The 57,671-nt window shown below is 32.0% G+C and carries 58 protein-coding genes and 1 tRNA gene (2 of these 59 only partly in view); 23 read left to right on the top strand and 36 right to left on the bottom strand.

All coding sequences use genetic code 11. From position 1 onward, the window contains the following. On the bottom strand, positions 1 to 268 hold the 5' end (the start) of the coding sequence (locus HA148_RS05505) for a carbohydrate kinase family protein (RefSeq protein ID WP_209130916.1). The gene continues 593 nt to the left of window position 1, outside the view; only the first 268 of its 861 coding nucleotides appear in the window; the start codon lies at positions 266 to 268; the stop codon falls past the left edge of the window. A gap of 41 nt (positions 269 to 309) precedes the next feature. On the opposite strand from HA148_RS05505, the gene HA148_RS05510 reads away from it, so the two are divergent. Then, on the top strand, positions 310 to 681 hold the full coding sequence (locus HA148_RS05510) for a DUF2834 domain-containing protein (protein ID WP_209130918.1): 372 nt from the start codon (positions 310 to 312) through the stop codon (positions 679 to 681). Here HA148_RS05510 and HA148_RS05515 read toward each other — a convergent pair. Next, entirely contained in the window at positions 678 to 1,907 is a 1,230-nt protein-coding gene (locus tag HA148_RS05515) for an MFS transporter (RefSeq protein WP_209130920.1), read from the bottom strand. The two genes, HA148_RS05510 and HA148_RS05515, sit on opposite strands and share 4 nt — an antisense overlap. Positions 1,908 to 1,909: 2 nt before the next feature. On the opposite strand from HA148_RS05515, the gene HA148_RS05520 reads away from it, so the two are divergent. Continuing rightward, a complete protein-coding gene (locus HA148_RS05520; protein ID WP_209130922.1) occupies positions 1,910 to 3,460 on the top strand; it encodes an alpha/beta hydrolase in 1,551 nt (516 codons plus the stop codon). Here HA148_RS05520 and HA148_RS05525 read toward each other — a convergent pair. From HA148_RS05525 to HA148_RS09685, 10 genes are all read right to left on the bottom strand, one after another. After that, the gene (locus HA148_RS05525) at positions 3,457 to 4,479 is read right to left on the bottom strand and encodes an ABC transporter permease (protein ID WP_209130924.1); all 1,023 of its coding nucleotides are present in this window, start codon (positions 4,477 to 4,479) and stop codon (positions 3,457 to 3,459) included. The genes HA148_RS05520 and HA148_RS05525 overlap by 4 nt on opposite strands. Continuing rightward, positions 4,472 to 6,043 (bottom strand): ABC transporter substrate-binding protein, encoded by a 1,572-nt coding sequence (locus HA148_RS05530; protein WP_209130926.1) that lies wholly within the window; start codon positions 6,041 to 6,043, stop codon positions 4,472 to 4,474. Before HA148_RS05530 ends, HA148_RS05525 begins: the two co-directional genes overlap by 8 nt. Then, positions 6,040 to 6,312 (bottom strand): hypothetical protein, encoded by a 273-nt coding sequence (locus HA148_RS05535; protein WP_209130928.1) that lies wholly within the window; start codon positions 6,310 to 6,312, stop codon positions 6,040 to 6,042. Before HA148_RS05535 ends, HA148_RS05530 begins: the two co-directional genes overlap by 4 nt. A 70-nt stretch (positions 6,313 to 6,382) precedes the next feature. Further along, entirely contained in the window at positions 6,383 to 7,684 is a 1,302-nt protein-coding gene (locus HA148_RS05540; RefSeq protein WP_209130930.1) for a homoserine dehydrogenase, read from the bottom strand. Between the two features lie 43 nt (positions 7,685 to 7,727). Then, positions 7,728 to 8,147 carry a SufE family protein gene (locus tag HA148_RS05545; RefSeq protein ID WP_209130932.1) on the bottom strand — a complete coding sequence of 140 codons (420 nt, stop codon included), beginning with the start codon at positions 8,145 to 8,147 and terminating at the stop codon, positions 7,728 to 7,730. A gap of 38 nt (positions 8,148 to 8,185) precedes the next feature. Further along, positions 8,186 to 8,743, bottom strand: coding sequence for a 5-formyltetrahydrofolate cyclo-ligase (locus HA148_RS05550; protein WP_209131079.1), 558 nt, complete (start codon positions 8,741 to 8,743; stop codon positions 8,186 to 8,188). Positions 8,744 to 8,753: 10 nt separating this feature from the next. Beyond that, positions 8,754 to 9,227 (bottom strand): crossover junction endodeoxyribonuclease RuvC, encoded by a 474-nt coding sequence (ruvC, locus tag HA148_RS05555; protein ID WP_209130934.1) that lies wholly within the window; start codon positions 9,225 to 9,227, stop codon positions 8,754 to 8,756. Between the two features lie 5 nt (positions 9,228 to 9,232). Continuing rightward, positions 9,233 to 10,321 (bottom strand): magnesium chelatase ATPase subunit I, encoded by a 1,089-nt coding sequence (bchI, locus tag HA148_RS05560; protein WP_209130936.1) that lies wholly within the window; start codon positions 10,319 to 10,321, stop codon positions 9,233 to 9,235. 120 nt (positions 10,322 to 10,441) lie between these two features. Continuing rightward, a complete protein-coding gene (locus HA148_RS05565; RefSeq protein ID WP_209131081.1) occupies positions 10,442 to 11,188 on the bottom strand; it encodes an RNA methyltransferase in 747 nt (248 codons plus the stop codon). Continuing rightward, positions 11,185 to 11,571, bottom strand: coding sequence for a c-type cytochrome (locus tag HA148_RS09685; protein ID WP_308789042.1), 387 nt, complete (start codon positions 11,569 to 11,571; stop codon positions 11,185 to 11,187). Before HA148_RS09685 ends, HA148_RS05565 begins: the two co-directional genes overlap by 4 nt. Positions 11,572 to 11,626: 55 nt before the next feature. On the opposite strand from HA148_RS09685, the gene petG reads away from it, so the two are divergent. Next, a complete protein-coding gene (gene petG, locus HA148_RS05575; RefSeq protein WP_011376619.1) occupies positions 11,627 to 11,746 on the top strand; it encodes a cytochrome b6-f complex subunit V in 120 nt (39 codons plus the stop codon). Here petG and rsmD read toward each other — a convergent pair. The 4 genes from rsmD to HA148_RS05595 all read right to left on the bottom strand — a co-directional run bounded on the left by rsmD (position 11,723) and on the right by HA148_RS05595 (position 14,682). Beyond that, positions 11,723 to 12,322 carry a 16S rRNA (guanine(966)-N(2))-methyltransferase RsmD gene (rsmD, locus tag HA148_RS05580; protein ID WP_209130938.1) on the bottom strand — a complete coding sequence of 200 codons (600 nt, stop codon included), beginning with the start codon at positions 12,320 to 12,322 and terminating at the stop codon, positions 11,723 to 11,725. The two genes, petG and rsmD, sit on opposite strands and share 24 nt — an antisense overlap. Before the next feature lie 13 nt (positions 12,323 to 12,335). Then, entirely contained in the window at positions 12,336 to 12,953 is a 618-nt protein-coding gene (gene hisH / locus HA148_RS05585; RefSeq protein ID WP_209130940.1) for an imidazole glycerol phosphate synthase subunit HisH, read from the bottom strand. A gap of 11 nt (positions 12,954 to 12,964) precedes the next feature. Next, a complete protein-coding gene (gene trxA, locus HA148_RS05590; protein ID WP_209130943.1) occupies positions 12,965 to 13,288 on the bottom strand; it encodes a thioredoxin in 324 nt (107 codons plus the stop codon). A gap of 230 nt (positions 13,289 to 13,518) precedes the next feature. Then, positions 13,519 to 14,682, bottom strand: coding sequence for a GuaB3 family IMP dehydrogenase-related protein (locus HA148_RS05595; protein ID WP_209131084.1), 1,164 nt, complete (start codon positions 14,680 to 14,682; stop codon positions 13,519 to 13,521). A 178-nt stretch (positions 14,683 to 14,860) separates the two neighbouring features. On the opposite strand from HA148_RS05595, the gene gyrA reads away from it, so the two are divergent. Both gyrA and crtL read left to right on the top strand, forming a co-directional pair. Next, positions 14,861 to 17,458 (top strand): DNA gyrase subunit A, encoded by a 2,598-nt coding sequence (gene gyrA, locus HA148_RS05600; RefSeq protein ID WP_209130945.1) that lies wholly within the window; start codon positions 14,861 to 14,863, stop codon positions 17,456 to 17,458. A gap of 24 nt (positions 17,459 to 17,482) precedes the next feature. Then, positions 17,483 to 18,694 (top strand): lycopene beta cyclase, encoded by a 1,212-nt coding sequence (gene crtL / locus HA148_RS05605; RefSeq protein WP_209130948.1) that lies wholly within the window; start codon positions 17,483 to 17,485, stop codon positions 18,692 to 18,694. 5 nt (positions 18,695 to 18,699) lie between these two features. On the opposite strand, the gene HA148_RS05610 is transcribed toward crtL, so the two are convergent. Next, complete coding sequence (locus HA148_RS05610; protein ID WP_209130950.1) at positions 18,700 to 20,283, bottom strand: glycoside hydrolase family 57 protein; 1,584 nt, start codon at positions 20,281 to 20,283, stop codon at positions 18,700 to 18,702. Between the two features lie 225 nt (positions 20,284 to 20,508). On the opposite strand from HA148_RS05610, the gene HA148_RS05615 reads away from it, so the two are divergent. Both HA148_RS05615 and HA148_RS05620 read left to right on the top strand, forming a co-directional pair. Next, positions 20,509 to 22,149, top strand: coding sequence for a 2-isopropylmalate synthase (locus HA148_RS05615; protein WP_209130952.1), 1,641 nt, complete (start codon positions 20,509 to 20,511; stop codon positions 22,147 to 22,149). Between the two features lie 81 nt (positions 22,150 to 22,230). Beyond that, entirely contained in the window at positions 22,231 to 22,623 is a 393-nt protein-coding gene (locus HA148_RS05620; RefSeq protein ID WP_209130955.1) for a hypothetical protein, read from the top strand. A gap of 8 nt (positions 22,624 to 22,631) precedes the next feature. Here HA148_RS05620 and HA148_RS05625 read toward each other — a convergent pair whose 3' ends face one another. Then, complete coding sequence (locus HA148_RS05625; protein ID WP_209130957.1) at positions 22,632 to 24,104, bottom strand: HDIG domain-containing metalloprotein; 1,473 nt, start codon at positions 24,102 to 24,104, stop codon at positions 22,632 to 22,634. A 74-nt stretch (positions 24,105 to 24,178) separates the two neighbouring features. On the opposite strand from HA148_RS05625, the gene folD reads away from it, so the two are divergent. The 3 genes from folD to HA148_RS05640 are packed head-to-tail and all read left to right on the top strand — an operon-like array spanning position 24,179 to position 26,507. Then, positions 24,179 to 25,075 carry a bifunctional methylenetetrahydrofolate dehydrogenase/methenyltetrahydrofolate cyclohydrolase FolD gene (gene folD / locus HA148_RS05630; protein WP_209130959.1) on the top strand — a complete coding sequence of 299 codons (897 nt, stop codon included), beginning with the start codon at positions 24,179 to 24,181 and terminating at the stop codon, positions 25,073 to 25,075. Positions 25,076 to 25,111: 36 nt separating this feature from the next. After that, a complete protein-coding gene (crtE, locus tag HA148_RS05635; protein WP_209130962.1) occupies positions 25,112 to 26,014 on the top strand; it encodes a geranylgeranyl diphosphate synthase CrtE in 903 nt (300 codons plus the stop codon). 13 nt (positions 26,015 to 26,027) lie between these two features. Continuing rightward, entirely contained in the window at positions 26,028 to 26,507 is a 480-nt protein-coding gene (locus HA148_RS05640) for a divergent PAP2 family protein (protein WP_209130964.1), read from the top strand. Here HA148_RS05640 and HA148_RS05645 read toward each other — a convergent pair. From HA148_RS05645 to HA148_RS05660, 4 genes are all read right to left on the bottom strand, one after another. After that, the gene (locus HA148_RS05645) at positions 26,504 to 27,895 is read right to left on the bottom strand and encodes a cobyrinate a,c-diamide synthase (RefSeq protein WP_209130966.1); all 1,392 of its coding nucleotides are present in this window, start codon (positions 27,893 to 27,895) and stop codon (positions 26,504 to 26,506) included. The genes HA148_RS05640 and HA148_RS05645 overlap by 4 nt on opposite strands. A 3-nt stretch (positions 27,896 to 27,898) precedes the next feature. Beyond that, positions 27,899 to 29,200 (bottom strand): glucose-6-phosphate dehydrogenase assembly protein OpcA, encoded by a 1,302-nt coding sequence (locus HA148_RS05650; protein WP_209130968.1) that lies wholly within the window; start codon positions 29,198 to 29,200, stop codon positions 27,899 to 27,901. A 2-nt stretch (positions 29,201 to 29,202) separates the two neighbouring features. Then, entirely contained in the window at positions 29,203 to 30,726 is a 1,524-nt protein-coding gene (zwf, locus tag HA148_RS05655; protein ID WP_209130970.1) for a glucose-6-phosphate dehydrogenase, read from the bottom strand. A 110-nt stretch (positions 30,727 to 30,836) separates the two neighbouring features. Next, positions 30,837 to 31,964, bottom strand: a complete 1,128-nt coding sequence (locus tag HA148_RS05660; protein ID WP_209130972.1) for an FAD-binding oxidoreductase — start codon at positions 31,962 to 31,964, stop codon at positions 30,837 to 30,839. Between the two features lie 180 nt (positions 31,965 to 32,144). Here HA148_RS05660 and HA148_RS05665 point away from each other — a divergent pair, with 180 nt between their 5' ends. After that, the gene (locus tag HA148_RS05665; protein WP_209130975.1) at positions 32,145 to 32,681 is read left to right on the top strand and encodes an SRPBCC family protein; all 537 of its coding nucleotides are present in this window, start codon (positions 32,145 to 32,147) and stop codon (positions 32,679 to 32,681) included. A 16-nt stretch (positions 32,682 to 32,697) separates the two neighbouring features. On the opposite strand, the gene HA148_RS05670 is transcribed toward HA148_RS05665, so the two are convergent. Both HA148_RS05670 and HA148_RS05675 read right to left on the bottom strand, forming a co-directional pair. Continuing rightward, positions 32,698 to 32,770 (bottom strand) — tRNA-Glu (locus tag HA148_RS05670). Positions 32,771 to 32,811: 41 nt separating this feature from the next. Beyond that, the gene (locus HA148_RS05675; protein WP_209130977.1) at positions 32,812 to 33,930 is read right to left on the bottom strand and encodes a histidine kinase; all 1,119 of its coding nucleotides are present in this window, start codon (positions 33,928 to 33,930) and stop codon (positions 32,812 to 32,814) included. 106 nt (positions 33,931 to 34,036) lie between these two features. Here HA148_RS05675 and HA148_RS05680 point away from each other — a divergent pair, with 106 nt between their 5' ends. Next, entirely contained in the window at positions 34,037 to 34,579 is a 543-nt protein-coding gene (locus tag HA148_RS05680) for a hypothetical protein (protein ID WP_209130979.1), read from the top strand. 61 nt (positions 34,580 to 34,640) lie between these two features. After that, entirely contained in the window at positions 34,641 to 35,081 is a 441-nt protein-coding gene (locus tag HA148_RS05685; RefSeq protein ID WP_209130981.1) for a Villin headpiece domain-containing protein, read from the top strand. Between the two features lie 9 nt (positions 35,082 to 35,090). Here the strand turns inward: HA148_RS05685 and HA148_RS05690 are convergent, their stop codons facing one another. Further along, on the bottom strand, positions 35,091 to 36,086 hold the full coding sequence (locus tag HA148_RS05690) for a ribose-phosphate pyrophosphokinase (protein WP_209130983.1): 996 nt from the start codon (positions 36,084 to 36,086) through the stop codon (positions 35,091 to 35,093). 251 nt (positions 36,087 to 36,337) lie between these two features. Here HA148_RS05690 and malQ point away from each other — a divergent pair, with 251 nt between their 5' ends. Beyond that, positions 36,338 to 37,858: a 4-alpha-glucanotransferase gene (gene malQ / locus HA148_RS05695; protein ID WP_209130985.1), complete on the top strand. Its 1,521-nt coding sequence runs from the start codon at positions 36,338 to 36,340 to the stop codon at positions 37,856 to 37,858. Between the two features lie 14 nt (positions 37,859 to 37,872). Here the strand turns inward: malQ and HA148_RS05700 are convergent, their stop codons facing one another. Then, entirely contained in the window at positions 37,873 to 38,367 is a 495-nt protein-coding gene (locus HA148_RS05700; protein ID WP_209130988.1) for a helix-turn-helix domain-containing protein, read from the bottom strand. Positions 38,368 to 38,481: 114 nt separating this feature from the next. Next, complete coding sequence (locus HA148_RS05705; RefSeq protein ID WP_209130990.1) at positions 38,482 to 40,140, bottom strand: ABC1 kinase family protein; 1,659 nt, start codon at positions 40,138 to 40,140, stop codon at positions 38,482 to 38,484. A 64-nt stretch (positions 40,141 to 40,204) separates the two neighbouring features. On the opposite strand from HA148_RS05705, the gene HA148_RS05710 reads away from it, so the two are divergent. Both HA148_RS05710 and HA148_RS05715 read left to right on the top strand, forming a co-directional pair. Continuing rightward, the gene (locus HA148_RS05710; protein WP_209130992.1) at positions 40,205 to 41,602 is read left to right on the top strand and encodes an aminotransferase class I/II-fold pyridoxal phosphate-dependent enzyme; all 1,398 of its coding nucleotides are present in this window, start codon (positions 40,205 to 40,207) and stop codon (positions 41,600 to 41,602) included. Between the two features lie 9 nt (positions 41,603 to 41,611). Further along, positions 41,612 to 42,469: a phosphatidate cytidylyltransferase gene (locus HA148_RS05715; protein ID WP_209130994.1), complete on the top strand. Its 858-nt coding sequence runs from the start codon at positions 41,612 to 41,614 to the stop codon at positions 42,467 to 42,469. Between the two features lie 14 nt (positions 42,470 to 42,483). On the opposite strand, the gene HA148_RS05720 is transcribed toward HA148_RS05715, so the two are convergent. The 4 genes from HA148_RS05720 to rimI form a co-directional block, all read right to left on the bottom strand. Further along, positions 42,484 to 43,383 (bottom strand): alpha/beta fold hydrolase, encoded by a 900-nt coding sequence (locus tag HA148_RS05720; RefSeq protein ID WP_209130996.1) that lies wholly within the window; start codon positions 43,381 to 43,383, stop codon positions 42,484 to 42,486. A 7-nt stretch (positions 43,384 to 43,390) separates the two neighbouring features. Then, positions 43,391 to 44,482, bottom strand: a complete 1,092-nt coding sequence (locus HA148_RS05725; RefSeq protein ID WP_209130998.1) for an iron-containing alcohol dehydrogenase — start codon at positions 44,480 to 44,482, stop codon at positions 43,391 to 43,393. 14 nt (positions 44,483 to 44,496) lie between these two features. After that, positions 44,497 to 47,025, bottom strand: coding sequence for an ATP-dependent Clp protease ATP-binding subunit (locus tag HA148_RS05730; protein WP_209131000.1), 2,529 nt, complete (start codon positions 47,023 to 47,025; stop codon positions 44,497 to 44,499). Between the two features lie 178 nt (positions 47,026 to 47,203). Next, on the bottom strand, positions 47,204 to 47,644 hold the full coding sequence (gene rimI, locus HA148_RS05735; protein WP_209131002.1) for a ribosomal protein S18-alanine N-acetyltransferase: 441 nt from the start codon (positions 47,642 to 47,644) through the stop codon (positions 47,204 to 47,206). Between the two features lie 87 nt (positions 47,645 to 47,731). Here rimI and lysA point away from each other — a divergent pair, with 87 nt between their 5' ends. From lysA to HA148_RS05765, 6 genes are read left to right on the top strand one after another with little or no spacing between them, the layout of a single operon-like run. Continuing rightward, on the top strand, positions 47,732 to 49,105 hold the full coding sequence (lysA, locus tag HA148_RS05740) for a diaminopimelate decarboxylase (protein ID WP_209131005.1): 1,374 nt from the start codon (positions 47,732 to 47,734) through the stop codon (positions 49,103 to 49,105). A 28-nt stretch (positions 49,106 to 49,133) separates the two neighbouring features. Next, positions 49,134 to 50,042, top strand: a complete 909-nt coding sequence (cdaA, locus tag HA148_RS05745) for a diadenylate cyclase CdaA (protein ID WP_209131007.1) — start codon at positions 49,134 to 49,136, stop codon at positions 50,040 to 50,042. Positions 50,043 to 50,045: 3 nt separating this feature from the next. Continuing rightward, positions 50,046 to 50,849 (top strand): isoprenyl transferase, encoded by an 804-nt coding sequence (locus HA148_RS05750; RefSeq protein WP_209131009.1) that lies wholly within the window; start codon positions 50,046 to 50,048, stop codon positions 50,847 to 50,849. Positions 50,850 to 50,854: 5 nt separating this feature from the next. Then, positions 50,855 to 51,865: a biotin synthase BioB gene (gene bioB / locus HA148_RS05755; RefSeq protein ID WP_209131010.1), complete on the top strand. Its 1,011-nt coding sequence runs from the start codon at positions 50,855 to 50,857 to the stop codon at positions 51,863 to 51,865. Further along, positions 51,862 to 52,794 carry a rhodanese-related sulfurtransferase gene (locus HA148_RS05760; RefSeq protein ID WP_209131012.1) on the top strand — a complete coding sequence of 311 codons (933 nt, stop codon included), beginning with the start codon at positions 51,862 to 51,864 and terminating at the stop codon, positions 52,792 to 52,794. Before bioB ends, HA148_RS05760 begins: the two co-directional genes overlap by 4 nt. Before the next feature lie 11 nt (positions 52,795 to 52,805). Beyond that, a complete protein-coding gene (locus tag HA148_RS05765; protein ID WP_209131014.1) occupies positions 52,806 to 53,306 on the top strand; it encodes a hypothetical protein in 501 nt (166 codons plus the stop codon). Here HA148_RS05765 and lipA read toward each other — a convergent pair. Continuing rightward, complete coding sequence (gene lipA / locus HA148_RS05770; RefSeq protein ID WP_209131016.1) at positions 53,303 to 54,202, bottom strand: lipoyl synthase; 900 nt, start codon at positions 54,200 to 54,202, stop codon at positions 53,303 to 53,305. The two genes, HA148_RS05765 and lipA, sit on opposite strands and share 4 nt — an antisense overlap. Positions 54,203 to 54,205: 3 nt before the next feature. Further along, positions 54,206 to 54,805 carry a recombination mediator RecR gene (gene recR, locus HA148_RS05775; protein WP_075438856.1) on the bottom strand — a complete coding sequence of 200 codons (600 nt, stop codon included), beginning with the start codon at positions 54,803 to 54,805 and terminating at the stop codon, positions 54,206 to 54,208. Between the two features lie 103 nt (positions 54,806 to 54,908). Here recR and psbP point away from each other — a divergent pair, with 103 nt between their 5' ends. Next, positions 54,909 to 55,466, top strand: coding sequence for a photosystem II reaction center PsbP (gene psbP, locus HA148_RS05780; RefSeq protein WP_209131018.1), 558 nt, complete (start codon positions 54,909 to 54,911; stop codon positions 55,464 to 55,466). A gap of 20 nt (positions 55,467 to 55,486) precedes the next feature. Here the strand turns inward: psbP and HA148_RS05785 are convergent, their stop codons facing one another. The 3 genes in view from HA148_RS05785 to HA148_RS05795 are tightly spaced (at most 42 nt apart) and all read right to left on the bottom strand, a layout consistent with a single transcriptional unit that may run on beyond the window. Next, positions 55,487 to 57,259 carry an ABC transporter ATP-binding protein gene (locus HA148_RS05785; protein ID WP_209131020.1) on the bottom strand — a complete coding sequence of 591 codons (1,773 nt, stop codon included), beginning with the start codon at positions 57,257 to 57,259 and terminating at the stop codon, positions 55,487 to 55,489. Positions 57,260 to 57,270: 11 nt separating this feature from the next. Next, a complete protein-coding gene (locus HA148_RS05790) occupies positions 57,271 to 57,531 on the bottom strand; it encodes a hypothetical protein (RefSeq protein WP_348535245.1) in 261 nt (86 codons plus the stop codon). A 42-nt stretch (positions 57,532 to 57,573) separates the two neighbouring features. Beyond that, positions 57,574 to 57,671, bottom strand: the 3' end of a protein-coding gene (locus HA148_RS05795; protein WP_209131024.1) for a DEAD/DEAH box helicase. Its footprint extends 1,684 nt past the window's final position; the window shows 98 of its 1,782 coding nt (coding positions 1,685-1,782); the start codon falls outside the window, past its right edge; it ends in the stop codon at positions 57,574 to 57,576.

A 57,671-nucleotide genomic window follows, 5' to 3' on the forward strand; every position in this document is an offset into this window, starting at 1 on the left:
TGAAACACTTATCTCCATATTCGTCATTACCTAATGATGTAAAAAAATGAATTTGGTTTAAAGTTAAATCAGCAAGTATTTTGGCGATAATGGAGCCACCACCAGCTGGATACTCAAGGGACTTTTCAGAATGAGAAATGACTCCGGGTTTTGGTAATTGATCAACCTTTAAGAAATTTATCCACTCAACATGACCAACCACAGCAAAATTTAAATTTCCTTTTTTAAATGTATAGTCTTCAACTTTATTATTCTTTTCAACAACCATAAGCTTTTAAATACTATTATTAAAAGAAATATTTTTGACAAGTGAATTCATTGAACATTTTAAAAGATAATAAACAGATACTATCTTATCTTTACCTTTTTCTATCAATTTTGGGTGCTGTACTGCCAATGATGGCAAATTTTGAATTTGCTAGGGAATATGGGAACAGCTTTGATATAAATAACTTCATTTCTTTAGCGAATGCAAACCCTGCAGCTCAGTCAATTTCTAGAGACTTATTAGTAGGAGCAAGCGCTATTTTTATATGGATAGTAAATGAATCAAAAAAACTAAACATGAAGAATATGTGGGTTGTATACATTGGAACTTTTCTTATAGCTTTCGCATTCTCTGCACCTTTTTTCTTATTTCTAAGAGAGAGAAGAATTATTGAATTAGAAAGGATTAATTAAAATAATCTCTTAAATAGAATTGCAAATGCTATAAAGCAACAACATGAAATGGAAAGCCAGATTATTGAAGCATAACCAAATATATCTAATATTCGTCCCGAAATAAATGGTCCAAAAAAATAACCCATAGCGAAACATTGTGATAATAGAGCAAGTGCAAAACCTTTTTTGTTTGAAGGAGCTATTCTGAAAACGACATCTGTTGATGTTGGAAGAAATGAAGCAGTCCCTAAACTTACTAATATCAATGAAAAAGAAATTAAATAAAAAGCTGGGATATTTAGATAACTAGAAATAAATAATAAAAATGAAGCGAAAGAGAAATTTATTAAACTAAATTTCAAGCCATATAATCTTCCTTTCTTAGATATCCAAGAACCGACAGGCCATTGTAAAAACAACAATAAAATTAACTGAATAGAAATTATAAGACTAATAATTTCTTTGCTTAATGCATTGCGATATACTCCACCTTTAACAAGATCCAGAGGCAAAGTTACTTGAATCAGAGCCAAAGAGGTAGTTATAAATAAAATAGATAAAATTATTATTGTTGAATTTTTATTCCATTTCAATTGTGTCTGATTAATTGGATTTACTAATTTTTTTTGGAAATTTTCTAAGTTTTTTTTAATAGATGAACTATTTCTAGATATTAAATATGTGATAACTAACATGCAAAATATATCATTAATAAAAATTGATTTAGAATACAAAAAATTGGTCATATAACCCCCTAAGAATACCCCTAGAAATATTCCTAAAGCCTCCGAACTTCTCACAAGAGCATATGCTTTGCGTGTTTCGATAGTATTGCAAAAATAGGGCACCCCAAACTCGGCAGCAGGCCAATATATTCCTGCAGCAGCACCAACAAATGATTGTCCAATTATGTACAAAAAGGTATCTCCTGAAAAAATGAGGCATAAGCTCGCAGCAATACTTAGTATTGAAGAAGTAACTATTGGAAATTGTATTTTCCCTGTTTTATTAAGATAATTACCTGTAAAAATTCTTGTTAAGGTTCCAATTATTGCTGAAACGGTAAACCCCAAGCCAATATCTGTTGCCGATAATCCTATGTTATTAAAAATAAGTGATGTTAAATAAATAACACCTCCTGCTCCAAATGCAGCGTAAAATCGTATCTTGGTTATTAACCTCAAGTGATATGGAAATTGAAACCACCAATTTTTGCTAATTTGTAAACTATTCGGACTAATCACAAGTGAAATTCATTTTTATAATTTTTATTAGTTTTTGTGGTTTATCTTTTAATAATGGTTTAAAGGCTGCTGAAAAGATAAATATTAAATTTGAAGAGATGATAATTCCTCTTACTATAGAACAATTATCAAAATTAGAAAAATACAAAGATGATTCAACAGAATTAATTGATTGGTTAAAAAAAAATGGATTAATAAGAGTTTTTGAATTATCAAAATTTTTAGAATTTCCAGTATTCAAGGAAAAGGGGTTAAATAGAGAAATATTAAGAAGTTGGATAGGGCGTAAAATTCTTACAGAATTAAGCAAAACCATTAAAGTTCCAAATGATAATAATGGTACAGAAATTTATAACACTATAGAAAAATTACTAGATCAAGAAAAAGAAGTTTCAACTTTAGAAATCATAAAGTCATTACCTTCAGAAGAAATTTCACTAGATATTGATAATTTAATTTTAATAATTTCATCATGGAAAAATGAATTATCAATGCAACAAGAACTTTTATCAAAATTAAATAAACTTGAAAGAACGAACCAAAATACCTACAAAAATATTGAAAAAAAATCAACTCAAGATCTAATAAAAATTGATAAAAAAATTTATGCGCCTCACCGAGTGAAAGCTTTTGAAATTGAAATATGGAAAAGCAATCAAACAAATGATGATAAAGAACTGATAATTTTTATGCCAGGGCTTGGAGGAGAAATTAATAATTTCAAATGGATAGGCAACGAATTAGCTAAAAGAGGTTGGCCAATATTATTCATAGACCATAGAGGGAGTAATTTAGAATCGTTCATAGAAGTCCTCGAAGGTAAAGAAACAATCCCAGGAAGTGCAGACTTCTTCTTATATAGAATTAAAGATTTACATGCTGTATTAAAAGCTCATGAAAATGGAGAATTTGGTTTAGCTAATGATTCTTATATTTTAATGGGACATTCACTTGGTGCATTAATAGCACTTTTATATGAAGGGGAAAAGCCTACTGATCAACTAGAGGACAAATGTGATTCAGCATTAAAAGATTTTGCAGTAACAAATTTATCTAAATTACTTCAATGTCAGCTGAGCGAAATACCATTCCCCGAGAAAAATAACACTAATAAGGCCAGTGCGATAATAGCTTTTAATTCATTTGGCAGTTTATTATGGCCAAAAGAAAATAGTGCAGGCATTAAAACACCCACCCTTTTAATAGGTGGTACTTATGACCTTATTACACCATTAATGAATGAACAATTTAGAGTTTTTTCTGCTTTAAATAATCCATCAAATAGATTTCTAATTATTGAAGGGGCAAGTCATTTCTCTCCAATAAGAATTAATGAAAGCTATGAAGAAAATAATGACGTCTTCAAAATAAATGAAACTTTTATTGGTTCAGAGCCAATATTAGTACAAGATTTATCTACTAAATTTATAGTTGAGTTTTTAAAAAATATAAAAGACCAAAAGATCCCTACAGTAGTTAAAAACCAAAGAGATTTGGGACTTAATTTCCATCTTTTAGATCTTGAAACAATAAAAGAAATTTCCGAAAATTAGTATTCTATTCGTGGATCTAAATATGCGATTAAAATATCCACGAAGAGATTTAAAGAAACTATGAGCATAGAGGTAAAAATTACAATTCCTTGAACCAAGGTATAATCTCTTTGAGAAATAGCTTCATGTAATCTTAAAGCTATACCTGGCCATGAAAAAGTTACCTCGAACAATAAAGCACCTCCTGCCAATGAGGCCATAGTCAAGCCAGAAATAGTGACAATTGGCAATAGAGCATTAGGCAATGCATGGTTTAAAAATATTTTTTTCCTTGATATTCCTCTACATATAGCAGCATTTACATAATCACTTTTATATGTCTTATCCAAATTTACTCTTAATGAGCGGCTGAATATCCCACTTAATAAAAAACCAAGGGTAAGAGAAGGAAGTGCGAGATAATAAAGACTATCTTTCAGAGCAATAATATTATTTGAAAGAATACTATCTAAAACTAGAAAACCTGTGATTTGAGGTTGTTGCTGAAATATTGGAAATCTACCCCCAATTGGGGAAATATTAAAAAACACAGAAAATAATAATTGGGATAACATTGCACCCCAAAAAGGAGGGATCGAATATGTAGCAATTCCTAGTATTCTAGAGATATAGTCAGTCTTTTTCCCTCTATTTCTTAAGCCAATTAATCCCAATGGGAATCCTATTAGTGTGGCACTTAATATTGAAAAGAATCCAAGCTCAATACTTGCAGGCAATGACTTAATAATAATGTTTAGGACTGGCTCTTGGGTACTAAGAGATTGGCCAAAATCTAAGTGCAATATACTTTTAATATATGAAAAATATTGATTTATTAAAGGTTCATTTAGTCCCAATTTATTTCTTAGAAATTCCCTAGAAATCTCATCTGCACCTGATCCAAGTATGGCATCGACAGGATCGCCAGGTGCAACTCTTAATAAAATAAAAACTAATGAAGAAATTATCCATAACATTATCGGTATTAATGAAATTTTTAATAAGGAATAATTAAGTAGTTTATTTAAATTTCTACTCATTAAATATCTCAAGATCACTCAATGAAATTATTCCTGCACCATTAAAAATAGGTTTTGATATTTTATTTTGAGACCATGCTTTTTGAGAGGATATCCAAATAGGAATATAAGGTATTGAATTTGCTGCTATTTTTTCAATTTCAATAAGTTTTTCTAATCTTTTAATTCCACTTATTTTTTCACTCTCAAGAAATAAACTTTCCACTTTATTAGATCCCCAAAAACTACCGCTGTAAACTGATTCTCCTTTTTTACATTTGCCATCGACTATTTCATTACAACTTAAAAGAGGAGTGAGATAGGCCTCTGGATCTGAATAAGCCCCAGTCCAATCAAGAATAACTGCCGTATAAATTCCTAGACTTAGATTCTTATAAACTGTTGTAGATTCAACCCCATTGAGTTCAATTTCAATACAATCATTCAAAGAACTTTTAATTTCTTCTTGCCATGTCAGAGCAATAAGCTTGTCAGCTGGTACATTCGATCTATAAGTAAGGGGTATTTTTAGAATATTGCCATCGCAATAATTTTCTTTTTGCAATAACCTTCTTGCTTCTAAATAATCATACTTAGGCCACAGATCTTGATTATCTTTTTTTAAAATCGGAGGAATTATTGATCTAGATGGCTTCCTTAATCCATAACTTACTTTCTCACTAATCAACTTTCTATTAAGACTTTTTGCCAAAGCCAGTCTTAAATTAAGATTACTTAAGGGATAGGAACTAGTTTTAAGGCTTATAAAACTTAATTCAGTGAAAGGGCTATTACCTTCATTAAACTGTTTATTTTTGCTTAAATTATTTAAACTTTTTCTCTGACTATCATCAATTGAATTTGATAAAAGCACGTCAATTTGTTTACTTTTTAAAGCCCCAAAAAGAGAGGATGAATTTGAATATCCCACAAAATTAACACCCTTATTTAAGGGCTTTTTACCCCAATAATTCAAATATGGATCAATTGATTGAACTTCATTAGAAAAACTAGTAAGCACATACTTGCCGGTACCAACAAATTTTTCATTTAAAAACTTATCAGAATATTGTTTGTAAAATGTAGGAGATATTGGAGTTAAATTTACTGATGTGAGTAAACCATTTAAAGAACTTGATGGTTTATTCAAATTTATTATGACTGAATATTCACTTGGTGTTTCTATTGATTTAATCTTATTTCCTAAAATATAATTCATCGTTCCAATTCTTTTGAATCTATCAAAGGTAAACTTTATAGCATTTGAGTTAAATACAGTTCCATCGTGAAAAAAAACATTCTTTCTTAAATTGATAGTTATTTGAAGTCTATCCTTTGAAATAATTGGCATGCCAGAGGCCAATTCAGGTATTAATTCTCCATCAGAATTTAATTCATATAATGTGTCTCCTAGAGAACTGATTAATTGAATTGCTTTAAGAGTATTTGCTCTAGCTGGGTCTAAAGATTCAATTTTCCCAGAACTTGCTACTATGATTTTTTTAGATATTCTTTTTGAGCCGCAAGAATTCTGTAAAAAAGAAATTAAAATAATAAATATTGATAAAAGAACTTTTTTTTTCATATTTTATGATTACTTAATTTTTCTGAAGTATTATTTGAACAATAAATTTGTAAGGTTATTTGACTTATTTCTAAAGCAAATGTTTTTTTAGAATTACAAGCAAAAGGCCACTCTCTCACCCAACAAATTTCTTTACCTTCATTTAAACCAATTACTTGAAAAGTCTTATTGCTATTTTTAATTTTCACGCAGGCACCTTTATAAAGGTTTTCAGAAAAAATTAAATTATTATTTTCATTATTAGTATCTAATAGTTTGGAATGAATCATTAAGGTGCTAAAAACAAACACTTACTTTATTCGGTTTACCAAGCTATAAAGAAATTTGCAAACTATTTTTTTAAATACAACTTAATTGACTTGCAATAATTTTAACTTCATTTAGCGAATTTATTTCATCTTTCGATCTCTCAAAATCTCCATTGTTCACCTCATGAGTAATAACGACAATTTCAGCTTTGTCGTCACTTGCATCAAGTTGAACGATTGATTCTATTGATACATTATTCTTTCCAAAAATATCTCCAATCTTTCCTATAACACCTGGACTATCAAGACAAACAATTCTAAGGTAATTTTTTTTATTTATTTGTGAAGATTCGATGATATGACATTTTCTCCAGAAATAAAAAGATAATAATGGATCGATTGAATTATTATTTTTTACTGAGGCGGCATGCAGATTTAATATATCTGATACTACTGATGCAGCAGTTGGGCCACTCCCTGCACCTGGACCATATAACATTATCTCTCCAAGAGGATCGGCCTCTATCAATAAGGCATTATTAACTCCCTTAACTGTTGCCAATGGATGAGATTTTGGAATCAAAGAAGGTCCTACCCAAATATTCAAAGCGAGTGAATCATTACTATTAATTTGTCCCCTTTCGGAGAGCGCTAAAAGTTTTATTTCAAAACCTAATTTATTGGCATATTCGATATCCTTTAGATCAATTTTGCTAATGCCCTCAGAATGAATCTCCTCTCTTATAATTTTCCCTCCAAATGCAAGTTCACTAAGAATTGAAATCTTATCAGCAGCATCATGGCCCTCAACATCTGCAGTTGGATCAAATTCTGCATAACCAAGTCTTTGGGCCAATTTTAAGGTCTCCTTGTAATCAGCTTTTTCATTCGTCATCTTTGAAAGAATAAAATTTGTTGTGCCATTTATTATTCCAATCATTTTTTTTATACTGTTACTTTTTAATGATCTTTTTAAGGGTTCGATTATAGGAATCCCCCCACAAACTGCTGCCTCCGACAATATATAAACTCCTTCTTTAGATGCAGTTTTATATATTTCTTCTCCATATCTTGCAATGACTGCTTTATTTGCTGTAACAACAGATTTACCTAATTTTAATGATTGCAGAATAATATCTTTCGCCAAATCAACCCCACCCATTACTTCAACAATTACATCTATAGAGGGGTCATTAATTAATTTAAATGGATCATCAGTTAATAAATTATTATCCAGCTCAATATCCCTTTTTTTATTAATATCTTTAACTGCTATTTTTGCAATTTCTATTTCTTTTAGAATTGGATGCGAATCAACTTCAGAACTTATTATTTTATAAATCCCTGAACCTACAGTTCCAAAACCTACAATCCCAATTTTGCATTTTCTCATTTTTTATTTCTTTAACTTTGAGTTTAATTTTATATTATTAGGCCTACAAAAATTCATTTGCTTGAGACTGCATTTTCAACAATATGTTTAAAAAACCATTTGACCGAGAAGGTGTTAAGCTTGATTTCAACCCAGTATCTTCAATAAATTTCTTATCTATTTTAATAACCTCATTAGGTGTTAATTCATTTAACCCAGTAATTAAAAATGCTAATAAACCTTTGGTTATTAGGGCATCAGAATATCCTTCCCAAAATAATTTACCTCCTTTAATATTTGCCTTAACAAAAACTTCTGAAACGCATCCTTTAACTTTATTTTCTTCAACAAGGATTTCATTATCTGGTTCTTTCAATTTTTTCCCTAACCACAAAATGTATTCATATTTTCTTTTTGGATCTTCTGATTTCTTCAACTTTTCAACTAATCTTGATAAATTATTGTATTTTTCTTGATTTTCCATTTATAAAACTATAAATTAATCGCTTTATCAGTTTTCTATTATACAAATATTTCTTTTTCTGTGATAAACCCTGATAAAGGAATATCCCACTCAGCTCTGGTTAATGGAATCGTACTTACACAATTGGAAGTTAATACTCCAATGCATGGAACATTTCTCCAATTATTATCTGTCCTTAATTTATCAAAATAACCTCCTCCATAACCTAATCTTGTTAAATTTTTATCTACAGAAAGACATGGTACAAGAATCATACTTATCTGGTTATAACTTAATGAAAAAGAGTTATTTGGACTTAGTATCCCCTCATAATCTTTTGAGAGAGGTTCTTTATCCCATGGATAAAATAACAATTCTTTTTTATTTTTACATCTGGGCAAAGCTATAGAAAAATTTTCCTTAAGACTCCTAATATCTACTTCATTTCTTAGAGGCCAATATATTGCAATGTAACCAATATTTTTATATTCCTTTATAAATGAATCAATATATAATTTTACATTTTTTTCTACTTTTTCTCTTTGATTTAAAGAAATCTCATCTCTAAGTTTTCTAAAGGTATGCCTCTCAAATTTCTTTTTTTCAGAAATAGTCATAATTGAATCTTCAGTTGATGCCATCTTCATTTAGTTTTGTGAGAGCTATGGCCAAGGCATCTGCTGAATCATCAGGTTTTGGAGGTTTTTTAAGTTCTAAGCTATACATAACAGCATCAAGAACTTCCTTCTTAGATGCTTTTCCAGACCCGGCAATCGTTAATTTTATCTGAGCAGGAGAATATTCACTAACATGAATTTTTCTTGAGGCTAATACCATCATAATCACGCCTCTAGCCTGCACCACACTAATCGTAGTACTTGATCTGTAAAAGAAAAATTTTTCTACCGCTGCTGATGTTGGATTCCAATGATTTATTAATTCATTAAGATCTTTAAATATCTCATAAAGTCTATCTTCTTCTTTTTTATCTTTGCCTGTTTCGATTACACCACAATCTAATAATATCTTTTTCCCATTCTCTATTTCAATAATTCCATAACCAACTCTAGCTAATCCGGGGTCAATCCCAATTATTCTCACTGTGATTAAGCTTCTGCAGACAATTGAAATTTTGAAAGATTTTCTTTTTCATCTAAATCAAATACTTTACAAAAGGCTTGAATAACTCTTTCACCTGAATCAACTTGTTCTAAGGGATCTTTTCTTAGTCTGTGTCTTAAAGAGCAAGAAATAACCCTTGCTATGTCATCTTCTTGCACTTCAGTTCTGCCCTCAAAGGCAGCAATTGCCCTTGCCGATCGATTTGTAACAATATCTCCACGTAAACCATCAACATCTAGTTCTCCGCAGATTGCAGAAATATTCAATCTTAGGTCATCGTCCATTTGAACAGAATTTAACATTTCTTGTGCTTTCATAACCTTTTGTTGAAGTTCATCCTGTTGTTTCTCAACGCTCAATGAAAATTCGTCAGGATTATCGTCAAAAGAAGTTCTTTGATCTACGACTTGAACTCTTAATTCAGCATCTCTAACTGTCTTAACCTCAACACTCATTCCAAACCTATCTAATAGTTGAGGCCTTAATTCACCTTCTTCTGGATTTCCCGACCCAATAAGGACAAACCTCGCAGGATGTCGGACTGAAACTCCCTCCCTTTCAACTGTATTCCATCCGGAAGCAGCCGAATCTAGAAGTACGTCAACTAAATGATCATCAAGCAAATTTACTTCATCAACATATAGTAAACCCCTATTAGCTTTAGCCAATAATCCAGGCTCGAATGCCTTGACACCCTCACTTAAAGCCTTTTCTATATCAATGGTTCCACAAAGCCTGTCTTCAGTAGCCCCTAAAGGTAAGTCAACCATAGGTACTTGTTTTTGAATACTCTCTAGATTTTCTCCTTGAGTAATTTTTTCTAAAACTTCTTTACTTTGTAAATCAGGATCGACGAGAGAACTATTATATGGATCGTCTTTAACAACATCGATTGCTGGCAACAAATCAGCAAGGGCCCTTATTGTGGTCGACTTTCCAGTCCCTCTATCACCCATTATCATCACTCCTCCAATTCTTGGATCAATCACATTTAATAAGAGAGCCAATTTCATTTCTTCTTGACCAATTACAGCTGTAAAAGGAAAAACTCTTCTTTTCTTTGTTGTAGGCACAGTTTTAGTTTTCTTAAATATTCAAATAATCAATAGATGTTACTTCAGAAAATGTTTTTAGTAAATATCCCTATCAAATAAAACTAAAGAGAAATAATAACTAATCAGATTTATGCTTATTTATTTTTTTGAATTGTTCAAAAACCAGTTTATTTGATGGACAATTCCTCTTAAAACATTTATTTCGTGCATTGATGTATTTGCCCTCAAAAAATAATTCTTAAATTTACTGATTTTTGCCTTAGAAGTATGTTTTAAAAGATATCCAACCTTCAAAAGTAATTCTTCTATCTCCAAAAACGAATCATGTATTTGTTTTGGTGATGCAAGATTAAAAACTTTTAGTTCTTGATCAATGTTTCTTTTTGAAGACTTATTTAACTCATACAAAGCTATTGAAACTGCGTGAGAAAGATTTAACGAAGGATTATTCTGAGAAGTTGGGATATTAAAAGTTTTATTCGCCAAAAGCAATTCACTGTTAGTTAAACCTCTATCTTCTCTTCCAAATATAATTGCTAAATTATTTATCTTTTTAAAGGATAAAGTCCAATCAAATATATCTTCAGAAGATCCAAAAAATGAATTTTTATTTACATCAATCCTTCCACAAGAAGCTAGAACTACATCACAGTCAAAAATTGCTTTTTGAAGGTTATCAAAAATCTTACAATTTTCAAGAAATTTATGACCTTTAAGAGCCATTTTTTTTGCTTCTAAAGAAAATATATCGCATTTCGGAGAAACAATTCTTAATTCATCAACTTCAAAGTTAGAGCATAATCTAGCAACGCTCCCTACATTTAAAGGGCCATTTGGTTCAACTAATATTACTTTTAAATTAGAAAAAATTTTCCCCAAAATTATTCAAGGCTATGAAGATATTTTAATAAATTGGACATATTTACAGGATCAATTTCAAAACTTGGCATAGGGGGAGTTAGGCCTCCAGTAACTTGTTTTATTATCTCTTTATCATTCAAACGTTGAGTTATTGAGTGTAAGTCTGGCCCCACTAATCCCCTTGCTGTAATTCCATGACATCCAACACAATTTATCTTAAAAAGAGCATCTCCTTCATCAGCAGAGCCATTAAGCGCAAGAGTTTCAATAATATATTTGTTATTTTCTTGATGTTTTACGAAAAATATTGAAAAACAAATAAAAAAAACTCCAAATAAAATAAAAACAATTTTTAAGAATTCTCTTTTAAAGTCTCTTTCTGCTGCAGTTGATGAAGATGTTGACACAAAAAATAGTCTCTATGTAACAATTGTGAATAAGAAATTCAAAAAAGGCAAAAAAATGATCGAGCCTCTTCTATGTGGAATTGTTTTAGGTTTAGTTCCAATAACTCTTCTTGGATTATTCGTAAGTGCATGGAATCAATACAGAAGAGGTTCAGGGATGCTGGACATTGATTAAAAATGTTAATCTTGATTGCCCATAATTTCTTACATCTATAGTTTCCCATAAAGTACTTTTTTTAATAAATATGTTTGGAGAATGTTCACAAATAACTATTGAATCTTTTTTTAAAAAATTACAATTAAATATTTGATTTAAAACTAATTCGTGAAAATTAGCATCATATGGAGGATCTAGATAAACAAAATCAAATTTAAATTTTGTTAAATCAAAAATTCTTGATGATAAGTTTCTCTCGTGATTTGGTTTTGTCCAGTTCAAAACGTCTTTACAAATAACATCAATATCGTTTTTCCTATTGTTTATATCCTGCAAAGAGAGTAAATTTTTTAAGCAAATTTTTGAGTTGTTTTTGTTTTTTTCAATTGCAATTATTTTTCTTGCACCATGATTATATGCCTCACAAGATATCGATCCTGTTCCACTAAATAAATCTAACCAGTTACTATTTTCAACCCTTTTATTTAGTATATTAAATAAAGCCTCTCTAACTCTTAATGTTGTAGGTCTCGTATAAATATTATTTGGGCTTTGGAGTCTTTTACCTCCTATTAATCTTAAGTTAGATTTCATCAGTAATTATGTGCTATTTAATATTACTAAGCCACCTTCTCAAAAGTTTTTCTCCAGTTTTACCAGATTTTTCCGGATGAAATTGACAAGCCAATAAATTATCATGCTCAATCATTGCAGTTAATTTTTCGGAACCATAATTTACCTGAGCTGCAATAATATTTAAGTCGTCTGGGATTGCATGATAGGAATGTACAAAATAGACCCAATTATTTAATTCTTTAAGCTCTAGTAAAGTATTTGGTTTTGTAGATAAAAGTTGGCACCAACCCATATGTGGGATTCTTTGGTTAACAATATTAGGTATTTTTTGTATTTTTCCTTTTAAAATTCCCAGACCTTGAACTTTTCCTTCATCGCTTGATTCAAAAAGGAGTTGGAGACCTAAACAAATCCCCAAAAAAGACTTCCCGCTTATGATCCATTTTTTTAAATCACTTATCAAATCAGTATTTATAAGATTATTCATTGCAGGATCAAAGGCTCCAACCCCAGGAAGTATTATCGCCTTACAAAGATTGGACTCATTAAAGTTTTTAATTAATATTATTTCTTCTCCAAGACTTTCTAGAGATTTTGTTACGGAATGAATGTTACCCATCCCATAATCTATAAGTCCAATTTTGTGCAAAGTTTTTTATTCTATAAATGCTTAGTTAAAGTGCTCGCAAGAGTTGCTTTTGGCACAGCACCAACAACAGTATCAACCTTTTGACCACCTTTAAAGATCATTAATGTAGGAATACTTCTAATTCCGTATTGACTGGCAACATTCGGATTTTCATCTGTATTTAATTTAAAAACTTTAATTTTCCCTTCAAAGTCTTTTGAGATTTCCTCTACAACTGGTGCAACCATCCTACATGGACCACACCATGGTGCCCAAAAATCAACCAATACTGGTAGATCACTTTGAAGTACATCCTTGTCAAATGAAGAGTCAGTTACGGCTGGAGCTGATGACATAATTTAAGTATTCCTTTTTGAAAATTTAGCAGGCAATTCTTTTAAGTGATGATTTCATTACAGATAAAATAATATAAGTAACAAAATATCTAAAAAAGCCCGATTAATCGGGCGATTTAGTGTGTGAGGAGTATGGGGTTTCCCCCATCATTTCATAATAACTCCTAATTAGATAATTGTTCAATTTAATGTTTAATTCTCTAAGTTTTTATAATACTGGTCTAAATGAACTACTTACCCATTCCAAGCTGCTGAGCTTTTTGATAAACCTTACCTTCTGTAAGAAGCGATGGTGCGATAACTATTTCAACTTCATGCATTTCTTTTATGTTTTTAGCCCCAAGAGTACTCATTGATGTTCTAATGGCCCCTAATAAGTTATGTGTCCCATCATCAAGTAGAGCTGGGCCTTTAATTATCCTTTCTAACGATCCTGTAGAACCAACTTCAATTCTTGTACCCCTTGGTAATACAGGACTTGGAGTTGCCATGCCCCAGTGAAATCCTTTACCTGGAGCATTTGAGGATTTAGCTATTGGTGATCCAATCATTACAGAATCTGCACCACACGCTAAACATTTACAAATATCTCCGCCCGTAACAATTCCCCCATCACCAATAATAGGAATATAACGACCACTTTCTTTAAAGTAATCATTCCTTGCAGTACTACAATCAGCTATTGCGGTAGCTTGAGGGATTCCAATTCCTAATACACCTCTTGAAGTACATGCCGCTCCAGGTCCTATACCAACCATTAAACCTGCAACTCCAGCATTCATAAGAAGTTTGGCAACTTCATAAGTGACACAATTACCCGCTACGACTGGGACATTCATAGATTGGCAGAGATCTTTAATATTTAATGTTTCCTTACCTTCCATACCAAGATGTTCGGTTGAAACAACTGTTCCTTGAAGGAAAAATAAATCTATTTTGGAATTATTAAGTGTTTCTTTGTACTTAATAGCAGCTTGAGGAGTTCCACTAAAAGCTGCGATGCCACCTCTTTCTTTGACCTCATTTATTCTTTGTAAAATCAATTCTTCCTTAACTGGTTCACTGTATATCTTCTGCATTAATGGAACAAAATCATTCTTCCCTACTGATGCTATTTGATTCAGTATTACATCAGGGTTTTCATATCGGGCTTGTATCCCCTCCATATTAATAACACCTAAGGAGCCTAATTTTGTAAGTTCTACAGCTGTATTGACATCCACAACGCTGTCCATAGCACTAGCTACTATAGGAACTTCTCTCTTAAAATCACCTATTGACCAGGAAGGATCAGTCAATTCGTAATCAAGTGTTCTTTTACCAGGGACTAAAGCTATTTCATCGATGCCATAAGCCCTTCTGACGTTTTTATTTAAGCCAAGTTCAATATTCAAGGAATTATTTATTATTCTGATTAAATTAACAACTAAAGGGGTAATAAGCCAAGGTTTATTTAAAAACAACAGGTTTTATTTTGATTTGTGTGTAAATGTGAGTATTTGGGAATTAAATAAATCTTTTTTTTTATTCATTATGACAATCAGCGATTATTATTAAGAAAAGTATTTTTGTATGTCTGATAATCTAGATTCCGATAATTCAGGGTTAAGCGAAGATAAGGACCGAATTATTCAGACTGACTTAAGAAATGAGATGTCGCGCTCTTACCTAGAGTATGCAATGAGCGTTATTGTTGGTCGTGCTCTTCCAGATGCGAGGGACGGATTAAAACCTGTTCATAGAAGAATTCTTTATGCAATGTATGAACTTGGTTTAACCAGCGGTAGGCCATACAGAAAATGTGCAAGAGTTGTTGGAGAAGTACTAGGTAAATACCACCCTCATGGCGATACTGCTGTTTATGATGCTTTGGTTAGGATGGCTCAGGATTTCTCTATGAGGATGCCACTTATAGATGGCCATGGAAACTTTGGTTCTGTTGATAACGACCCTCCAGCAGCAATGAGATATACAGAATCTCGTTTACAGTCTCTTACAGATGAAAGTTTATTAGAGGATATTGAATCTGAAACTGTAGATTTCGCCGATAATTTTGACGGTTCCCAGCAAGAACCAACAGTTTTACCTGCTAGGATTCCTCAACTACTACTAAATGGATCATCTGGAATAGCAGTAGGAATGGCGACTAATATTCCACCTCATAACTTAGGAGAATTAATTAGTGGTCTTAAATCAATCATCAATAACCCTTCGATTCAAGATAGAGAACTTTTTGAAATAATTAAGGGTCCTGATTTTCCCACAGGTGGTCAAATCTTAGGCAGAGATGGTATCAGAGAAACTTTCAAGACAGGGAGAGGTTCAATAACCATGAGAGGTGTGGCAAATATTGAGCAAATTAAATCCAGTGGTAGAGCAGAAAAAGATGCAGTAATAATTACAGAGCTTCCATTTCAAACTAATAAAGCGGCATTGATAGAGAGAATTGCTGACTTGGTTAATGAAAAAAAATTAGAAGGTATTTCTGATATTAGAGATGAAAGTGATCGAGATGGGATGAGGATTGTTATTGAACTAAAAAGAGATGCCTACCCACAAGTAGTTTTAAATAATTTATTTAAGTTAACACCTCTACAAAATAACTTTAGTGCAAATATCCTTGCTTTAGTAAAAGGAGAGCCCACAACACTTTCACTCAGGAAAATGTTAGACGTTTTTCTAGATTTTAGGGTTGAGACAATAAGGAGAAGAACAGCATTTTTATTAAAAAAGGCAGAAGAAAGAGATCATATTGTAAAGGGTCTTTTATTGGCCTTAGATGCTATGGATCAAATTATAAATCTAATAAGATCAGCGAAAGATTCAATATCAGCTCGAGAAAAACTACAAAACGACCATAAATTATCTTCCATACAGGCAGATGCAATTCTACAAATGCAGTTAAGAAGATTAACAGCACTTGAAGCAGATAAAATCAAAGGGGAACATAATGAGTTAACCCGAAAAATCAATCTATATCAGCAAATATTAAATAGTAAAGAAAGAATTTTTGAAATTATTCTTGAAGAACTTAATAAAATCGATGAAAGGTTCTCTTCTCCTAGGAAAACAGAAATACTAGATTTAGGCGGCGGATTAGATGATATTGATCTCATAGCAAATGATAGATCCGTAGTTCTATTAACTGAAGCAGGTTATTTGAAAAGAATGCCTGTTAATGATTTCGAATCTACCAGTCGTGGTTCAAGGGGTAAAGCTGGCACAAAAACCAAAGAAGATGATGACGTGAAATTATTTATAAGCTGTAACGATCATGATACTCTTTTGCTTTTCAGTGATAAAGGAGTAGCTTATGCTCTCCCTGCCTATAGGGTTCCTATGAGTAGCAGAACAGCAAAAGGGACTCCATCAGTTCAACTTCTCCCAATTCCAAGAGAAGAAAAAATAACTTCACTAGTTGCTGTGGATTCTTTTGTTGACGATCGTTATTTATTAATGCTAACCAAATCTGGCTTTATAAAAAGAACTGCACTTTCTGCTTTCTCAAAAATTCGTTCAAATGGACTAATAGCAATTAATCTTGAAGATGGAGACGCCCTAACCTGGGTCAGATTATCAAAAGAAGGTGATAGTGTTTTAATTGGATCTAAAACAGGAATGGCGATTCATTTCAGACTAGATATTAATGAATTAAGACCACTTGGCAGAACAGCAAGAGGGGTTAAATCAATGAACTTGAGAGAAGGAGACAATCTAGTTTCTATGGATGTTTTAACATCTAATTTGGTTGATCAATTGGCTAAAATTGAAGATCTTACTGATGATCTTGAAGATAATGTTGAGGAAAACTCTTCAGATGGACCATGGGTATTAATAGCCAGTGCATTTGGACTAGGAAAGAGAGTACCTGTAGCTCAGTTTAGATTACAAAAAAGAGCAGGCATGGGTTTGAGAGCAATTAAATTTAGAATTAACGATGATCAGCTAGTTTGTTTGAAGGTCCTTGGTGAGGGAGAAGAATTGCTACTTGTGACCGAAAAAGGGGTAATAGTAAGAACAAACGCTGATAAAATCTCTCAGCAATCTAGGGCAGCTACAGGAGTAAAATTACAAAGATTAGATGACGGTGATCATTTGTCTGAAGTAGTATTGGTACCTCATGAACAAATACAGGAAGAAGACCAACCTAGCACAGTTGAACAAAATTAAAAGCCTTATGGTTATCTAAATAATATGGAAATACTTGATATTTTAATTTTAGGTTCAGGTCCTGCAGCATTATGTTTAGCTTCAGAATTAGCCAAGGAGGATCTAAATATTAAGGGAATATCAACAAAATCTCCAAATGAAAAATGGGAGAATACATATGGTATCTGGGCATCTGAATTAGAAGAATTAGGGTTAGAGTCCTTGTTGTCACACCGATGGTGTAAAACAGTTAGTTTTTTTGGAGATGGGGAAAATAAAAAAGGGGATACTCCAACAAAACACAATTATGATTATGGTTTAATAAATCAAGAAGCCTTTCAAAATGAGCTTTTAAAAAAATGTAAAGGTATTGAATGGTTAAATGAAACAGCAAAAGACATTAAAGAAAAAAATAAACTATCTGAGGTAATTTGTTTTTCAGGTCTCAAAATAAAGGCGAGACTAGTTATTGACGCAAGTGGTCATAAAAGTAGTTTTATCAAAAGACCAGTTCAAAAGGAAATCGCTCAACAAGCCGCTTACGGAATTGTAGGTAAATTTACATCACCACCTGTCAATAAAGAACAATTTGTTCTAATGGATTTTCGTCCAAATCATTTAAACAATGAAGAAAAGTTATCATCTCCCTCCTTTCTTTATGCAATGGATCTTGGCAACGAGACTTTTTTTGTTGAAGAAACTTCATTAGCTAGTTATCCTGCATTATCCCAAGAAAATCTTAAAAAAAGACTTTATAAAAGACTTAATAGTAAGGGTATTGAGGTAAGTGAAATTTTTCATGAAGAGAATTGCCTTTTCCCTATGAATTTACCCCTTCCATTTAAAAAACAATTTGTACTTGGTTTCGGAGGGTCTGCAAGTATGGTTCATCCTGCATCAGGATACATGGTTGGATCTTTATTAAGAAGGGCTCCACTTCTTGCACAAAAATTAGCAATCTTTTTAAAAGAACCTCATTTAAGTTCACTAGAGTTAGCTTCAAAAGGTTGGGAAATCCTATGGCCTTACGAGTTAACACAAAGGCATAAACTTTACCAATATGGTCTAAGAAGATTGATGAGTTTTGACGAAAGTAGATTAAGAAGCTTTTTCTCAAATTTCTTTAGATTATCAACCAATGAATGGGTAGGTTTTCTTACTAATACACTTCCACTTCCAAAACTAATTTACGTGATGAGTAAGATGTTTATAAATTCACCTCTAAAAGTAAAACTAGGAATGCTCAAGTTAAATTAATATTTTTATTTTCGCCAATCATCAATATTGATATCTGGGAAAACTTTATCTTCTTCCTCAATATCTTCAAGAAATTTTAAATTAATATTTGAATGATTTTTAATCATTTCAACTATTTTCCAGAACCTGAACAAATGTCTTTCTATCCTCTCTTTTGCAAGCTCAGTTGTAGTTCCAGCTCTTAGTATAAAACTCCAATCAGAGGACTCAGAGAGAAGTAATTCTCTTGCTGCTTGTTTGAAAAGTCTTGGAGATAAGTCATTATTAAAATTTTTCGAGCATAACTCAACAAAAGTTGACCCTGCTTGAGTGATTTCCGGAACAATCCACGCATTTGCATCATTAATCCAATAGTTATGGTAACCTCCTTGTCCCCAGCTTGATGGTGATGGATCGCAAATCTGAAGATTTGGCTTTTGAATTAAGAATTCTTTTAAATTTGTAAGCTTAATTGAATATTTAGTAGAGTTTTTTAAAATATTTTCAATGAAAAAAGGTCCTTCATACCACCAATGACCAAATAACTCTGCATCGAATGGAGCTACCAATAAGGGCTTAAAGGAAGAGGATAATGTTAATTTTTCTAATTGCTTGGACCTCGCGAGAAGATAAGAATCAGCATGTTCTGCAACCTTCTTTTTGGCTTCATTTTCTAAGTAAAACTCCTTTTCCCCTAATGGCACCTTATCATCTGTAATCTTATGAAACTTCAATCCCAAAGGTCTTTTAGTTGAGATACCTTTCTTTTGGAGTTTGGAGACAGGTAATTCCCATCCCAAATCTTTATGAAATTCCCGATAAACTTTGTCTCCCGGGAAACCGTCTTTTGAAGACCATACGGGTAAAGTTGACTCATTATCTCTTCCAAAGAAGGCAACTCCTTTTTTCGAGCATATTGGAGCGTACACGCCATACCTAGGCCTTGGTGTAGCGTTTAGAATACCGTGACCATCTAAGATTGCATATCTAATTCCGGAATTAAATAACATTTCATCTAAATTCTCATAATATGCACATTCAGGTAACCAAATACCTAAAGGCATAGTTCCAAAAATATTTTCATGATTCCTTATGGCAGTATTGATTTGTCCTTTAACAGTCTCTGGATTCTCCCTTAATATTGGCAAATATCCGTGTGTGGCAGCACAAGTAAGAATATCCAAATTACCAGATTTATTTAAAACTCTAAACTTTTCAATTAAATTTCCAGAACAATTTTGCCAATATAAGTATTTGTTATTAAGGTTATTCAATAAAAATCCAGAGGCATTTTTTTCTTCTTTTGGCAGTTCTTTTAAGAAATCTTTTCTTGTTTCAATCCAACTTGGGAATGTTTCTTGAATTTTTTTATTATTTAGAAGTGATAATAATGTCGGAGACAAACTAATAGTAAGTTTGGTATTTAAAGGATTTTCATTTTTAGAGGATTCTATTGATTGAAGTAGTGGTATGTAACATTCCAAAATCGCCTGAAATAACCAATCCTCTTCTAGGGAGTTTTTTTCATTTTTTCTGACATAAGGTAGATGAGCATGTAAAACTATCGCTAACTGTCCTAAAACATTATTTTTAGAGTATTGCCCATTCATACTTTTTAAATTTATGCCTATGGTTCTACAAAAAATCGAAATTATTTTTTATAAAAAGAAGGTTTTAATCATAAAAGAATACTTTAAAAATTAAAGTATTTGATTTTTTTTTTCAGAATTTTAACCAATATTATTTAAGTTATAAACTTTCATCAAATTTTTTTTGAACACAATCTAGTCAAAATTTTTTAATTAGCTTAATATAAGCTTAGGTTATTCCTTCTGATGTCAAAAGATCCTGGAAGAATTTTGATCTTTGATACAACTCTCCGAGATGGAGAGCAATCTCCTGGTGCCAGTTTAAATCTCGAAGAAAAACTTGCTATCGCCCATCAATTAGCAAGACTAGGAGTAGATGTAATTGAAGCTGGATTCCCTTTCGCAAGTCCAGGAGATTTTAAAGCTGTTAATAAAATTGCTAATGCCGTAGGGAAAGAAAATGGACCTATAATTTGCGGTTTAGCTAGAGCATCTAAAGGAGATATAAAAGCATGTTACGAAGCAGTAAGTCCAGCTCCGAAAAGAAGGATACATACTTTTATTGCGACTAGTGATATTCACCTTAAACATAAACTTAAAAAATCCAGAAAAGATGTTCTTCAAATAGTTCCAGAAATGGTTAATTATGCAAAATCCTTAGTAGATGATATTGAGTTTTCTTGTGAAGATGCCTCAAGAAGTGATCCTGAATTTTTATACGAAGTGATTCAACTAGCAATTACTGCAGGAGCGACAACAATAAACATCCCTGATACTGTTGGATTTACAACTCCTAGTGAATTTGGCAAACTAATTACCGATATAAATAAAAATGTTCCAAATATTGATGAGGCAGTAATTTCGGTTCATGGGCATAATGATTTAGGTTTAGCAGTAGCTAATTTTCTTGAAGCAGTAAAAAATGGAGCAAGACAACTAGAATGTACTATTAACGGAATTGGTGAAAGAGCCGGAAATGCCTCTCTAGAAGAATTAGTAATGGCACTTCATGTTCGGAAAAGTTTTTTTAATAGTTTTTTCAAAAGAAATCCTAATTCACCAACGCCTCTTACTGCCATAAGAACCGAAGAAATAACAAAAACCTCTAGGCTTGTTTCCAACCTAACTGGAATGACTGTACAACCAAATAAAGCAATTGTGGGAGCTAATGCTTTTGCACATGAGTCAGGCATTCATCAAGATGGGGTTTTAAAAAATAGACTAACTTACGAAATTATCGATGCACAAACTGTTGGTTTGAGTGATAACAAAATATCTTTGGGGAAACTTAGTGGAAGAAGTGCAGTAAGAGCAAGATTAGAAGAGATGGGATATGACTTGAGCCGAGAAGATTTAAATGATGCTTTTGCTCGTTTTAAGGATTTAGCTGACAGGAAAAGAGAAATTACTGATAGAGACTTAGAGGCAATTGTAAGTGAACAAGTTCAGCTCCCAGAAGCTAAATTTCAATTAAGTCTTGTTCAAGTAAGTTGCGGTAACGCATCTAAACCTACTGCCACCATTTCGCTTCTAAACACAGAAGATAATACTGAGGATACTGCTGTATCAATAGGTACTGGACCCGTTGATGCCGTATGCGAGGCTTTAAATAAATTAGCTAAAGTTCCTAATGAATTAATTGAATTTTCTGTTAAGTCGGTAACAGAGGGAATTGACGCTTTGGGCGAAGTAACAATAAGAATAAGGAGGGATAATAAAATATATTCTGGTCATTCTGCGGATACAGATGTTGTAGTTGCGGCAGCGAATGCTTACGTTAATGCTTTAAATAGGCTAGTGTTTTCTGAGAAAAAAAATTCAATTCACCCACAATATGATAATTTAGAAAATTCGAATAACACATTTCTATCCAAACACTCAGATTAAAGTATTTTTTAGGAATATTAAGTAGCATTAAAAATTGTCTCTTAATATTGTAGATTAATCTCATAGCTAAAGCAGTTAATAATGAGAGAAAGGTTACTAGGATATTGGTCACTTTCATGGGTTGGGTTAATCAGTAATATAATTGCACTTCCAATAATTGCTCTAATTATTAGTTATGGGCCTCCACTAAAAGTTGCGAATATAACTCTTGCCATAAGTCTTGGTTGGCCTGCGGCGATCGTTGGAATAGTTTCTTCAGCAGCTCTTTTAGCAGAGAGAAAATGGGGAGTAACTTTAACTTTAGTATCTCTATCAATGGTAATTTCTGGTACAGGTCCTTATTCAGTAGTGAGACTCATAACTCTTAAAGATATTTTTGGAATTGGTGGGTTTACTCTTTTAACAACATTATTAAGTACATTAGCTCTTATATATTGGTGTAATCCAAAACATCGAAGAAGTATTAGGCTCTAAAATTAAAATTAAGAAAAAGTATTATTCTTACTGGTTGGATACTGAATTCTTCTATGTCTAATTCTTTTCCACACATTCAAAAATGCCCTTTTTATTAGAAAAATTTCTCCTTTCGATAAATTACTATCATCTAATTGACCATCTTTTTGACGCGAGTAGATAATATTAGATATTGTTTCCAAAGCTTCTTCATCAGATGCGTTAATATTCATAGCTCTTAGTGCTGCTTCACATCCATCTGCAAGCATTAAAACAGCTGTTTCTTTTGACTGAGGAATAGGGCCTTTATATCTAAAATAATATTCATTTATGTCGAGATCTTTTTCTTTAGCTTTTTGAAAAAAATATCCCATCTTTAGAGTACCTTGATGTTCGGGGATAAAATTAGCTATCAGTTTAGGTAATCTATTTTTTCTTGCAAATCTCAATCCCTCATCAACGTGTGCCTGTAAGACTTCTGCACTTTTAATCGGATCATCTAATTCGTCATGCGGATTTTTTAAACCATCCTGATTTTCGATAAACCAATTAGGTGCATGTAATTTCCCAACATCATGATATAGAGCTCCAGTTTTAATTAGATCAATATCACCACCAATCATTCTTGTAGCTTCCTCTGCTAGACCACATATAAGTAAGGTATGTTCAAAAGTACCAGGAGCTTCAAGAGACAATCTTCTAATAAGAGGTTTCTCTTTATCAGCCAATTCGAGTAATCTTGCTTTAGTTAATAATCCGAATATCGATTCAAAAATAGGAATAAATAAAATAGTAAAAAGCATTACGATTGCCAATAGCAAGGAATCAGAAAATATATCCCCATTAGCTAAAACAAAATCTTGGTTATTAATAAGAGATGTTTTATCTTTACCTATCAATATCCATTGGCTCAAGAACGATCCTATGGGAACAAAAATAGATAGTTGAAGTAACTGAGCTCTACTTCTTATTCTTCCTCCAAGTAGAGATACTACTGAAGAGCTAACTAATAAAATAAAAAATAAATTATTATTTATAGCAACTGTTGGGTCTGGCCAACTAAAACTTGCTATTGATACCCAAGTTAAAGCTGTTATACTTCCCATTCCTTGAGATATTATTAATGCCGGTGGAATTATCATAGATAATGGACTTATGGTTGAAGCCAGGGCTAATTTCGTAGCTTGTACTGCTAAAAGAAGAGTAACGATCAAGAAGATCTGTCTTGAAGAAATTGTGGGATTCTCTTTTTTTGAAACTAATATCAAAATTCCTGAACTAATAAGTATTTCAGTAAAGGTCAAAAGCCAAGAAAAAATATCTACGATATTTAAAGGCGAGATAAGAAGTAGTTTATAAGAAGAAATTATTGAAGTTAAAATACATATTAAAAAAATTATGAGATTATCTATTCTTGAAATTTTAGTTGGTTGTTTAACTGGAACTTGACTTCGACTCCACAGATAAATCAATTTCTTTAAGTTAGTTGTGATGTTTTGCACAGAATATAAATAAATCTATTTGAATAATTTAAAATTATAGGCATGCTAGGTGTAAAAAGGAGATGTTTTTCTAAATGTCATTAAAATTAGACGGTAAAAAATTATCTCTTGAAATTGAAAAAAGATTAAATGAGTATATCTCTAGTAATAAAAAATTCGCAAAAAGAGTTCCAGGTTTAGCTGTAATAAGGATAGGTGAAGACCCTGCGAGTGGAGTTTACGTTAATAACAAGGAAAAAGCATGTTCAAGGATTGGAATAAAGAGTTTTATCTTTCATTTAAAAGATTGTGTAGATCAAAAAGAAGTTGAACAATTAATAATCAAACTTAATTCTGAAGAAGAAATTGATGGAATGTTGCTACAACTTCCTATACCAAAGAAGTTTGATGAGCAAAAACTGATCAGCTATATTAAACCAAGCAAAGATGTAGATGGATTAAATGAGATAAACATCGGCAAATTAGTGAAAAATGAGCCTGCGATGAGATCATGCACACCAGCAGGAATTATTAATTTATTAAGATCCCAAAATATTACAATTGAAGGAAAAAAAATTGTTGTTATTGGAAGGAGTTTGCTTGTTGGCAAACCGCTATCGCTTATGTTGTTGAATCTTAATGGCACAGTAACGATGACTCATTCAAAAACATTAAATTTGAATAAAGTCTGTAGAGAAGCTGACATTCTAATTGTGGCTGCAGGAAAACCTAATCTTGTAGATTCGAGTTTTGTGAAAGAAGGAGCAGTAATTATTGATGTTGGAATACATAGATTAAAAAGTAACGATAAAAATCAAACCAGATTATGTGGCGATGTATTATTAGAAGATGTCATTTCTAAAGTATTTGCTTACACACCTGTACCAGGTGGTGTTGGACCAATGACCGTAACAATGTTACTTGTAAATACTATTTTTAGCTGGCAAAAACAATTTGGTTTATCATCAACTCTTAGTGACCTTTTGCCATAAACTCCAAGATGAAAAAAATTTTACTCAAGGCATAAAATGACTGAAGTTATAAATAGTATTTCTGATTTTGAAAAATATCTTAAAAAAACAAAAAAGATTGTAGAAGAAGCACTTGATTTCTCCTTGGGTCCTGAGAATCCAGAAATATTAAGAGAATCAATGAGATATTCCCTGTTAGCTGGAGGGAAGAGAATTCGTCCAATTTTATGTTTAGCATCTTGCTCACTGGCGGGAGGAAAACCCTCTCTAGCTGTTCCCACTGCAGTAGCGATAGAAATGATCCATACAATGTCCTTGATTCATGATGATCTGCCCGCTATGGATAATGATGACTTGAGGAGAGGTAGGCCGACAAATCATAAAGTATATGGTGATGCAATAGCTATTCTTGCAGGCGATGCTTTATTAACCAGAGCTTTTGAAATGGTCTCTTTAAGAAGCCCTGGAGTCGATCCAAATAGATTATTAAATGTAGTTGGCGAATTATCCCTAGTTGCTGGTGCACCAGGCCTAGTCGGGGGGCAAGTTGTTGATTTGGAATGCGAAGGCAAAGAAGTCGACCTTGAAACTCTCGAATATATTCATCTTCACAAGACTGGGGCTTTATTGAAGGCCTGCGTTAGAACAGGTGCGATGATCGCAGGAGCTAACGAAAAACTATTACAAGCTCTGACTACATATGCAGAGGGAATTGGTTTAGCCTTCCAAATAATAGATGATATTCTTGATTTAACTTCCAGCAGTGAAAAGCTTGGTAAAACTGCCGGCAAAGATCTTTTAGCTGACAAAACTACTTACCCTAAATTACTTGGAATGGAGGAGTCAAAGAAAAGAGCATTTGATTTAGTTGAAAAAGCAAAAAAAGCAATAGAACCTTGGGGTGAAGATGCAAAGTATTTAATATCTTTAGCCGACTTTATTACAAATAGAGACAGATAATTATTTTTAATTTATGTCTGAGTTTTTTTCCCTTTTTAATAATTCAGTTCTTTTCTGGAGCCTATTATCCTGTTTGCTAGCGCAATTTTTTAAAATTGTATTCAATTTCTTTTCAACTGGAGAAATAAGATTTGGAATTATGTTCGAGACGGGTGGTATGCCCTCAAGTCATTCTGCCTTAATAACTGGCGCTGCATCTGGTATAGGTTATGAATTAGGATTTGATAGCTCAATATTCGCATTATCAGTTGCTGTAGCGCTAATAGTTATGTATGACGCAAGTGGTGTTCGAAAATCAGCTGGGATTCAAGCTGCAGAAATTAATAAACTATCAAAAAAACTAGACCCGCAATCTGAATTAATGTTAAAAGAAACCTTGGGTCATACGAAAATTGAGGTCATGGTGGGAAGTTTTTTAGGACCATTAATCACTTTGTCTGGAATGTTTTTTTTAGGTTCTCCTCTCAAAATTTTTGATTTGATAATTAATTAAGAATTCTTTGAAAAAGTAATTTGGGTGGCCTCTATAAAGTTTTTTGCAACTTCTGGAGAACTTGGCAAATGTAAGTGAATCCAACTTGCATGTAATTTTTCATCAAAAAAGCCTTCATTTTTGTATTCGGTTTCCCAAGATTTAATTTTCCATGGGGAAGAAAGATTCTTCTGATGCTCAGCTTTTCCAGAATCAAGTTCAGATAAATTATTTTCAATTTCCCAATAATGAAATTCATGTCCTCTAATTAATTGATTTTGTTTGATGATTGGAGTATCTTTTAAACCCTCAATGTATCTATAACCTACTGAAAGTTTACTTTTTTTTGATATAAAAGGCAGGACACCACTCATTTTATGATTATTACCATTTTCATCTTTTATGAAGTCACCTAAAATCATCATCCCTCCACACTCAGCATATATAAATCCTTTTTTGCGGAATTTCCTTAACGAATTTAAGCTTTTTGTAGAGTTACTTATATGATCAGCATATTTTTCAGGGAACCCCCCAGGAATAATTAAAGAAGAAGCCTCATTAGGTATTTCTTCATCATCATAAATACTCCATGAAATCAACGGTATACCTATTTCACTCAAAAACTCCTTAGTTTCAGGGTATTGAAAATGAAAGATTTTATCTTCTGCAATTGCGATAGGCTTACTTTTGTCTATTTTAAAATCTTTAAAATTGAAAGAATTAAACATTTTCTTTTGAGGAGATTTCAGAAATTTAATAAGAGAAAATACATCAAGATTTGTTTCGGCGAAATTTGCAAAATATGAAACATCAATTTCTTTTCCATTATCCATTGGAGATATCAAACCTAAATTAGATTTGTTTAAAGTTATTTTTGAATCAGATGGTAAAAAACCAAGAATTTCGATATCTTCATTTTTAAAAACTTCTTTGATTAATTTTTTATGTCTATCTGAATTAACGTTGTTAAATATAATTCCTGCTATTGACAACTCACTATCGAAATCTCTAAAACCTCGAATAGTCGCCAAAAGAGAGGCTACTTGACCTCTAGCATTAACAATGAAAATTATTGGAGCTTTGAGAAGTTTAGAGATATTTGCTGTGCTGGAATAGGTTGTTGACCCTAGTCCATCAAACAGACCCATTGCTCCTTCAATTAAAGAGAATTCATATTTCAAAGAATGTTTAAAAAAACTTTCTTGAACCCATTCCTCACCACTTAAAAAAATATCTAAATTCCTGCAAATAGGTTGGCCAATCGAGCTGAGTTGTTGTTGATCAAGATAATCTGGGCCAACCTTGAAAGTTTGCATTTTTATACCTTTTGAGTAGGCCCAACAAGATAGCAAAAGAGATAATGTAGTTTTCCCGCTATCAGTTGAAGGAGAAGATATTACACAAGGCATCTATTAGTTATTCAAGCCATTAAATATTTGAAGGGCTATTTTAATGGAATTTTCAAAAAGAGGGCTGGTATTACCTCTACTACTTCCCAATAATTTACTAACATCGTACTCTGATGTAGAAAAAGAATTAGGAACAACTTGTTCTATTAAATCCATATTAGCCATTCCCCCTGCTTCAAGTCTCATACATTCCACTGATTCACAGCCAAGTATTACACAAGTGTTATTTTTTTGAACCTCACTAATTTTTGAAATCAGCCTCAATCCAATAACTTGTCCTAAATGAATACTTGGATTTCCCAAAGATAAGGGATTAATTGATGTAGAAATTATTTCGCCATTAATTCTTTTAAACTCTATTTTTGTTGATTCTATATCCCTTTCAACTCTTAGAAAAGACCAACCAAGTTTATCGCTAATCCATGAAATCAAAAACAACGCTTGAATCATATGATCTCCTGCAATATCAATGTCAATATCAGTAATATGATCTAAAATTGGCCTCCTCGAAGGCGGATCAAAAATCATTGCCAATGATTCCCTCCAGTTTTTCAATCTAACCCAATTCAAATCATTAATAGCTTTATTTGAATTATTTAATTGATCTAAAACTGTTAAACATCTTTGAGGCGATCCAAGAGCAGTATCAATTATTAACCTTAGACCATAATCAGTGAAATATTCGAAGATTTCAGGCGACTCATCCAAGCTTCCATTCCACCACAACCATGAAGGTAATTCATCAATAGATAATTCATCAATTATTTTTAATCCTTTATTATATATTGAGGCCGAACCCCCCCTAATAACAACTAAATCCCCACAAATAGATTGCATAGCTGGGGTATCACTTAATGGACAGTAAGCGGATACAAAAGTTTTGATATCTGAATTTTTATTTAATGTTGGCGCTAGAGTTATTAATCTTCTTGGATTCAATGTACTTATAGTTGATTCAAAAAATTGTCCTCTAAAATCTTCAAAGTCTTTATTAGATAAATTTTCCTTCAACAAATTCAATAATTCTTCACTATTAAGTGAAGTAGTAATAGGAAGTCCTTGATCTAATATAAATTTTTTAGCAACTTCAATTATCTCTGGATTTAAATTTCCAGTAATTGGTCCATTTACTAATCCTTTTTGAACCAAACATTGTTCTAGCCAAGCAGGCTGCCAGACCATTAACGTGAAAGTATTAGCTCCACTATTATCTTTATCTTCTGAAATCCATAATTTATTAAGGTAATTAGAAATTTCCTGATAAGGCAGCTCTAAAGGGGTTTGCAGTGTAAGTTGAGGTTTCATTTTTAGGGTCTACGCCAGAAAATATTATCTTTTGAAATTAATTTATCTGACTCAGGAGGTCCCCATGTCATAGATTCATAATTATAAATAGGTAACTTCCAAGGAGAATTATCCATCAATTCTATTAATGGCGTATAAAGTTTCCAGGCTGCCTCTACCTCATCACTTCGGGTAAATAATGTTGGGTCAGAAAGCATTGCATCAGCTAATAATCTTACATAGCCTTCATCTGAGGGTTCTCCAAATGATTCATCATAAGAAAATTCCATCTCAACAGGTCTTGATTTCATTCCAGAACCAGGAGATTTTACCTCAAATTTGAAAGTAGCACCTTCATTTGGCTGAATTCTAAGGACAAGTTGATTTGGGGCAGGATTTATTATTGTTGATTCAAATAAATGAACAGGAACGTCTTTAAAAGTCAAGACTATTTCTCCAAGTCTTTTAGGTAGTCTTTTACCTGTTCTCAAATAAAAAGGAACCCCTTGCCAACGCCAGTTATCTACGAAAACTTTTGTCGCAATATAAGTTTCTGTTGTGCTGTTACTATTAACACCATCTTCCTGCCTATATCCTTTGAGTCGATTTGAAACATTCCCTCCCTCTCCGTATTGACCTCTTATGCAACAATTCCACGGTTCATTTTCGTCAGCAAGTTTTGAAGCTTGAAGAACCTTAGCTTTTTCATTTCTTATTGCTTCTGGTTCAAATTTTCCAGGAGGTTCCATTGCAGTAACTGCAAGCATTTGAGTCATATGATTTTGAAGCATATCCCGTAAAGCACCAGAGCTTTCGTAATAACCTGCTCTATCTTCAACACCAACTGTTTCTGATGAAGTAATTTGAACACTTGATATATAATTCCTATTCCAGATTGGCTCAAAAATAGTGTTGGCAAACCTCAAAACAAGAATATTTTGAACTGTCTCTTTACCTAAATAATGATCAATCCTATAAATCTGACTTTCTTCGGCGCAACTTTGAACGATCTTATTCAATTTTTTTGCACTTGAATAATCTCTTCCAAAAGGTTTTTCAATTACTAAACGACTTTTCTTGGCGTCATCTAAAAGACCAGCCCCTTTAAGAGCTTTACATCCACTCGCATAGAAATTCGGAGATACTGATAAATAAAATGTTCTATTCCCATGAGTAGCTTGTGTTTTATCAATTTCACTTAATCTTCTAGAAAGCCTTACGACATGATCACTTTGTTGTAGGTCAACTGGTTCATAGAAAAGATAATTAGAAAATTGTTCCCACTCCCTTTCTTTACCAGATATTTGATTTGATAACTTTACTTTCATCTTTTCTCTAAACTCATTATCAGTCCAGGGTCTTCTAGCACAACCAACTATTCCAAATTCACTAGGAATTCTTCTTTGCAAATAGAGTTCAAATAAGGCTGGTATTAATTTTCTATGAGTAAGGTCTCCACTAGCGCCAAAAATTATTAAACATTGTGGAGATATGACTCTTTCCTGCCGTAAACCTAATCTTAGAGGATTACTTAAAGTTGAAGGCATATTTTTAGTATTCTTTATTTAAAATCCTCTTTTTTTCAAATATTAGCTACATATTGTGTCTAAACCAAAAAGTATTTAGTATGTAAAACTTAAATCTTAATATCAAAGATTTAGTAAGTTTCTACGTGCCATCTTCCTGCTTTTTTTAGTTGAGGTCTTAGTTCTGACCAGTTCAATCCTTTTTCTTCTGCTGCCTTAGTCATTGCTTCATCTATTCCAGGTTCCATACCCTTTAATCCACAAAGATATATATGTGTCTTTTCATCTTCAATCATATTGAAAAGTTCATTTGCTGACTCTAAAACTCTGTCTTGAATGTACATTCTTCCACCTTTTGCATTTTGCTGCTCGCGACTAATAGCTTTTGTATATTTAAAATTATCTGGATTCTCTGCAATGTATCTTTGAAGATCTTCTTCGTATAACAAATTAGCTGATTTTGGAGCACCCATAAATAACCAAGCTTTACCCTTGAAATTCCATTTATTTTTTTCTTTTTCAGTTGGTTCGAACATTCTTCTTAAATAAGCCCTCATTGGCGCTATTCCAGTTCCAGTGGCTAACATAACAATGTTTGCGTCTTCTTCATCAGGGAGAAGCATTTCTTTACCAACAGGACCTGTTATTTTTACTTTATCTCCAGGCTTAATATCACATAAGTAAGTAGAGCAGACACCATTAATGGTTTCACCATCTTTTTCATACTGAAGCTGTCTTACACAAAGAGAAACTGTATTTCCATTAAAGTCATCACCGTGTCTAGTGCTAGCTATTGAGTATAGTCTTAATTTATGAGGTTTTCCATTAGCATCTTCGCCGGCAGGCATTATACCAATACTTTGACCTTCTACATAATTTAAAAATGGATCACTATCTTTAAGGTCGAAAGTTATGTGATTAACTCTACCAATTGCTCCTTCTTTAAGAAGACTGTAGTTTTCAATAACTGTTCCCTCATATGGTGTTTTGGGACGGTAAATATTTACTGGAACGTCTGCATGTTTTTTCTTAACTATTTTTGGAGCTTCTGTTTTTGGAGCTTCTGTTTTTGGAGCTTCTATTTTTGAGACGGCGACTTTTTTAGGTTCCACAGCGTTTGATTCAGGTTTTTTTGTTTTTGCTTCTTCGACAAATTTTAAAGCTCTTTTATTAAAAGTTGTAAGTATAAAATAAAAAACAGCTATTACTACTGGTATATGAGCTAATCCGCCTGCGATTACTTTTGCTTGTGAATACATTTTTTAGATTTCTTTTATAAAAGATTATCAATTTGTAGTTTAATTTGTAGTGATTTTATAAAAATGGTTACGTTTTGAGATCGGAATAAATAGATGAAATTATTTTTATTTTTCAGTATTTGTTGTTTTTATCAGTATAGTTACACAGAAATAATTTTTATTTAATTAAAAATTCATTGTATGAACAATCCTCAAGAATCAATGAATCATTATAAAGACAATGATTACGGGACAATTGAGCAGACGATGGAGAAGTTTTCCGGTGGGACAAGACGGCTGGCAGCTCAACTTACAACTTCTGCAAGTTTTGATTCTTTGTGGAGTGTTTTAACAGATTATGATCGACTAGATCTTTATATACCAAATCTATTATCAAGCAAAAAAATATATCAAAAAAACAATAATGTTCACCTTAAACAAGTTGGGGCTCAGGATTTTCTTGGTATGAAATTTTCAGCTGAAGTAACCATCGATTTGTTCGAAGATAAGGAGCTTGGCCTTTTAAAGTTCAGTTTAATTAAAGGGGATTTCAGAAAATTTGAAGGCAGTTGGAAAATTCAAAATATTAGAGATACTTCAAAAAATTCATTAATTTACGATCTAACTGTTCAAGGTTGTCAATGGATGCCAATAGGAATGATAGAGAAAAGACTCAAAAAAGATCTTTCAGAAAATTTGATTGCCGTAGATAGGCAAGCAAAATTACCAGAAAATTAGTTTACATTTTAGATAATAGCCCCAAGGGGATTCGAACCCCTGTCGCCTCCGTGAAAGGGAGGTGTCCTAGGCCTCTAGACGATGGGGCCAGGAATTTAGCATAGCAGCTTATTAAAAACTAAGAGTAAGGCTAGCCTTTCGTCAAGTATTGTTGCTCTTTGTTTTGTCCTTGCCATACAGGAACTGTGAAATGGAAGCAGGAGCCTACACCAATTTCAGATACGACCCATATTCTTCCTCCATGGACTTGTACTATTCTCCTGCATACTGATAAACCTATGCCAAAACCTGAAGTTCCTTCAGAAGTCTGCGGAAGTCTTACCCTATCAAGAAAAATTCTTTTTTGTTCGCTCAAAGGAATACCCGCACCTTTGTCACAAATTGTTATTTCTACCCATTGATTTGTTTTGTGAATCATGGTGATTTTTATAGATCCAGAGTCTTTTGAAAATTTAATAGCATTTTCAATTAAATTTAAAAATACTTGCCTCATTCTTCTTTGATCTGCAAATACACTTGGCAGATCAGATGGAATATCAGTATCAATTTCAATATTCCTTAATCTCCAGAATTTTTCTAATTCGAGTATTACTTCAGCACTAATATTACCTAAATCTATTTTCTGAGGATTAAATAAAGCTTCCCATTTGGTTGTTCCAACCTCTAGTAGATCCTGGGATAGAAGTTCAATCTCTTCTAGACGTCTTTTAATTACCTCTTGCAATTTTGAAATGTCTATTTGTCCGAGTTTTTGACTTTGAACCGCCAAAGTGGCAGCAGTTAATGGAGTTCTTAATTCATGGGCGACCATTCTTAATAATCTTTCCTGAGATTCTATTCTTTTTGTTAAAGTCTCATTTTCTTGTCTTAAAACAAGAAGTTCATCTTCCAAAAGAAATTCTTTTTGAGTTCTTATTGAATCAATTTTGGATGGTTGCAAATTAATTCCAAGATTTTTAGTTAAACCCTCTTGTGTCCACCTTGGCAACCATTTCTGAACCTGAGAGAAAATATTACTTCCAGCAAATATTTGTTTTGGAGCTGGTGAAACTTTTATTAGTGCTGGGATGGCAACTAATCTATGCAATTCGAGTAATTCAGGTTGTTCTGTGGGTTCAGAAATTTGAAGAGATATCTCAAATTCACAATCATCTGACTCTAAATAAGCTATTAATGACTTAATATCATTGCTGGACAGTTGGTTTCTAGCTGCAACAAGTATTAATTTTAGTTCCTTCTTATCATTCAAATGATTTCCCCTGAAGTGTTGAAAAGCTGTTAATCCTTATAAACACATTAAGATATTTTTTTTTATTCTACAGATAAGCTATGAAATAAATAAGACTTATTTATATATGACTGTTATTAATCAAAAGAAAAATCTAAATTTTGGCGAAAATAATCATCCAGAAATTAGTTTAAATAATAATTTAAAAAGATGGTTTTCAAGAAACGTTGGATTATGGAAATCAAATAGAACTTATTTTCTTGATGAATTACAAAAAACTTATAATTTATGCATGAATATTAATATTCAAGCTCTCGAGAATAAAACGGCATGGGAGTCTCACTATAAATTCAGATGGTACCCAGAAAAAAAATATAATTTCTTTGAGGAAAATCCTCAATATAAAGAACAAGGAGAAATGCGCGCATACCTGAGAGGACACCAACTTATTAGAGAAAATTTTTATTTAAGTGATGATGAAGGGATTTCAAATATTAAACAAGTCGATGAGCACGAAATGATTTTTGAATCTTCTTATAAAGATTGGTATATTATTGAACATACAAGACTTGTAGATGCTGATAACTATAGATTCAGGGTCATATATTCATGGAATAAAAATAAGTTAAAAATAGTAGAGAATCATCACGAAATAAAAATTATTAAGTAAGTTCTTATATTTAATTAAGAAAAAATCAAAAATGTTATCTTGAAATAAATGTTAATAGTAAATGAGTATTAAATTTTATTCAAAAAAAATTCTTAAATTTTTAGGTATTAGCTTTATTGTCCCTTTCACACTGTTTGAGATTAATTCAATTGATAAACAACTCAAAGCAGAAAAAAATTTAATTGCGGCATCAGAAGAAGATATTTTCCTTTATAGACAAATGGGTGCATCCTATCTTTGTATAGCCTCAAAAGCTGAAGTTGATTTTAATAAAGGTCTTACAATTGCAAGTGCTACTTTTGCAAATGTAATAATTGGCAAGCATGGTGGGGCTATTAAAGAATTAGGGAATGCAAAACTTGACGAAAAAAAATTGTACAACGCTGGGACACTTCAAATTGTTGGAAGTGCACTTAATATTTGTCCTGAAAGCATTCCAAATAATATAAAAAATGATTACAAAAAACAGATCAATAAACTTCAAAAGGGAAGTAAAAAATAATTTATTTGATTATCTGAACATTGAACTAACGGAACTTTCTTCATGAATTCTCCAAATAGCTTCTCCTAGCATATTTGCTACAGAAAGCACTTTTAACTGTGGGAAATTATCTTTAACAAGAACTGGTATGCTGTTAGTTACTATAACTTGTTCGAATAAATCTTTAGCACTTAATCTTTCACAGGAGGGTGGAGAAAATACAGCATGCGAGGCACATGCAAATATTCTTTTAGCTCCTTCTTTTTTTAATAAATTAGCTCCAGAACAAATTGTTCCTCCCGTATCAATCATGTCGTCTATAAGAATAGCTGTTTTGCCTTTAACTTCACCAATAACTGTTAGACTCTCAGCGATATTATGAGCTGATCTCCTTTTATCAATAATTGCTAAGGGGGCATCATTCATTAATTTTGCGAATGCTCTCGCTCTAGCGACCCCACCTACATCAGGAGAGACAACTACAATTTCCTCTAAATTTAAAGATTCTAAATAATCAATTAATACTGGTGAACCGTAAATATGATCGCAAGGAATATCAAAATAACCTTGTATTTGAGCAGAATGTAAGTCCATAGCAAGAACTCTATCCACTCCTGATTTCTCAAGCAAATTAGCAGTGAGTTTTGCTGTTATAGATTCTCTTCCAGAAGTCTTTCTATCTGCCCTTGCATATCCAAAATAAGGGATTACGGCGGTTATTTGTCTTGCAGACGCCCTCTTGCAGGCATCAACCATTATCATAAGTTCCATTAAACTATCATTTACAGGAGCACATGTAGGCTGAATCAGGAACACATCGCAACCTCTAATAGATTGTTGAATTTGCACATAAAGTTCTCCATCAGCAAATCTTTTAGATATTAAAGGTACATTTTGAATCCCTAAGTATGATGCAATTTCTTCAGCTAATTTGGGATTTGTAGTTCCACTTACTAGCCTTAATCTACTATTAGTTAGATTAAAATTAGATTCTTTATTCTGCACTGCCGTGATAAAACTTGTCACGAAATTAGCAACATAACACTATATTTATATCGTAGTCGCTTATGTGAATTTCGCAAAAGATAATCTATAGATCTTTTCAAAAGTCATATCTCTTAAGCAAAATGTAAACATAATTGGATTAAAAATCAGAAATTTTCTATTATTTCTAAAAAAATCAGCATAGTATTTGTCAATAAAAAAGAATTTGTTTATCGTTGAGCTTAGAGGATTAATAAATATTTAAAAGTAAATAATCAAAATATAATTAGAAAATGTCTATGAAAACAGTTCTTAAAAAAAAATCATTAGGAATACTTATGCATCCTTCATGTTTACCAGGAGGAAAAGTATGTGGAACTTTTGGTAGAGGAGCTAAAGATTGGATAAAGAAGCTTCATTGCCATGGTATCGAATACTGGCAATTTTTACCTCTTACACCAACTGATTCTACTGGGTCTCCCTATAGCTCACCGTCTAGCTTTGCTCTGAATCCATGGTTTCTTGATGTAGATTATTTAATAGAAGAAGGTTTTATCTTCATTTCTAATTTAGAAGAATTAGGTCCCACAAATAACCAGAATACTCATTTTGATTTTGATGATGCGAATAATTTAACAAAAAAATTAGGTCACCTCCTTTTGCAAGGTTGGAGTTCCCAATCTAAAGAGAGAAAACTTAATTTTAATGAGTGGATTAGAAAGAATTCTTGGGTTGAAGATTATGCAACATTTGATGTTATCAGGGAGGAATTTAATATGTTGCCTTGGTGGCAATGGCCTAAAGAATTTAAGATAAAAAATAACGAATTTTTAAAAACATGGACTGATACAAAGAGTGAAAAGATACTCATTAAAAAATTAATACAGTGGCATTTAGATGAACAATGGACTGCTATAAAAAAATTTGCAAAGTCATATAGTGTCAAGTTAATTGGAGATCTGCCCTTTTATGTTTCTAGGGACAGCGCTGATGTATGGAGTAATAAATCACTATTTTCGATTTTTAAAAATGGAGATTTAATCTTTCAAAGTGGTGTGCCTCCTGATTATTTTTCATCAACAGGACAATTATGGGGAACTCCAACTTACTTTTGGTCAAAACATAAGAGTACTAATTTCAATTGGTGGAGAAAAAGATTTAAAAGGCAATTTGAACTTATGGACTTGATGAGATTAGATCATTTCAGGGGTTTGGCTGGTTATTGGAGGGTTAATGGAAATGCCAAAACAGCAATTTCTGGTAAATGGATAAATTCTCCAGGAAGAACACTATTAAATAAACTAAAAATTGACTTAGGGACTGACTTACTACCAATAATCGCTGAGGATCTAGGAGTAATAACACCCGATGTAGAAAAATTAAGGAAAAATTTTAAACTTCCTGGAATGAAAATATTACAGTTCGCATTTGATGGGAACGAAGATAACCCATATTTACCCAAAAATATTGAAGGTGAAAATTGGGTAGTTTATACAGGTACTCATGACAACTCTACTTCCGTCTCATGGTGGGAATGTTTAGAAAATAACTCCAAAGAACTAATCAAAGATCAATTTAAATTATCTGATAATCCTTCTTGGAGTTTAATAAAAATAGGCATGGATACAAATGCAAATCTCTTTATTGCTCCAATCCAAGATATTTTATCTCTAGATGACTCAAGCAGATTAAATATACCTGGCACGACAAAAAACAACTGGAAATGGAAGTTAAATCGATCTTTAGGAGAAGTAGAGGACAATATAAGGAGATTTAGTGAGCTAGGAAATAATTTTGGGAGAACTAGGAAATAGAGACTTATTGAAGTTTATTTATCAATGATTTTGTTTTCAATATTTTGAATCTCAATAACATTTACATTTAGAATAAAGTATCTCTTTAATATAAAAACAGTAAGGAATAATATAAAAAAATAAAAAAGGATTCCCTGCCAAGTATTTATAAGATCAAATTTATTGACAATAAAATCTTTTTTCTCTTTCTTAGAAGTTTCTCCTTCTCTAATGGCTAAATTTTTTAATGTATGTTTTTTTAATCCTAAGCATTCCTCTAATTTGATTAATATTGATCTTATAAATGGATACTTTGGTCTAATATTTTTATTATTGTTTTCAATAGAAATTAAGGTTTGTTCAGGTATTTTTGAGATACGAGACAATTCTTGAATTGTTATATTTTTGTGGATTCTCGCTTCTTTTACTAACTTTGCTATTTCTCCATAATAATCAACCAATACATTATTTACTTCGATATCAATCAAAGATTTTTTTTTAAACAAAAAAAGATTTTTAAAAATATTCATTACATATTTCCAAGTTTATTAATTTTTTGACTACTCAATTTTAAAAATGAGAACTATATTTAATTTTAATCATTTAAAAATCATAAGTAAATTTATTAGGTTCAAATATAAAAACTAAACTGGAGAAATAATATTATTGACCGCACTTTTTGCAAAATTCAAAGGGCTAAATGTATCTCTAATTAGACTTAAAAGTTTTTTTGCGTCAGTTAATTCTAGTTTGTCATCTTTTATAAGGCTTAAAAGAAGATTCTTCCGAACTTCTGATCCTTTTTTACTAACAAATAATTTTAATCCTGCATTGGCAACTGGTATCAAATCTGAGTTAATATTTTCAGAATCTTTAAATAAAATATTTAGTAAACTTTCAACTTTTTCTATTTGAATTCTACCTTTATTATCAAACACAACTTCCAAGAGAATTTCTAAAATCTCATCAGAATTATCAGTAAGTAGTTTCTTAGCTATATAAGGATATGCGATTTTTAAAATTTTAAATTCAGGATCTAGTCTTAGTGCTAAACCTTCTTGACTAACAACGGCTCTTATTATCAAAGCGAACCTACTGGGTACTCTAAATGGATAAGAGTACATTAGTTTTGAGAATTTATCAGTTACATTTTTAAGATTAAAATTGCCAACCTCAGCACTAAAAGATCCTCCTAAAACTTCTTTTAATGGTTTAACAAGTTTCTGAAGATCTTGTTCTTTAGTTAAAAAACCTAATTTCTGAAAATCTTTTGCAAGAAGATAATATTCATCATTTATTATGTGAACAATGGCCTTAATGAGAGTTAGTCTATCTGAATTTGTAATTGTATCCATCATTCCGAAATCTACATAAGCTAAATTTCCATAATCTGCATTTCCTCCTTTAAGAGCAAACATATTTCCAGGGTGTGGGTCTGCGTGAAAATATCCATATTCAAATAACTGCTGAAGACCACTTATTACACAAGTTTTTATGAAAGAGGAAGGTACCAGGTTATTTTCCTCCAATAAAGCCCTATCTCTTAATTTGACTCCATCAATCCAAGAGGTTGTAATAATTCTCTTAGATGAGAACTGTTTTTCCAATTTAGGAATAAAAACATTTGGGTTATCTTTGAATAAATTGGCAAACTTTAAAGCATTTTCACCCTCTTTCTCGTAGTCAATTTCATCAAAAAGTGCTTTGCCGAATTCATCTATTATTTCTCCAATTCCTACACCAATATTTAGTGGCAGAAATGGTGACAACAAAGTTGATAAAAACCTTAATATCACAACATCTCTTCTTATAAGAAAGTTTAAATTTGGCCTTTGTACTTTTACCGCTACATGAGTATTATTTTTTGTTTTTGCTTTATAGACTTGTCCTAAGCTTGCTGATGCAATAGGACTATCAGGGAACTCATCAAATAATTCATTAGGTGGTCCGCCAAGTTCCTCTTCAATAATTTTTAAAGCAATTTTGTGATCGAATGCTGGTAGATTATCCTGTAGGTTGGTAAGTTCTGTCAACCAATCTTGTCTAACTAGATCAGGTCTAGTTGAAAGTGCCTGTCCCAATTTTATAAAACAAGGTCCTAAATCTGTTATTACATCAAAAAGATATTTGGAAAGATTTTTTTGTATATTTTTATTTTTACTGTTACCTTGAAAAAGTATTCTTAAAAAAAGAAAAATAAAAGTTAATAGGATATATAAAACTCTCGGGACGAAAATCCATGGTCTCAAAATCAACCAAATTAAGTCATCTTTTGCCGAGTATTGCGGATAAGACCTTGTCATTTAATTTAAAAAATATCAAAGAAGAATTCCCACTAGTCCATTCTATATATGTCAATAACACTTTATGAGCATTTCATCTTTTCTAACTAAAAAGTTTTCAAAGTCACTTTTCTTTCCCGCTCATAACAGAGGGGCAGCTTTACCCGAGAAATTAGTGAAATTATTAAAAACGCAACCTGGGTATTGGGACTTGCCGGAACTACCAGAGATAGGGTCACCTCTATCCCAAAGCGGATTAATTGCCAAAACTCAAAAAGAATTCTCTGCGAAATTTGGTGCTAAAGGATGCTTTTTTGGAGTTAATGGAGCCTCAGGATTAATACAATCAGCGGTAATTTCAATGGCAAAACCTGGTGAAACGATACTAATACCAAGAAATGTTCATATAAGTGTTATAAAAATCTGTGCGATGCAGAACATAAATACAATATTTTTTGACCTCGATTTATTATCAGAAACTGGTCATTACAAACCAATAACAAAAATATGGTTGGAAGATGTATTTAAAAAAATAAATTTTATTGAAAAAAAAATTGTAGGGGTAATTCTTACTAGCCCATCTTATCAAGGTTATGCAGGAGATTTAGAACCTTTAATAGATCTTTGTCATCAAAAAAAATTACCTGTTTTGGTTGATGAAGCTCATGGTTCTTATTTCCTTTTTTGTGAAAACCTTAACCTACCAAAATCCGCTTTAGTATCAAATGCTGACTTAGTCGTTCACTCCTTGCATAAGTCGCTAAATGGTTTAACTCAAACGGCTGCACTTTGGTACAAAGGGAATCTAGTAAATGAGCATAATTTAATCAATAGTATTAATTTGTTGCAAACTACTAGTCCAAATTCTTTATTACTTTCTTCTTGTGAAGAGTCTATTAAAGACTGGCTAAATAAAAAAAGTTTATCAAAATATCAAAAAAGAATTTTAGAGGCAAAAAGTATCTATAAAAAATTAATCCAAAAGAATATTCCTCTTATAGAAACCCAAGACCCCTTAAAAATAGTATTAAACACCTCTAAAGTAGGAATTGATGGTTTCACTGCTGATAAATTTTTTTATAAAAATGGTCTTATTGCTGAATTACCAGAAATGATGACTCTAACTTTTTGCTTAGGATTTGCTAATCAGAGAGATTTTCTTAATTTATTTGAAAAGTTGTGGAATAAATTACTGTTAAATTCTAAAAAATTAAAAAGTTTAAAAGTACTCCAATCGCCCTTTAAACTAGTTCAAGAACCTGAAATTGAAATTGGAATTGCTTGGAGAAGTGAGACTAAGAGTATCTCTTTCTCTCAATCATTAAATAAAATATCAGGAGATATTATTTGCCCTTATCCTCCTGGGATACCTCTAGTAGTTCCTGGAGAAAAAATTGACATCGATAGATTTAATTGGATAAATAATCAAAGTTTGTGCAACAAAGATCTGGTAAATTTTAATATAAGAGTCATACAACAATAGAACTTCAATATGAGATTTAGAAGCGGATTACTTATAGGAATATTTGGTTTAATTGTTGTTTTATTGGGGGGATGGTTTTTTACATTAGCAATAGCTTTACTCACTTATTTAGCATTATTAGAATTTTTTAGAATGGCTGAATTTAAAGGAATAAAACCAGCCACAAAAACCACATTATTTTCATCTTTCGTTATTATTATTTCTACTTATCTTGAGGCCATAGGTTTACTTGAGGGAGAGATATCAAATTCAATTTTGCCTATCTGTTCAGTTGGGATATGCACTTGGTTACTACTACAACCAAAACCTGGAACAATTTCAGATATTGCAGCGTCTATTTTTGGATTATTCTATTTAGGTTTTTTGCCTAGTTACTGGATTAAGTTAAGGGGATTAGAGTCAGTGATAATAAGTTCAAATCAAGGTTTGATTTCATTTGAAAACTTATCAAATACTACAGGTATTCATTTAACTTTAACTTCTTGTTTCTTAATTGTAGCTAGTGATATTGGTTCTTATTTCATTGGGAAGTCATTTGGTAAAAAATCTCTTTCTTCAATATCTCCTAGCAAAACAATAGAAGGTTTAATTGGAGGAATATCCTGTTCGGTTTTATTAGCAATATTTTTCGCATTTTCACTGAATTGGGAAAATCCATTATTAGTTGGAATTTTATATGGAATTTTAATTTCTCTTATGGCTTTAGTTGGAGATTTAATTGAATCAATGATGAAGAGAGATGCAAAAATAAAAGATTCCGGAACTTTTTTACCAGGACATGGAGGAATTCTTGACAGAATTGACAGCTATATTTTTACTCCATCTATCTTGTATTACATTTTTATACTTCTCAAGTATCTAAATTAATTTTTAAATTTTTTTTATTCCAAAAAATAATCTTGAATAATTTTAGTCGATAATGATGGTAAATCTATATGAGGAAGATGGCCACAATTTTGCAACCCTACATAATTTAATTTTTCAATTTTTCTTATTTTTTTAATCTCTTTTTTTCCCAGAATACGATCATTCTCTCCACATATTGCTTTAATTGGGATATTTTGAATATATTTATTTGTCCCAGCAAACCCTCCACTTTTTGCAAATGATGCAAGTGAATTCCTCCATCCTTGGCAACCTAAATGAATTGAAGCAATTTGCTCTTCCATTTCACCAACACATTCTTCTGGGAAAGCAAATGCTTGCCTGCAAAGACTTTTTCTAACCTGCGGCAATCCAAGAAATGAGGAACCGATTTGGTTAAGAGGAAAAGGGATGCTCTTAGGTTCTCCAAATAATCCTGCGGGAGATAAAAGGATAATCTTATCAATGGAATCAGTAATTTCAAAAGCAAGTTTTAAAGCTGCTGAACCTCCCATAGAGGCCCCAATAACTTTAATATTTTTTGTTATTTGCAAAGTCTTAAGGAGATCAATTAAAAATGAAATTATTTTCGAAGGATTGTATTCATTTGTTGCGCACCTAGGACTAAAACCAAATCCTAGTAAATCAGGAACTATAACTTGGAAATTTTTTTTTAGTGATTGATATATTCTCCTAAACTCTAAAAAACTACTATCAAAGCCATGTAGGAGAATTATAGGTTGACCTTTCCCTCCCATAACTACAGGGAATTTCAAAGAATTCCAGTTATCATTTAGTTTGATCCACTTAACATCATTTGCTAAATAAAGAGCCAATGGATCCAAAAGAGACAATTTTGCTCTCTCAAAAAATTCAATATTTAAATCACTAAATTGTTCGAAGTTGGATTTAGTCAAAAAATAATTATATTTTGATTTTTTGTTTTTCAAAATTTGTAATAACTTCAATTATATCTTGTTTACTAATTTCAAAAGGCAAGAAGTGAATTTCAGATTTTTCTCTACAAGTGAAATCAGCAATTTTTTCTAAATTTTTATTTTCGAAAACATTAATTCCTAATTCTGAAATAGTGGTTGGCAAATTCAATTCTTTCATAAGTACTAACAATTGTTTAATAGACTGTTCAGCTAATTTATTATTATTTTTGATTTCTTCAAGTCTTAATTGCAATAACAATCCAACTCCAACAATCTCGCCATGTAAGAATTTATTTGGAGTAATTATCTGAGTAATTGCATTATGAATAGCATGTGCTGCGGCTGTCCTACACTTTTCTCCACCTATACCTCCAACTAATCCTGCTGTAAGTCCACATGCTTCTATAATATTTCTCCAAGAGGAATTATTTTCAAATGGGTCTTTAAGGGCTTTTTCTCCATCTATTAGTAATTGATCTCTTAGAACTCTTGAAATCTGAATAGCTTGTTGAACAAGACCATCATCTATAGTTGAACTAGTTATTGAAGATTCATACCATTTTGCTAAAGCATCTGCTATTCCGCTTGCAAGTGTTCTTGAGGGAGCTGTTTGAATAAATTTATGATCGTAGACTAGGACTTTTGGACAAGATCTCAGTGCAACATCCTTTATAAATTGACCTTTTTTCGTATAAATATTTGATAAGGCAGTCCATCCCGCGCAGGTTGCAGCACTAAGTGGAACTGTGATACAAGGAATATTAAGGCACTCTGCTATATATTTGCCAGAATCAAGAACTTTACCTCCTCCTGCTGCGATAACAGAATCATTATTATTATTTAAGATGACATTCTTAACTGTTGAAATATCTTCATAACAGCAATCAAATTGTAAATTAGCTAAAGAAACATCAAGGTCTAGATTTTTTAAATCTCTAAAAATTTTACTTTTAATCTCTTTGGTATAAAGACTTCTACCTAAAATTAAAGGTCTTTTGGTTAAATTAGCAATCTGAGGTAAAGCTTTTTCCCATGCATCCTTCCCCCTAAATATAGTTTCTGGAGATATTGATTGCATTTTAAAATTAATTACTAGAAGTTAGCCCCTGCTAGCTCCTGTTGAGATTCTTCAGAAGAAATATTGATTTTAACTTTTTTATTTTCATCTATGTCAACTAACGCCTTATCTCCATCTTTAATTCTCCCCGAAAGGACTTCCTCTGCCAAACTATCTTCTAATAAGCGCATAACAGCTCTTCTTAATGGTCTTGCTCCATAAGAAGGGTTATAGCCTTCTTCAACAAGCCTTTCTTTAAATGCATCAGTTACGCTTAATTTAATACCTTTATCTTCCAATCTTGCAAAAACCTCTTTCAACATTATTTCTGCAATTTCTTTAACTTCATTTTTAGAAAGTTGCCTGAATACAATTATTTCATCAAGTCTGTTTAAAAATTCAGGTCTGAAGTATTGCTTAAGTTCTTCATTAACTAGAGATTTGATTCTATTATATTGGCTATCTTCAACAGAATCACCAGAGAACTCAAATCCTAACCCACCTCCACCTTTCTCAATAACTTTTGAACCAATATTTGAAGTCATTATTAGTAAGGTATTTTTAAAATCAACAGTTCTACCTTTGGAATCTGTTAGTCTGCCGTCCTCAAGAAGTTGTAATAATAAATTGAAAACATCTGGATGAGCTTTCTCTACTTCATCAAACAAAACAACTGTATAAGGTCTTCTTCTGACTGCCTCAGTAAGTTGACCACCCTCATTAAAACCTACATATCCCGGTGGCGAGCCAATTAGTTTACTAACTGTATGTCTCTCCATAAATTCTGACATATCTAATCTAATCATTGCTTCTTCGCTACCAAAGAAATATGAAGCTAAAGATTTAGTCAATTCAGTTTTACCTACGCCAGTAGGGCCTGAAAAGATAAAACTTGCTATTGGCCTATTTGGATTTTTCAAACCAACTCTTGCTCTTCTAATTGCTCTAGAAACGGCTTTTACAGCTTCATCTTGACCGATCAGTCTTTGGTGAAGCGTCTCCTCCATGTTAAGAAGTTTAACTGATTCTGTTTCAGTTAATTTTTGAACAGGAACACCTGTCCAAGAAGCAACAATATGTGCAACGTCCTCTTCACAGACCATAGGATTTTGTAAAAGTTTTGAATCATTTTTTACCGAGTTTGTATCAATACTTGTTTCATCCTCAGTTGTAGATTCTTTTTTATTCTCGAGTACATCTTTAATTTTTGCAGACAACTCAATCTCTTTTTCTCTCAATTGACCGGCTTGATCAAAGTTTTGATCCCTTACAGATTCTTCCTTTTGTTTTTGAATTTGTCTTAATTCTTTATCAATTTGTTTAGCCTCAGGTGGAAGTTTAGAGTTTATTAAACGAACCCTACTTCCTGCCTCATCGATAAGATCTATAGCTTTATCAGGCAAAAATCTATCAGATATATAGCGATCTCCTAGGTGAGCTGCAGCCTCTAAAGCATCATCAGTAATTTTAAGGCGATGATGTTGTTCATAACGTTCTCTAAGTCCCTTTAAGATTTCGATTGTATCTTCTATTGATGGTTCTCCAACCATGACAGGTTGGAATCTTCTCTCTAAAGCAGCATCTCTTTCAATATGTTTTCTATATTCGTCTAGAGTTGTTGCTCCAATGCATTGGAGCTCTCCTCGGGCCAATGCAGGCTTAAGAATATTCGCTGCGTCTATAGCACCTTCAGCTGCTCCAGCACCAATCAAAGTATGCACTTCATCTATGACAAGTATTACATTACCTGCAGATTTAATTTCCTCCATTATCTTCTTTAATCTTTCTTCAAATTCTCCTCTATATTTTGTTCCGGCTACCAAAAGTCCTATATCAAGAGTTAAAACTCTTTTATCTTCTAGTATGTCGGGGATGTCACCCAACTGTATTCTTTGAGCTAAACCCTCTGCAATAGCGGTTTTACCAACTCCAGGTTCACCGATAAGTACTGGATTATTTTTGGTCCTTCTGCCTAATATTTGAACAACGCGATCTATTTCCTCATATCGGCCAACTACTGGATCAAGTTTTGATTCACTTGCTAGCTTTGTTAGGTTTGTTCCAAATTCATCTAGTGTAGCAGTTTTTAAATTTCCTTTACTTGGATTAGCTCCACTGCCAACTTCTGCTGTTTCACCTAGCATCCTTATAACTTGAGTTCTTACTTTTGTAAGATCGATACTAAGATTTTCTAAAACCCTTGCAGCTACCCCTTCTCCTTCCCTAATCAAGCCTAGTAATAAATGTTCAGTCCCTATATAGTTATGACCTAATTGGCGCGCTTCTTCCAGTGATAATTCTAAAACCCTTTTTGCTCGAGGGGTAAAGGGTATTTCTACAGCTACAAAACCTGATCCTCTACCAATTATCTTTTCTACTTCAATTCTTGAATCTTTTAAATTGACACCTAATGATTTTAGAACTTTTGCTGCAACTCCTGTACCTTCTCCAATAAGACCTAATAAAATTTGTTCTGTACCAACGAAGTTATGGCCAAGCCTTCTAGCTTCCTCTTGAGCAAGCATGATGACTTTTATAGCTTTTTCTGTAAATCTTTCAAACATTAGAAGATTATCTTGCTATTAATAACCTACCAGCAATATGTCAATTTTGTGTTCACAATGAGCTTTTGTGAATACCTAAAAGTATATTTTTTTTAATTTAATCTAACTTTTTTGGTGATATAGCAATAAATTCAAGTAATTTCAAGCATTCTGGTTATCCGAACAATTAAATTTTAAATTACTTAGTTCTTAGTTTTTTTTCTTTGAGGAGAGCATCCGAACCATCCTTATAATAATCTCTTCGTATTCCCACAGTATTAAAATCAAAGCTATTGTAAAATTTATCAGCAGAAAAATTAGAATGAGAGACTTCCAAAATTAATTTTTTTAAATTTAATTTTTCACATTCTTCTATTAAGTAGCTCATAAGGTAAGTTCCAAAACCTTTTTTCCTGTATTTATGGTTTACCACAAAAAAATTTATTTGAGCTTCATCAAGAACTACATGAAAAACACATATTCCTACTACAAGATTTGAAAGTAATATCCCGAAGACATTGACACCATCTTTTTTAAATTCTTTAGCCCATTGATTTTTGCTCCACAAAGAGATCGTATTTGAATCTAATTCATAACATAAATCAATATCTTTCTCTTTTATATGTTTAATGGATATCATTTTATAATAAATAAATATTCAAAAATCTGAAATTAAAGTCATTATAAAATATGACAATTTAAGAATAACTCTATTTAGAATTTTCCCATGGACGAAAAAAAATCCTTTTTAAAACAAAAGATTGATATCAACAGCCCAAATAAAAATATAGTACCGATTACTACATCTATAGGAAGTGATGGAAAATTATCAATTGGTGGGTGCTCTATTGAAGAATTAGTTAAGAAATATGATTCTCCACTTTATATTTTGGATGAAATCACTCTAAGAAACTCTTGTAGAGCATATAAAAAAGCACTAGAAAAATATTACCCTGGAGGATCTCTTCCAATATATGCTTCTAAAGCAAATAGTTCTTTATTCATGAGTAACCTAGTTTCATCAGAGGGTTTTGGACTTGATGCGGTTTCAGAGGGAGAACTATTAACTGCTCTTAAAGGTGGAGTCCCAAATGAAAAAATCGTCTTTCACGGTAATAATAAATCAGATCAAGAAATAGAGTTTGCAATTAGAAATAACATACAAGTAATTGTAGATAATGATTATGACTTACAAAGGTTAGAAGAAACTTCAAATTCATTAAATTGTGATTTGGAAATAATGATTCGATTTACTCCTGGAATCGAATGCCATACTCATGAATACATTAGAACTGGATCATTTGATAGCAAATTTGGTTTCGGTATTGAATATTTAAATCATTTATTTGACAAAGTCAGCAAGACTAAACATCTTAACTTAAAGGGATTACATGCACACATTGGGTCCCAGATTTTTGAACTAGACCCACATAATGATCTAGGCAAAATAATGGTGAATGTCATTTTACAAGCCAAAAAATTTGGCCATGATATACAAAAATTGAATATGGGTGGAGGTTTAGGTATTAAATATACAGAAGATGACGATCCCCCTTCAATAGATGAATGGGTAAAAACAATTTCCACATCTGTTGTTCAAGCTTGTAAAAAACATAATTTAAATTTACCTACTTTGATGTGTGAGCCAGGAAGATCCATTGTATCTACAGCAGGAATAACAATTTACAAAATTGGGGCGTTTAAAGAAATACCAGGGATCAGAACATATTTATCTGTTGATGGTGGAATGAGTGATAATCCAAGACCAATAACATATCAATCAAATTATTCCGCATGTTTGGTAAGTAACCCCTTTAATATTAATTCTAAAAATAAATATACTATTGCTGGTAAGCACTGCGAATCAGGAGATGTATTGTTTAAAGAGATAGAACTAGCTAATTGCAAAACGGGAGATCTTATATGTGTTTTTGGTACTGGTGCTTACAATAACTCAATGAGTTCTAATTACAACAGAATTCCAAGACCTGCTGCCCTCTTAGTTTCTGATGGTGAAGCAGAAATTATTCAAAAAAGAGAAAGCCCATTGGATCTTTTAAAATACGACGTCTTACCTGATCGCTTTCTTAAACAAAATTAGGTACATTTAGATTAATTTTATTTTTAATGTGAATTTCTGGGGGATTATAAATTTAAAGCTTTTATTAGATGTCTTATTCGCTGTAGGTTTTGGACTTTTATTATTTTCTAGAGTTAAAGAACAGAGAACATTGTGGCTTTTAAGGGGATATTTGTTTTTAGTTTCATCAGCTTGGTTCATTCAAAGATATGCATATCTTCCTTTAACATCAAAATTAATTGATGCTGTAGTCCTCGCATGCTCTCTCTCTTTAGCAATACTTTGGCAAGGAGAGCTGAGAAGGTTAATGGAATTGTTAGGTACTGGTAGGTTAGCTGTATTACTAGGAAATCCACCAAAGGAATTCAGAGCAAAATCCACTACTATTACTCAGTTAGTCGATACTGCAGGTAAACTCTCTCAGAATAGAAGGGGTGCTTTAATCGTTGTGGATTTGGGGAGTGATTTAAGACCTGAAGATTTTTTATATTCAGGGACAAAAATTGAGGCACAATTGTCAACAGACCTTTTAATAAATCTTTTTGCAACAGATACACCTCTGCATGATGGAGCAGTTCTTGTGAAGGGTAACAAAATAATATCTGCAGGAGTAATACTTCCACTCTCTAGGCAAGGAATTAGCAGATACGGCACAAGACACTTGGCTGCATTGGGAATTACAGAAAGATTTGATAGATGTATTTGTATTGTTGTTTCTGAAGAGACAGGTACGTTATCATTAGCAAATCAGGGGAAACTTGAAAGGCCAATTACCAGTAGTAGGTTACAAGAACTACTTGTGGATTTAATAGGGAATCAAAACTCTATGGGAACGAATAAACCAGCTCTAAGTAAAAATTCTTTATCCCAAAAGACAAATGCAAGTGATAATATTGTTGGTGGTATTAATGAAGATGAGTCCAAAGAATCAGAAATCATTACCACTAAAAGGGACTAGAAAATGAGATTAGGAAAATTAATAGACGATAAAATTAATGACTTATCAATGAAAATAGATAAGCAAAAAGTACCCAAACATGTAGCAATAATTATGGACGGAAATGGGAGATGGGCAACTAGGAAAGGCTTGCCTCGATCCTTTGGGCATAAACAGGGCGTTAGTGTATTAAAAAAAATTCTCAAAGCTGCAAAAAATTTAGGTTGTAAAGTAATTACTGTTTATGCTTTTTCAACTGAGAATTGGACAAGACCAACAAAAGAAGTTGATTTTCTCATAAATCTTTTTAGCGAAGTTTTAAAAAACGAAATTAAAGAAATACATGAAGAATCAACAAAAATAAAATTCATAGGAGATTTAACTCCTTTTCCAAAAAATTTAAAAGAAATAATCTCTAGTTCAGAGTCTCTAACTAAACACAACAATAAATTTTTATTCAATGTTTGTGTGAATTATGGAGGTAGGCAAGAAATAGTAAAAGTTGCAAAAGAATTAGCCTTAAAATCTTCTTCTGGAGAAATAAACCCAAGTGAAATTGACGAAGAATTATTTAATTCAGAGCTATTAACTGGAGGGATTAAGGATCCAGAATTACTAATAAGAACTAGTGGCGAAAAAAGGATAAGTAATTTTCTATTATGGCAATTAGCTTATTCAGAAATTTATATATCTGACGTACTTTGGCCTGAGTTCAATGAGTATGAATTTCTCAAAGCAATAATTGATTACCAATCAAGGCATAGACGTTTCGGAGGTATAGAATCATTACCAAATGAATCTTTTAAAGATTCTCAATGTTCTTCCTAACAAAAATGACAAATTCAAATAATCATCAGTTAGATAACGAAATTAGGTTTGATTGGGAAAGACAAGAAATATTGGAAATACTCAATAAGCCTCTGATTGATTTAATGTGGGAATCCCAAATCATTCACAGAAAATTTAACAAATACAATATTCAATTAGCATCATTGTTCAGCGTAAAAACTGGTGGATGCGAGGAAAATTGTTCGTATTGTAGCCAATCAATTTATAGTGCTAGCGAAATCAAAAGTCATCCGCAATTTGAGGTTGAAGAGGTTTTAAAAAGAGCTCAAATAGCAAAAAATGAAGGTGCAGATAGGTTTTGTATGGGTTGGGCGTGGAGAGAAATTAGAGATGGAAAATCTTTTAATGCAATGTTAGAGATGGTTAGCGGTGTAAGAAATTTAGGAATGGAAGCTTGTGTTACAGCTGGGATGCTTACAGAACAACAAGCTTCCAGACTAGCTGATGCAGGTTTGACCGCGTATAACCACAATCTTGATACTAGTCCTGAGTATTATAAAAATATAATTACGACTAGAACTTATCAAGACAGATTAGATACTATCAATAGAGTAAGAAATGCAGGAATAAATGTTTGTTGTGGAGGAATAATAGGTTTAGGTGAAACTAATGGCGATAGAGCATCTCTTTTGGAAGTACTTTCAAACATGAATCCGCACCCTGAAAGTGTTCCTATAAATTCATTAGTAGCTATTGAAGGTACTGGTTTAGAAGATAATCAAGAAATTGATTCAATTGAGATGATAAGGATGATAGCTACAGCAAGAATTCTCATGCCTAAAAGTAAAATAAGATTAAGTGCAGGTCGAGAAAAGCTATCAAAAGAAGCCCAAATATTATGTTTTCAATGTGGTGCAAATTCAATCTTTTACGGAGATGAGTTACTCACAACTTCAAATCCATCTTTTCAATCAGACAGAAAACTTCTTAATGAGGTAGGAGTATCATTTAATAAAGATTTTGAAACTTGTGAAAAAACATTATCTTCTTTATGAAAGGCAAAAATTATAAAATAGTTTCTCTTTATTCCTTTTTCCCATTTCAAGAAAACTTAATTCTTGATCTGAAAAATAAATTATTAGAAATTGAAAATGAAAACGATATTTCAGGTTTATTAATTTTTGCGAGTGAAGGTATTAATGGAACTATTTGTGCTGAGAAAAATGTAACTGATTTTGTTATCAACTTACTTGATAAATATACGGATAATAGAAATTTGAATATAAAAGTAAACTTTTCAAAAAAGAAAGTCTTCAAAAAATTAAAAATAAAAATTAAGAAAGAAATAGTTACCATGGGTGTCCATGGAATAAAGCCTGCGCAAGATAATGGGACTTATGTTGACTCAGTGAATTGGAATAAGTTAGTCAAAAATCAAAATACAATAGTCATTGATACTAGAAATCATTATGAGGTTTCTATTGGAACTTTTCAGAATTCAATAAACCCAAATACAAAAAACTTTAGCGAATTCCCCAAATGGGTAGATGATCATTTAGATACCCATTTAGAAGATAAAGAGTCTACAAATATAGCGATGTTTTGTACCGGAGGAATAAGATGTGAAAAAGCTACAAGTTTGCTGAAAAAGAAAGGTTATAAAAATATTTATCACCTACAAGGTGGCATCCTTCAATACCTTGATGATATACCAAGAGACAAAAACTTATTTGAAGGTGAATGTTATGTTTTTGATAAAAGAGTTGCTTTAGATCAAGAATTAGAAAAAGGATCCTACTCAATTTGTCATGCATGTGGAATGCCAGTTTCAATTCAAGATCAAGAAAGAAAAGAATATAGAAAGGGTATCCAATGTCATTTCTGCATAGACCAATTCAGCAATGATGATAGAAAAAGGTTTGAAGAAAGACAAAAACAAATCGATAGATTAAACGAGGAAAATCATAAAATTTATAAGGACTAATTTTCAAAATCATGAAAGTCGAAGAATTAGAAAAATTAGCAGGTGCCATTGGATTATTAATTAAAATTCAAGTTAGAGAAACTCTCGGATTATGTTTCTTTAGAATTGTTATAGCAGAACAAAAAGATAACATAATAAAGATTTGGGCCGAAATGAAAGGTTGGACTTATTTAAATAAACAAGGTATCCAGCTTGATACATTAAGAATCCTTAGTAAAGCACCTGCTTTTGTTTCGGAATTAATATGGGCAACAACTATGGCCTGGGCAATTGAAAAAAAATCAAGCAACAAAGTAAGACTTTTAGCTATTTTTGATAGTGAAGGATATAGTAAGAAACTTGTAAGATATTTTAAATTAATAGGATTCAAAATTGTAAAAGAAGTTGGTTCTAGCCCATTAGATCTTTTAATAAGATTGATTTGGGGAGGTGCAGGTACACTCATGAACGGGGAATGTATCTCCATATTGGAAAAACTTGAAAAGAAACTCTCTTTAATTGAAGAAAATTAACCCGCATGATAACTACTTCTAACTAAAGGGCCAGAAGATACTTTTTTAAATCCTAATTCCTTAGAGAAGCGATATAAATATTCAAACTCTGATGGATCCCAATATTTCTTAACTACCAAATGATTGAATGAGGGCCTTAAATATTGGCCAATTGTAATTTGATCACAATCTATTTTTTTTAGATCATAAATTGTATTTTTTATTTCATCCAATGTTTCCCCAAGACCTAACATAATGCCTGATTTAGTTTGAATATGAGGAGCAATATCTTTTGACTTTTTTAGTAATCTAAGGGATTTTTTGTAATTTGCACCCCTCCTAACTTCTTTTTGGAGTCTTTCAACAGTTTCAAGATTATGATTAAAGCATATTGGATTTTTTTCTAAAATCATCTTCAATCTCTCAGTCTGAAGGTTATTAGTTTCACCTATATTTTTGCCCCCACCCCATAAATCAGGAGTTAAAACCTCTATCTTAATTGTTGAATCAATTTTTCTAATTTCATCAATTGTAGACATAAATAAGTTTGCACCATGATCTGGGAGATCGTCTCTAGCTACAGATGTCAAAACAACATATTTCAAATTTAGTACTTTCACGGCTTCAGCGACTTGAGTACATTCATCAATATTGATAGAACTAGGTCTACCTTTATTTACCTGACAAAAAGCACATGAACGAGAACAAATCGATCCCCCTAGTAAAAAAGTGGCAGTTCCTGAGGCATAACATTCTGCTCTATTTGGACATCTTGCTTCTTCACAAATAGTATGAATATTTGATTTTTTGATGAGTGTTTGTATTTTTTCGAATTCTGAAACTTTACTAATAGGAAATTTAATCCAAGAGGGAAGTCTTAAGATTTTTTCTTTCTTGATTAGATTATTATCTCTCATTGTCTAATTTAGTTTTGTTCTCCCTTCTAACGCCCTTGCAAGTGTAACTTCATCCACATATTCAAGTTCACTGCCCATTGGAAGGCCATATGCAATCCTCGTAACTTTAGTAAAAGGGGCTAACAATTTTCCAATATAAAGACTTGTTGTATCTCCCTCAACACTGGGGGTCAATGCCAATATGATCTCATCTATTTCAGACTTACTAACTCTTTCTACCAAGCTTCTTATTTCTAAGAGTTCGGGGCCAACAGAATCCATTGGGGATATTAAACCACCAATAACATGGTAAACACCTTTAAATTCTCTGGCGCGCTCCAAAGCTAGCAAATCTTTAGTTTCTGCTACTACACAGATTAGTTTTTGATTTCTTTCATTATTTTTACAAATTTCACATTCATCTTCTGACGTCAAATTGAAACATTTTTTGCACCGACCAACATTACTATGTGCTTCTAAAAGAGCCTTTGAAAAATCTCTTATTGTACTTTCAGGTTGTTTTAAAATAAACAGGGCTAATCGTTGCGCTGTTCTTGGACCAATCCCTGGAAATTTCTCAAAATGACCAATTAATTTTGAAAGCGGTTTGGTATAAGTAATCAAAATTAAACTATTTCTAGGAATAATTTAGACGCAAAATTCTGAATTGCCATAATTGTTTGCTTTTAATGTCTTATTATGTTTTTAGTTAGTAATTTCAAACAAAATGAAAAATATTAAATTTAACCCTTTCAAATATTTATTTTTGATTTTCTTGTGTTTAACACTGAGCGCTTGTAGTGGCGGACTAAATGCTGGATTAGAAGCTTATCAAAGTCCAGATGGAAGATATGCCTTTTTATATCCAACAGGCTGGACTAGAGTAAAAGTCGATGGAGGACCTGAAATTATTTATCATGATTTAATAAATAGTAATGAGACCTTAAGTTTAGTTATTTCTGATGTCAATAAAGAGGTTCAATTAGAGCAATTAGGAAGCCCAAATGAAGTAGGCCAAACATTAATTGATAAAGTCATTGCTCCCGAAGGTTCAGGTAGAGAGGTAAAACTTATAAATGCCAATAAGAGGGAGACATCCAATCATATTTTCTATGATTTAGAGTATGAATTAAATTTAAATGAACAGGCAAGACATGAATTAGCTACTGTCGTAATTGATAGAGGAACACTTTACACTTTTGCTGTGGGAACAAATGAAGAAAGGTGGAATAAAGTTGACGGTATGTTTAGTAACGTAATTGAATCATTTAACTTCTTAATATAATTTAGAAATTCATACTAGATCTAGATTCCTACTTGAACATTCCACAAATCAGCATATATTTTGTTCTGATATAATAGTTTTTCATGTTTTCCGATTTCAACTATTTTACCTTTATCAATAACTACAATATTATCCACATTTTTTATAGTGCTTAATCTATGAGCTATTACTATAGTTGTTCTTTCTTTTGTGATTTTAGATAACGATTTTTGAATTAAAGCCTCTGTTTCATTATCAACTGAAGCTGTAGCTTCATCTAATATTAATATTGGAGCATCCTTTAAAACGGCTCTCGCTAAGGCAATTCTTTGACGTTGCCCGCCCGAGAGCCTTTGGCCCCTTTCCCCCACTATAGTTTTATAACCATCTGGTAATTGTTCAATAAATTTATGAGCTTCCGCAATCTTTGAAGCTTTAATAATATCTTTAAGACTTGGGTTGAATGAGCCATAAGCAATATTTTCTTGTACACTGCCATGAAATAAATAAGTTTCTTGACTTACTAAAGAGATACACTTTCTTAAATCTCTCAAATTTATTTCTTTAATAGAAACCCCATCCAAGGTTATTGACCCATTATTACTATCATAAATTCTAAGTAGTAGTTTTATTATTGTACTTTTCCCAGAACCTGTTAAACCAACAATTCCTAATGTTGAGTTATTTTCAATTTTGAAATTTATGTTTTTTAAAGTTAAATCTCGTCCAGGATAATTAAAATTTACATTATTAAAAATAATTTCTCCTTTGATATCTTTAGGTTCAATTTTTATTTTTCCATCTTTTATTTTTATAGGAGTATCTATGAGATCAATTACTCTATCAATTGAAGCCATAGATCTCTGAAAATCATCTAAAACATGCCCCAAAGTAGTTAAAGGCCATAATAGTCTTTGTGTAATAAACACTAAAAAACTATAAGTACCTACATCAAGTGTCTTATTCCAAGTTTGGAAACCTCCAATTAATAGAATCGCTATAAAAGCAAATAAAATTGCAAATCTTATAAGAGGGATAAAAGCAGAAGATAATTTTATTGCAGCCTTATTACTTCTTTGATAATCGAGACTTTCTTTATTTAATCTATTTAGTTCCCATTTTTCTTTAGTAAAACTTTTTATGGTTAGAATTCCACTTAAATTATTATTAAGCCTTGATGCCAAGAGTCCGGCTTTATTTCTAACATCTCTGTATTTTGGAGCAAGCTTCCTTTGAAATTTAATTGATCCTAAAAATATAATTGGAATAGGAAAGAAAGCAAATAAAGCGATTTTTGGAGCAACAAAAATCATAGTGCCCCCAATTATTAAGACAGTTATAAATAACTGAATAATCTGATTAGCCCCTTGGTCTAGAAATCTCTCGAGTTGATTTATATCATCATTCAAAATAGATAATAGCCTCCCAGTATTATCATTTTCAAAAAAATCCATATCTAACTCCTGGATATGCTCATAAGCTTTTATTCTTAATTTATGTTGCGATAGCTGAGCCAAATTTCTCCATAAAATCGAATATAAATATTCAAAGGAGGATTCACCAGACCAAACTATTCCTGAAGCAAATGCAAGAAAAATCAATTGTGCTGGAACTTCTTTTATTCCAAAACCAGCAATCCATGAATTCTGTTCCTTAACAACGATATCCACTGCAAGACCAATTATTACAGGGGGAGCTAAATCTAATATTTTATTAATTATGGAACTAAAAAAAGCAAAAAAAAGTAACCTTCTTTCCTCAATCAGATTTAAATAAAGTCTAATTATTGGATTTTGATTGTTCTTAGACCTCATAAAAATGATAATTAAATTTTTCTATTATGATTTAAATTTTCTTTAGTTTCTAATTTACATTTTGTTTTTGCATCTTGATGACTTGCAGTTTGCATAAATTCTTCGTAGTAACAATCACAAGTTTCATTTGCAATTTCTTCACTATATAGCATTTCTGCTTTCATCATCTCCTCTTTGACACTCTGAAGACAAAATAATTTTATGATTGAATTTTGTTTCGTTTCAGCTAAATAATGACTATTAAAGGAGTTGAATAGTATTATCAGATTCACAAAAATAAAGAAATTATATTTGCTAGCTTTCATACTCTATACCTAGTTTCTGACTTTAATTTTTTTTAATTTATTTTTAGTTTCTCTATGCAGATCTCTGGGTAAATCTACTAAACTGTAATCATTAAAAATCTGTATTT

The sequence above is a fragment of the Prochlorococcus marinus XMU1405 genome (assembly GCF_017696275.1).
GTDB lineage: Bacteria > Cyanobacteriota > Cyanobacteriia > PCC-6307 > Cyanobiaceae > Prochlorococcus_A > Prochlorococcus_A marinus_AB.

Bases quoted from the DNA above. Each gene is read 5' to 3' on its own strand.
- trxA (WP_209130943.1), bottom strand. From the start codon at position 13,288: ATGTCATCAGCTCCAGCCGTAACTGACTCTTCATTTGACAAGGATGTA.
- HA148_RS05700 (WP_209130988.1), bottom strand. From the start codon at position 38,367: ATGAATATTTTTAAAAATCTTTTTTTGTTTAAAAAAAAATCTTTGATT.
- HA148_RS05535 (WP_209130928.1), bottom strand. From the start codon at position 6,312: ATGATTCATTCCAAACTATTAGATACTAATAATGAAAATAATAATTTA.
- HA148_RS05620 (WP_209130955.1), top strand. From the start codon at position 22,231: ATGAGAGAAAGGTTACTAGGATATTGGTCACTTTCATGGGTTGGGTTA.
- crtL (WP_209130948.1), top strand. From the start codon at position 17,483: ATGGAAATACTTGATATTTTAATTTTAGGTTCAGGTCCTGCAGCATTA.
- HA148_RS05765 (WP_209131014.1), top strand. From the start codon at position 52,806: ATGAAAGTCGAAGAATTAGAAAAATTAGCAGGTGCCATTGGATTATTA.
- HA148_RS05760 (WP_209131012.1), top strand. From the start codon at position 51,862: ATGAAAGGCAAAAATTATAAAATAGTTTCTCTTTATTCCTTTTTCCCA.
- folD (WP_209130959.1), top strand. From the start codon at position 24,179: ATGTCATTAAAATTAGACGGTAAAAAATTATCTCTTGAAATTGAAAAA.
- HA148_RS05615 (WP_209130952.1), top strand. From the start codon at position 20,509: ATGTCAAAAGATCCTGGAAGAATTTTGATCTTTGATACAACTCTCCGA.
- HA148_RS05525 (WP_209130924.1), bottom strand. From the start codon at position 4,479: ATGAGTAGAAATTTAAATAAACTACTTAATTATTCCTTATTAAAAATT.
- HA148_RS05685 (WP_209130981.1), top strand. From the start codon at position 34,641: ATGAGTATTAAATTTTATTCAAAAAAAATTCTTAAATTTTTAGGTATT.
- malQ (WP_209130985.1), top strand. From the start codon at position 36,338: ATGTCTATGAAAACAGTTCTTAAAAAAAAATCATTAGGAATACTTATG.
- HA148_RS05640 (WP_209130964.1), top strand. From the start codon at position 26,028: ATGTCTGAGTTTTTTTCCCTTTTTAATAATTCAGTTCTTTTCTGGAGC.
- HA148_RS05680 (WP_209130979.1), top strand. From the start codon at position 34,037: ATGACTGTTATTAATCAAAAGAAAAATCTAAATTTTGGCGAAAATAAT.
- HA148_RS05530 (WP_209130926.1), bottom strand. From the start codon at position 6,043: ATGAAAAAAAAAGTTCTTTTATCAATATTTATTATTTTAATTTCTTTT.
- HA148_RS05540 (WP_209130930.1), bottom strand. From the start codon at position 7,684: ATGAGAAAATGCAAAATTGGGATTGTAGGTTTTGGAACTGTAGGTTCA.
- HA148_RS05710 (WP_209130992.1), top strand. From the start codon at position 40,205: ATGAGCATTTCATCTTTTCTAACTAAAAAGTTTTCAAAGTCACTTTTC.
- psbP (WP_209131018.1), top strand. From the start codon at position 54,909: ATGAAAAATATTAAATTTAACCCTTTCAAATATTTATTTTTGATTTTC.
- gyrA (WP_209130945.1), top strand. From the start codon at position 14,861: ATGTCTGATAATCTAGATTCCGATAATTCAGGGTTAAGCGAAGATAAG.
- HA148_RS05785 (WP_209131020.1), bottom strand. From the start codon at position 57,259: ATGAGGTCTAAGAACAATCAAAATCCAATAATTAGACTTTATTTAAAT.
- lipA (WP_209131016.1), bottom strand. From the start codon at position 54,202: ATGAGAGATAATAATCTAATCAAGAAAGAAAAAATCTTAAGACTTCCC.
- HA148_RS05645 (WP_209130966.1), bottom strand. From the start codon at position 27,895: ATGCCTTGTGTAATATCTTCTCCTTCAACTGATAGCGGGAAAACTACA.
- HA148_RS05550 (WP_209131079.1), bottom strand. From the start codon at position 8,743: ATGACTATTTCTGAAAAAAAGAAATTTGAGAGGCATACCTTTAGAAAA.
- HA148_RS05715 (WP_209130994.1), top strand. From the start codon at position 41,612: ATGAGATTTAGAAGCGGATTACTTATAGGAATATTTGGTTTAATTGTT.
- zwf (WP_209130970.1), bottom strand. From the start codon at position 30,726: ATGCCTTCAACTTTAAGTAATCCTCTAAGATTAGGTTTACGGCAGGAA.
- HA148_RS05705 (WP_209130990.1), bottom strand. From the start codon at position 40,140: ATGACAAGGTCTTATCCGCAATACTCGGCAAAAGATGACTTAATTTGG.
- HA148_RS05650 (WP_209130968.1), bottom strand. From the start codon at position 29,200: ATGAAACCTCAACTTACACTGCAAACCCCTTTAGAGCTGCCTTATCAG.
- HA148_RS05750 (WP_209131009.1), top strand. From the start codon at position 50,046: ATGAGATTAGGAAAATTAATAGACGATAAAATTAATGACTTATCAATG.
- rsmD (WP_209130938.1), bottom strand. From the start codon at position 12,322: ATGAAATCTAACTTAAGATTAATAGGAGGTAAAAGACTCCAAAGCCCA.
- HA148_RS05660 (WP_209130972.1), bottom strand. From the start codon at position 31,964: ATGTATTCACAAGCAAAAGTAATCGCAGGCGGATTAGCTCATATACCA.
- HA148_RS05730 (WP_209131000.1), bottom strand. From the start codon at position 47,025: ATGTTTGAAAGATTTACAGAAAAAGCTATAAAAGTCATCATGCTTGCT.
- HA148_RS05545 (WP_209130932.1), bottom strand. From the start codon at position 8,147: ATGGAAAATCAAGAAAAATACAATAATTTATCAAGATTAGTTGAAAAG.
- rimI (WP_209131002.1), bottom strand. From the start codon at position 47,644: ATGATATCCATTAAACATATAAAAGAGAAAGATATTGATTTATGTTAT.
- HA148_RS05725 (WP_209130998.1), bottom strand. From the start codon at position 44,482: ATGCAATCAATATCTCCAGAAACTATATTTAGGGGGAAGGATGCATGG.
- bioB (WP_209131010.1), top strand. From the start codon at position 50,855: ATGACAAATTCAAATAATCATCAGTTAGATAACGAAATTAGGTTTGAT.
- lysA (WP_209131005.1), top strand. From the start codon at position 47,732: ATGGACGAAAAAAAATCCTTTTTAAAACAAAAGATTGATATCAACAGC.
- HA148_RS05665 (WP_209130975.1), top strand. From the start codon at position 32,145: ATGAACAATCCTCAAGAATCAATGAATCATTATAAAGACAATGATTAC.
- HA148_RS05610 (WP_209130950.1), bottom strand. From the start codon at position 20,283: ATGAATGGGCAATACTCTAAAAATAATGTTTTAGGACAGTTAGCGATA.
- petG (WP_011376619.1), top strand. From the start codon at position 11,627: ATGATCGAGCCTCTTCTATGTGGAATTGTTTTAGGTTTAGTTCCAATA.
- crtE (WP_209130962.1), top strand. From the start codon at position 25,112: ATGACTGAAGTTATAAATAGTATTTCTGATTTTGAAAAATATCTTAAA.